Here is a 56,543-nt window from a genome sequence, read left to right as displayed (position 1 = left end):
CAAGGCGGCGGGGTCGTTGGCCCGGCGGGCGGCCAGCGCGGCTGCCAGGGCCTCCATGCCGCCCGATGCGACGATGGCCTGGCCCAGCGCCACGAGGGCCGGGTCGATGTCCAGGGGCCCGTGGAACGTGCTGATCAGCACCAGGGCGTTGACCCGCCCTGGGTGGTCGATGGCGATGCGCTGGGCCAGGGCCCCGCCCATGGAGTGCCCGACCAGGACGAACTCGTCCCAGCCCAGGGCCCCGGCGACCCCGAGCACGTCCTCCACGAAGGCGTCGGGGTGGTAGTGGTCGGGCCCGGCGAGATGCTCGCCGTCCCCGTGGCCCCGCAGGTCGGGGGCGGCCACGTGCCAGCCTCGGTCGGCCAGAGGAGCGGCCAGCTCGGCGAAGTCCTCCTTCGCGCCCGTGAACCCGTGCACGCCCAGCAGGGGCCGGCCCCCCTCTCCGGTCTCGGCCACCGCCAGCCGCGCCTCGCCCACCTGCACGGTCCGTAGGCCCACGGGGCGACGGTAGCCACTGGCGGACGCGTAAGCTGCATCGAGGGTGCGGAAGCGCAAGAAGATCTTCCTGGTGCTGCGAGTCGTGGCCAGCGCAGTGATGCTGGCGTTCCTCCTGTCGCGCATCCACCTGTCCTCCCTGCTGCCCGCCAACCAGGGATCGGCCGTCATCTGGCTGGTGGTCGGGCTGTTCGTGTGGGTCGGGGCCACGGTCCTGGCCGCGCTGCGCTGGCAGCGGGTCCTATCTGCCCTGGAGCTGCCGTCCCAGCTCCCGCCCCTGCTCTCGCACTCGTTTGCCGGCCTTTTCGTGGCCAACTTCCTGCCCTCGACCATCGGGGGCGACGTGCTGCGCGTCTCCCGCCTGTCGGCCACCAACGGTCAGGCCCCGGCCTCGTTCGCCTCGGTAGTGCTCGAGAGGCTCACAGGGTTCCTGGTCCTGCCGCTCATCACCCTGGTAGCCCTGCTCACCCACCCGGACCTGCTCCAGCTCGGCAACGCCAGCCGCATGGCCGTCATGTTCTCGATCGGCACGCTGGTCGTGCTCAGCGTGATCCTCGTGCTGGCGGCGAACCCCCGCCTCGGCAAGCGGCTGGCCGACAACCAGAGCTGGCTGCGCTTCGCAGGGGCCGTCCACCTGGGCATCGACCGGATCCGGCGCCACCCGGGGGCGGTGGTCGGCGTCCTGCTCACGGCGGCCGCCTACCAGCTGACCCTCGTCCTGGCCGCGTGGATGGCCACCCAGGCCCTGGGGATCGACGTTGGTTGGGCCGCAGTGATGGCCTTCCTGCCGGTGGTGGCCATGGCCCAGGTGCTCCCGGTCTCGGTAAACGGCCTGGGCCTGCGCGAGGGGGCGCTGGTGCTGCTCCTGCAGCCCCTGGGCGTGCCCACGGGCAAGGCGGTGGCCCTGGGACTGCTCCTCTACGGCATGAGCCTGGCCGTGAGCCTGCTCGGCGCCCCTGCCTTCGCGGTGGGGGCCCGCGCCCCCGCTCGCGCCGCGGCGTGAGCGACACACTCCGCGACGACACCATGCCCCCCGGGGGCGACGGTGAGGGCGGGCAGGAGGCCCCCGCCCCGGGCCCCAGCCAGAAGGAGGAGGCGGGAGCAGGCGGCCGGGGCCTGCGCTGGTGGCGCGAGGTGCTCTACATCCTGGCCTTCTACGGCGTGTACACCGCCATCCGCAACACCCAGGGCTCGGCCTCGGTGTCGGCCGCCAAGGCCATGGGCAACGCCCTGGACATCATCCGGCTGGAGGAGATGCTGGGGATCTACCACGAGAGGGCCATCCAGCAGGCGTTCCTGGGCAACCGGCTGTTCATCGAGCTGTGGAACCTGTTCTACGGGAGCTTCCACTTCGTGGTGACGGCCTTCGCCCTGGTGTTGCTGTTCCGCCGGTTCCCGGGCCGCTACCGGCAGTGGCGCAACACCTTGGCGTTCACCACTGCCCTGGCCCTGATCGGCTTTGCCACCTACCCCCTCATGCCGCCCCGGCTGCTGCCCCCGTCCTACGGGTACGTCGACACGCTGGCCACCTACGGCTCGCTGTGGTCGTTCGACTCGGGCACGGTGTCGAAGATCTCCAACCAGTACGCGGCCATGCCCAGCCTTCACTTCGCGTGGGCCATGTGGTCGTCGCTCGTGCTCGTGTCGGCAGTACGTTCGACATGGGCCCGGGCGCTGGCCTGGGCCTACCCGGTCATGACCCTGTTCGCCATCGTGGTGACGGCCAACCACTTCATCCTCGACGCCGTCGGAGGCCTGGTCGTACTGGCGGGGGGAGCGGCCATCGGTTTCCCGCTGGCCGCTCGTGTCGAGCGCCGGCTCGAAGACCGGGCGGGCGCCCGGGCCGCGCCCGCACCGGCGGCGGGCTGACGGCTGCCCCACCGGGCGCCGGCGGCTCGGCGGACCGGAAGTGCCCGTCGGAGGTGGGCCGCCCTACGATGGCCGGCCAGTGAGCGACGTGAGCGACCAACAAGATGTCGGGTGGCGGTTCAGCCGGGTAGGGGCGCTGTCGGGAGTCGCCTACGCCATCTTGGCCTTCGTGGGGTCGTCTTTGCTCCCCATCGGCGAGGTCGACCCGACCCAGACGGCCGAGGTGATCGCCGAGCAGGTGGCCGAGGCCCGGGGCCGGGTGAGCGGAGGGATCCTGCTCACGCTGATGAGCCTGTTCTTCCTGCTGGTGTTCGTGGCCTGGCTCTACAGCTGGTTGCGCCACGTGGAGGGACGGGCCGGGTGGTTGCCGACCCTGGCCCTCATGGGCGGTGCACTCATGGTGGCCATGAGCTCGGTGGTGGTCCTGCTGAGCATCGCCGGGACGGTCCTGGAGGACTACGGCGCCGACCCCCAGATAGCCAGGACTCTGCTGGTGTTGCAGTGGCAGTCCCTGGCCGTCATGTTCATACCCACGGCCGCCTTCGTGGGGGCCACGGGTGCGGTCATCTACCGGTCCGAGGTGCTGCCCCGGTGGCTGGCCTACGGAGGGATGATCATCGCCTTCGGCCTGCTCATCCCGCCCATCGCCTTCCTCCCTTACCTGCTGTCGACCCTGTGGATCGGGATGCTGGCCGTCGTGCTCCTCCAGCGCTCGCGCTACGGGTAAGAGGCTGGTGCCCTACGCCTGGTGGCGGCCCGCCGGCCGCCCGTCCTGCCCACCGGTGCGGTCATCCGGGCCGTCCGTCCACTCCGAAACCCGCTGTGACCGGCCACTAACCTGGAGCCGGGCCGAGGAGGCGGAAGGAGGACTGTGCGCGTCGCCGTGACCACCGCGAAAGCCCCGCACAGCCTGGTTGCCATCGCGTCGCGTGTCGACGAGCGGGCCCGGCAGTTGCTCGACTCCGAGCGCCAGCGCTGGGCCGATGTCGACCCGGCCTTGGCCGAGCCCTTCGACGCCCTGGCCAAGTTGGTGCTCAGCGGGGGCAAACGGCTGCGCCCCGCCTTCTGCCACTGGGCCTTCGTGGGGGCCGGGGGCGACCCCGGTGACCCGCAGGTGGTCGACGCCGGGGCCGCGCTGGAGATGCTCCACACCTTCGCCCTCATCCACGACGACATCATGGACGGGTCCACGACGCGCCGCTCGATGGACACCATCCACGTGAACTTCGAGCAGCGCCACGCCCTGGCCGGCCTGCGGGGCGAGGGCCGCCGCTTCGGCGAGGGGGTGGGCGTGCTGGTGGGCGACCTGGCCTTCGTCTACGCCGACAAGCTGCTGGCCGGGGCGCCCCGCCCCGCGCTGGACGTGTTCACCGAGCTGCGCATCGAGGTCAACGTGGGCCAGTACCTCGACCTGGCGGGTACGGCCCGGGGCATGGTGGGGGAGGCCGCGGCCCGGCGCATCTCGCTGTTCAAGTCGGGCAAGTACACCGTGGAGCGGCCCCTGCACCTGGGGGCGGCCCTCGCCGGCCGCCTCGACGAACTGGCCGGCCCCCTATCGGCCTACGGGCTGCCCCTGGGCGAGGCCTTCCAGCTGCGCGACGACCTGCTGGGCGCCTTCGGGGACGAGACCGTCACGGGCAAGCCGGTGGGGGAGGACCTGCGGGAGGGCAAGCCCACGCTTCTCTACGCGGCCGCCCGGTCCCGCACGGGCGACCCCCTGCTGGGCCGCTACGGGGCCGCCGACCTGACCGACGCCGAGGTCGCCGGCCTCCAGGACCTGCTCGCGGGCTGCGGGGCGGTGGCCGCCGTGGAGTCCGCCATCGAGGCCCGGACGGCCGAGGCGGTGGCCGCCCTCGACCGCGTCGAGCTGGTGCCGGCCGCCCGTTCGGCCCTGGCCGAGCTGGCCCGTTTCGTGGCCGGTCGCGACCGGTGACGGCGGCGCGCCCCCGCGGGCCGAGGTAGCAGGGGCGTGCGAGTAGTCGTCGTGGGGGCCGGCCTGGGAGGGCTGGCGGCCGCCTGCCACCTCAGCGGCGGGGGCCACGACGTCGTGGTGCTCGAGCGCGAGCCCGTGCCCGGGGGCCGGGCCGGCCTGTTCGAGGCCGGGGGTTTCCGCATCGACACCGGGCCCAGCGTCCTGACGATGACCGACATCCTGGCGGCCACGTTCGCCGGGGCGGGGGCCGACATGGCCGACTACCTCCACCTGGAGCCGGTCGACCCCATCTACCGGGCGTGCTTCGCCGACGGCAGCGAGCTGCGGGTCCGCCAGGGGCGCGAGGCCATGACCGAGGAGGTCCGCCAGGTGTGCGGGCCGGCCGAGGCCGCCTCCTTCGGCCGCTTCTGCGACTACCTCACCGACCTCTACGAGCTCGAGCTGCCCCACTTCATCGACCGCAACTTCGACTCGGTCTTCGACCTGCTCAAGCCCTCGCCCGCCCCCCTGGCCCGCCTCGTGCGCCTCGGCGGCCTGCGCCGGCTGGCCAACGTGGTGGCCGACTACTTCGCCGACCCGAGGCTGCAGAGGATCTTCTCGTTCCAGTCGATGTACGCCGGCCTCTCGCCGTACGAGGCCCTGGCCCTGTACTGCGTGATCACCTACATGGACACTGTCAAGGGCGTGTACTTCCCCGCCGGGGGTATGCACGCCGTGCCCAAGGCCCTGGCCGCGGCGGCCACCAAGGCGGGGGCGGAGATGCGCTACGGCGTCACCGTGGAGCGGGTCGAGCAACGGGCCGACGGGCGGGCGACCGGGGTGCGCCTGGCCGGGGGCGAGGTCGTGGAGGCCGACGCCGTGGTCCTCAACCCCGACCTGCCGGTCGCCTACCGCCAGCTCCTGCCGGGCACCACCGCCCCCCGGGTGGCCCGCCGGGGCAACTACTCGCCGTCGTGCGCCGTGTGGCTGGCCGGGGTCAAGGGGGAGCTGCCGGCCGGGGCCGAGCACCACAACATCCACTTCGGGGCGGCATGGGAGGGGGCGTTCGACGCCCTCATGAAACAAGGGGTGCTCATGCCCGACCCGTCGATACTCGTGAGCAGCCCGACCAAGGGCGACCCCTCGCTCGCCCCCGACGGCCACATCTCGCTCTACGTCCTCGAGCCCACACCCAACCTCGACGGCCGGGTGGACTGGGCGCGGGAGCGGGCCGGGGTGCGCCAGCGCCTGATCGAACGAGTGGCGGCCGCCGGCTACCCGACGGGCGAGGTCGTGGTCGAGCGCTTCACCGACCCGACCGGCTGGCGCGACCAGGGGATGGAGCGGGGGACTCCTTTCGCGGTGGCCCACAACTTCTTCCAGACCGGGCCCTTCCGGCCCAACAACGTCGACCGCCGGGCCCCCGGGGTGGTGTTCGTGGGTTCCAGCACGGTGCCCGGCGTGGGCGTGCCCATGGTCCTGCTGTCGGGCCGGCTGGCGGCCGAGCGGGTGGACCGGGCCGCGGCCGGGCGATGAGCGGCCACCGGTCCGGCGCGGGGGCCGGGCCCGGGGCCGGCGAGGGCGCAGTGACCCTGGAGCAGTCCTACGCCGAGTGCCGCCGCCTCAACCGCCTCTACGGCACGACCTACTACTGGTCCACCCAGTTGCTGCCGGTGGTCAAGCGCCACCACGTGCACGCCCTCTACGGGTTCACCCGCTACGCCGACGACATCGTCGACGACCTGGGCTCCACGGCCACGACCGAGGAGCGCCGACGGGCCCTGGAGGAGTACGGCCGCCGGTTCTTCGCCGACCTGGAGGCCGGGCGCTCCGACCACCTGGTGCTCAAGGCGGTGGTGCACACCGTCCGAGCCTTCGACATCGACCCGGACTGCTTCCGCCGGTTCCTGCGCTCCATGGCCATGGACCTCGACACCGAGACCTACGAGACCTTCGACGACCTGCTCGTATACACCGAGGGGTCGGCGGCCGTGATCGGCGAGATGATGCTCCCCATCCTCGAACCCCTCTCGCCCGAGGCCGTGGGCCACGCCCGCGACCTCGGCACCGGCTTCCAGCTGGCCAACTTCTGGCGGGACGTGGCCGAGGACCTCGACCGGGGCCGGGTCTACATCCCCCAGGAGGACCTGCGGAAGTTCGGGGCCGACCCCTGGGAACGGCGGGTGACGCCCCAGTGGTGCGACCTGATGGCCTTCGAGATCGCCCGTGCCCGGCGCTACTGCGAGTCGGGCGACGTCGGCATCGCCATGCTGCCCGAGCAGTCGGCGCGCTGCATCCGGGGGGCACGTGCGCTGTACTGCGGCATCTTGGGCCAGATCGAGGAGGCGGGCTACGACGTCTTCTCCCGCCGGGTGCGGGTGCCCACTTGGAAGAAGCTGGCCGTGGGGGCCCGGGTCCTGCGCCCCGGGGGGTGCGGCTCGCGCCCGTCGGGCCCGGCCGGGTGGGGTGTGGGGGCCAAGGTCGCCCGCCGGGCCGCCAGCGGCATCCGGGGTGGCCGGGGCGGTCGCCGCCCGGAGGGCTGAGGCAATGAGGGCGGCGCCCGACAACGGCGCCCGGCCCGCGGCCGACGTGCCGTCGTGGGCCGCCCCGCCCCGCCAACGGCGACTGTCCCGGGGGGCGCGCCAGCGCCTGTGGGCGTTGGTGGCCCTGGTGGTGGTGGGTGCGCCCGCCTTTCTGGTCGCGGGCCGGTACTGGGTCAGTGACGTCGACCTCGACGGCGCCCTGGCCCGCTTCCGGGCGGCCGGCCCGGAAGCGGCCCAGCCCGTGCCCGGCCTGCCCGAGCCAGGCGTATACCGGTACCGCACGACGGGCGGCGAGCACATCTCGTTCCTCGACTACCGCCGGGACTACTCGGCCACCACCATGCGCATAGTCACCCGTCACAGCTGCGGGGTGCGGGAGGACCACTGGTTCCTCGTCCAGCACCTGGAGTACTACGTGCGCTGCGGCGACGAGCTGCCGTCCTACGGGACCGACATCGCCTACTGGTGGACACACGGCACCCAGGACTTCGTGTGCCAGCCCGGCGGTTCCTTCGACATGGCCGGCTACCGGCCCGGTGACCGGGTGGAGTGGACGTGTGCCGACGAGGACACCCGGGCCGACCAGGTCACCGAGTACCTGGGGGACGTCGACATGGTCGTGGACGGTGAGACGGTGCGCGCCCGCCACACCCGCTGGGTGACGACGTTCTCGGGGGCGACGGTCGGGGTGGCCACCGTCGAGGACTGGTTCCACCCCGGCAACGGCCTCCTGCTGCGCGAGACCCGCACCATCGGCCTCGATGTGGGGTCCGGGTTCGTTGGCCGGATGGCCTACATCGACCAGTCCGAGATCACCCTGCTGTCGTTGGAACCGGCCCGCTGACCCCCACCCCAACGCGAAACCTGCGCGGGAATCGTGGGCGTTTCGCCCACGATTCCCGCGCAGGTTTCGCGTTGGGGGCCTAGTCGGCGTCCATGATGAGGGTGCGCCAGACGGCCTGCCAGCGGCCGTCGCGGGCGCGGGCCAGCACGAACAGGTCGGTGCCGCTGTCCTGGAAGGCCTGGCCGCCCATCTCGTAGTCGATCTCGAAGGCGTAGCTGATGACGGCCGTGTCCTCGACGACGTCGACCTGGGGGTCGAACTCCTCCAGCCGGCGGATGTCGGCTTGTTCGGCGAAGTCGACGTAGCTCAAGATGCAGTCCTCGCGGCCTTCGGTGCGGCCTTCGAACCCGGGGTGGATGATGACCGCGTCGGGGTGGAACAGCTCGACGATCTCGCTGGCGTCACCGGTCCGCCACGCCCGGTTGATCTGGCGCACCGTGTCCCAGGGGTCGCCGCCCTCGGCTCGTCGCTTCAACATGTCGTCCTTTCCACGCCACCGGACGTCCGGTACCCGCCCGCCACCGGCTCTCCAGGTAGATAGTCGCCAGCGCCAGCCGGGCGGCGGGCGCCAGGACACCGTAGAGCGGGTTCTGGCCGGCGGCGAGGCGCCCGCCGGCACTCACGGTCATGGCCGCCCACGGGCGCCGCGTCGCCACCGGGGCCAGCAAGGCCGCCAGGTGGACGGCCGGCCGGTCGTGGAGCGCGGCCTGGTTCTTCACCAGCCCGGCCCACAGCTCGCGCCCGCTGCCGTACATGCGGGTGCGCAGCAGGTCGGGCGCCAGCCTGGCCTGGTGGCCACCCAGGGCCTGGGCCAGGGCCCGGTCGTCGACCACCGACCCCCGCACGGCGGGGTGCCCGTGCCCCCCGACGGCCTCGTAATGGCGGCGGCGGACCAAGAAGCACTGGCCACTGGCGAACCCCGGGGGCAGCCCCTCCTGGACCAGGGCCAGGCCCAGCTCAGGCAGCAGCAGCCGCTCGGCGAACGACCGGCACTCCAGCCCGCCGACGATCGACGTGGACGTGCCGGTTGCGCCGTCGTGGCCCAGGGAGGCGGCCATGGTGGCCAGGGCGTGAGGGTGCAGGACCACGTCGGCGTCCACGAAAGCCAGCCACTCGGTGGTCGCTCCCTCGGCCCCGGCCCGGCAGGCCCAGGCCTTGCCTGTCCACCCCGGCGGCGGTCCGCCATCGAGACGGACGAGACGGGCCCCCGCCGCCCGGGCCAGGGCGCCGGTGGAGTCGGACGAGGCGTCGTCGACCACCACGACCTCGGAGGCCTGGGCCAGGCACGACCCCACGCAGTCAGCCACCGTGGCCGCTTCGTCCCGGGCCGGGACGACCACCCGCACGTCGACGGGCGGGGCCAGGGGGTCGGGCCGCAGAAAGCGGGCCGCGGCCACGCCCATCCGCGCCAGCCCCACCAGGGCGGCGACCGTGGCCGGGCTCGGAGGCTGGTGTCTTTCGTGTTCGGCGCTGCGCGCCGAGGCGGCCGACCTGCCTCTGAACAGCACCTTTGCCATCTAGTCGAGCCGCGAACGGGGCGGTCGGCTGCCTGAGGAGGGCCTAGACACCCGCCACCCAGGCCCTCTCAGCGGTCGAACAGGGCCGACAGCTCGACGGCCAGGCCGGGGACCAGGGAGGTGGTGAGCACGTCGCCCCGGCCCAGCTCGGCCGACTGCTCGCCCGCGAACACGAGCACGACGTCGGCCTCGGTGTCGACCAGCCAGATCTCCGATGTGCCCCGCCGCCGGTAGCCGTCGCGCTTGGCGCCGATGTCGAAGCGCCACGTCGAGGGGGAGCGGACCTCGACCACCAGGTCGGGGGCACCGTCGACGAACAGGACGTCGCCCGGCCGGCGCTCGTCCTTGATGAACCACACGTCGGGCGCGAACACGTTGGCGTCGTCGATGCGCCAGTTGCAGCCCAGCCCGGCCTCGCCCGTGCCGGGGTGCTCGGCCAGCCAGCCGGCCAGCAACCGGAACACCTCCCCTACGAGCCGCTGGTGGCGCACTCCGGGCTCGGTCACCACCACCTCCCCGTCGATCAACTGCGTGCGGGCCTGATCGGGGGGAAGGGAGAGGAACTGGTCGGCGGTCAGACGCCGGGTGGCCACGGCCATGGAGGTAAGGCTACTGCCGGGGGTGTGACACTGGGGGGGTGGGCCGCAGCGGGGACGAGCACGTACGGGAGTGGGCCGACCTCCACCTGACCGAGCCGCCGGGCGGCTTCGTGGGCGGGTGGCTGCGGGCCGCAGGGGCGGTGGCCCGCCCCCTGGCCCGGGCCGGGGTCTCGCCCAACGCGGTGACGGTCGCCGCCCTGGTGGCGGCGGTGGCGGCCGTGCCCGCGGCCGCCCTGGTGGACGGCTGGCTGGGCCCGGCGCTGGCGTGCGCGGCGGTGACCGTCTCGGGCCTGCTCGACGCCCTCGACGGGGCGGTGGCCGTCCAGGGCGGGCGCACGACCAAGGTCGGGTTCCTGCTCGACTCCGCCCTCGACCGGGTGGCCGACGCCGCCTACCCGGCGGCCCTGGCTTATGTGGCCGGCCCCGGGCGCCCGGGCGTGGTGGCCCTGGCCGTGGGGGCGACGGCGGCCTGCTGGTACCTGGAGTACGTGCGGGCCCGGGCCTCCTTGGCCGCCCCCGAGCAGCGGGGCCGCCAGGTGGTCACCCCGGGCGAGCGCCCCACCCGCATCGTCCTCACGGCCGTGGGCCTGGGCCTGCCCGCCCTGGCCGTGGCCGCCCTGTGGGCCCATGTCGTGGTCGTGGCGGGCTCGGCCGTGTTCCTCCTGGGCCACTCGCTGGCCCGGCTCAGGCGGGCCGACCGGCTTTCTGGCGGTCCCACAGGATGAGCACCAGCACGATCAGCGAGAAGCCGAACAGGTAGTCCTCCACCGGGATGTCCCACGGGAAGCGCCAACCGGTGAACTGATCAGCGTCGTAGACGACGATGGGGGCCGACAGCTTGGTCAGCCACCCGTCCACCAATACCTCGAAGAACAGGATGATCCCATAGGCCACCCAGAACTGGGCCCGGCGGAAGATCCCGCTGCGGAACCAGAAGAGCTCGGCAGCCACCACCGCCGCCACCGACAGGACGGCCAGCACCGTGTACTCGGGCACCGGTCAGCCCTTCCCGCGGGTCAGCCGGCGGGGCACGAGGCGGGCCTCGCCCCGCAGCACCCGGCCTACGGCCTCGTAGGTAAGCAGGCAGGCGATGGGGATGGCGATGAAGAACGTCAGCTCCTCGACGGGCAGGTTGCCGGGCAGGCGCCATCCCGTCACGTAGGCGGGGTTGAAGTCCCAGTGGCCCCGGGCGATGGCGAACAGGTCCCAGACCACGAAGATGGCCACCGGCACGGCCATGGCCTTGAGCAGGCGCCGGGGCTGGCGCCACACCCGCGCGCCCAAGACGAGCTCCAGCGGCAGGGTGATCAGAAGGCACAGTCCCATGAGGATCAGGTACTGGTAGCGGTCGAGGTCCATGGTGGCCGACACGGTAGCGGCGGGGCCCGCCCCAGGGGCCGCAGGCAGGCGGGGGCGGGTGCGTACCTGAACAGTCGCTCAACCCTGTAGCGTCAGGTTCCCGATGCTCCTCGATTCCATCGACAGCCCCGGCGACCTACGTAGCCTCGACCACGAGCAGCTGGAACAGCTCGCGGCCGAGATCCGGGACTTCATCGTCCAGTCGGTGTCGGTCACCGGCGGCCACCTCGGGTCGAACCTGGGCGTGGTCGAGCTCACCCTGGCCATCCACCGGGTCTTCGACTCCCCGCGCGACATCGTGCTGTGGGACACGGGCCACCAGGCTTACGTGCACAAGATCGTCACCGGCCGGCGCGACCGGTTCCGGTCCCTGCGCCAGGCCGGGGGTCTGTCGGGCTACCCCTCGCAGTCCGAGTCCGAGCACGACTGGGTCGAGAACAGCCACGCGTCCACGATCCTCAGCTACGCCGACGGCCTGGCCACCGCCCTCGCCGTCAAGGGGGAGCACGACCGGCGGGTGGTGGCGGTCATCGGCGACGGGTCGATGACCGGGGGGATGGCCTACGAGGCCCTCAACAACCTGGGCCACAACGGCCGGCGGGTCCTGATCGTGCTCAACGACAACGGCCGGTCCTATGCCCCCACGGTGGGCCGGCTGGCCACCGGCCTCAACCGCCTGCGCCTCAACCCGGCCTATGTGAAGAGCCGCGAGAAGGTCCAGCGGGTGCTGAGGGGCGTGCCCCGCATCGGCGAGCACCTCGAACGGGGCATGGAAGGCATGCGGGCCGCCTTCCGGGAGGTGGTCCTCGAACCAGACGGCTTCTTCGAGGCCCTGGGCATCCGCTACATCGGCCCGGTGGACGGCCACGACATCCACACGCTGGAGGTGCTGCTGGCCCAGGCCGCCGATCACGACGGGCCCATCGTGGTCCACGCCTTCACGCACAAGGGGCGGGGTTACAAGCCAGCCGAGGACGACGACGAGAAGTGCCTGCACGACGCCCCCGTGTTCGACCCGGCCACGGGCCCGCCCCGGTGGGCACCCGCCGGTTACACCCAGGCCTTCGCCGATGCCATGGTCGAGGTGGGCGAGCGCGACCAGCGGGTGGTGGCCATCACGGCCGCCATGGGCGGCCCGACGGGGCTGATCCCGTTCCAGGACCGCTGGCCCGACCGCTTTCTCGACGCCGGCATCGCCGAGCAGCACGCCGTCACCTCGGCCGCCGGGCTGGCCATGGGCGGCCTGCGCCCAGTGGTGGCCATCTACTCGACGTTCCTCATGAGGGCCATCGACCAGGTGAACCTCGACGTCGGCCTCCACCGGCTGCCAGTCGTGTTCGCCATCGACCGGGCCGGGGTGACGGGCGACGACGGGCCGTCCCACCACGGCCTCTACGACCTGGCGGCGTTGACCCGCGTTCCAGGCATGACGGTCTTCGCACCCTCTTCGGCCCAGGAACTGGCCGTCATGCTCGACCAAGCCCTCCTCATGGACGGCGGCCCGGTCGCCATCCGCTACCCCCGGGGGGCCGCCCCCCAGGCTGGCCCCGGCCAGGTCGGGTCGGGCCTGCGGGGCCGGCGGGTGCAGCGGGGGGGCGACGTGTGCATCCTGGCCGTGGGCAAGATGCTGGAGGCCGCCGAGGAGGCGGCCCGCCTGCTGGCCGGCCAAGGCGTGGGGGCCACCGTGTGGGACGTGCGGGTCGTGAAGCCCCTCGACCCGGCCATGCTGGCCGACGCGGCCGCCCACCCCCTGGTCGTGACCGTCGAGGACGGGGTGCGCCATGGCGGTGCGGGCACGGCCGTCGCCGACTCCCTCGGGGGCTGGGGCCCGCCCCTGGCCCCTGGCCCTGCCCTGAACGGACGAGGCCACGCCCCCACCAACGGGAGCCGGGCCGGCGGGGGGCCGCCGGTGGTCGTGCTGGGGGTACCCGACGTGTACATCCCCCAGGGCAGCCCGGCCTCGATCCTGGCCAAGCTCGGCCTCGACGGCCCGGGCATCGCCGCCTCGGTGCTGTCGGCCCTGGGCGTGGCCGAGGTAGTCGGGAGCTGACGGCTCCAGGCCGGCGCCAGGCCGGGCTCGTCCGGGCGGCCGCCACTGTCACCGCCCTGGTGCTCCTGGGCGCCTGCGGTCCCGGCGACGGCCGAGGCCAGGCTTCCCTCAGCGGCCCGGCCCCGGTCTCCCCCGCTCCGGTCCCCTCCCTCCCGGCCGAAGCCCCGGCCGAGCCCGGGCCGACCACCACCGGCCCGGGTGCGGTTATGACCACCCGCCCGGTCCCGACCACCCGCCCGGCCCCGGCCGCGACCACGACCACCACCACCGCGGTCACGGCCCGGCCGGTCGCGCCTGCGGCGGCCGGGACCTACCTCTACGACACGGCCGGCCAGGCCACTGTGGGCGCCCTGGTCACTCCCTTCCCGTCCGTCACGTCACTGGTGGTCGACCAGCCCGCGGGCGCCCGCCAGCGATCCACGCGCGACCTGCGAGACCCGGCGGGGGCCGGGCCGGTATTCGAGACAGTTCTCGAGTACCGGCCCGACGGGGCCCACCTGGTCAGCCTGCGGCTGACGGCCACCGTCCTGCTGCTCACCCAGACCGTGGAGCTGCGCCCGTCTTCGCCCGAGCTGCTCGTGCCCACAGGGGCCGCGCCCGGCGACCGCCGGGAGATCGACGTGAGCGTGGCCGGAGGCGGTACGGCCCGCCTGGTGGTCGAGGTGGTGGGGGAGGAGGTGGTGACGGTGGGCGGGCAGGCGGTGGCGGCCACCGTGGTGCGCCTGTCGGGCTCCGTGCCGGGCCAGCTCGACGCCCGGCTCGACCTGACCGTGTGGCTCGACCCCACTCGCGGGCTGTGGGTGAAGGAGCGGGCCGTGGCCGAGGCCAGCAGCGGAGACGGTGGGCTGCGCTACACCAGCCAGTACGAGGCCACCCTGCAGCGGCTGACGCCCGGCTGAGGGACCGGGCCGGCGTGGAGGTGGGGCACCCGGCCGGTCCCGGTCCGCACCGGCCGCCCCCTAGAGCTGGGCCGGGCTCGCCCCGATGCCGGACAGCAGGGTTGTGAGGTCGCGGTACAGGGCGTCGGCCCCGGCCAGGTCATGGGCGACGCACGTGGCGCCCATCTTGCCGTGGGCCGGCAGGGCGCCCAGCAGGTGCAGGAGCACGCCCGTCCCCGTCCTGGCGTCGAAGGCCAGACCGGAGCGGTCGACGGCCGCGATGACCTCGGCCGGCTGGCAACCCATGAGCGAATCCAGCTTGATGTTGTCGGTGGCCACGTAACGCCGGGGCGCGCCGTCGGGGGCCACCAGCTCGCCCGTGGACCGGTCGTAGGTCCCCCCGGTGGCCAGCCGGGCCATCCAGAAGGGGTGGGTCGTCCCGCCCATACGCAGGTTGATCTCGCTCAGGTACACGTGGTTGCCCCCGGCGCCGTGGGCGACCAGGAAGTCGATCCCGAATGACCCCAGCACCCCCTTGGAGGCCAGGACGGCCCCCACCCGGGCGGCCCGTTCCTGGATGGCCAGGCGGTACTCGGGGTCGGCCGGGAACCGGCAGCCGAGGTACACGTGGCCCTCGGGCCCGCCCAGCACCTGGTCGTGAGTGGACACCACCTCGACCTCCCCGCTGGGGGCGATGCGCAGCTGGACGCTGGGCGAGACCATGGGCTCGTGGCGCACCAGCTCCTCGACGATGGCCCCCTCGGCCCCGATCTTGGCCGCGTAGTCGCTCCAGTTCTCGCCGGCCGCGCAGAAGGTCGTGCCCGATCGCGTCAGGGGCGTCGTCGGCCCGGACAGCTCGACGATGGCGTTCCCTTGCCCGGAGAAGCCGTTGTTGAGCTTGATGACCACGGCGTCGGCGTGGGGCGAGCGGGCCCGGATGGACTCGATGGCGTGCTCGATATCCTCGAGGTCCCACAGGTCCTCCTGGCCCTCCAGCACCGAGACCCCGGCCTGGCGGGCCGTACGGCGCGACCCCGTCTTGGACCCCAGCCAGAACAGATGGGGGGGCGAGCCGTACAGGGGGAGGCGGAGGGCCTCCGACAGCGCCCGCTCGGCGGGGGTGACGTTGAAGGGCAGCAGGTAGGCGTCCGACGGGCCCCCGGCCCGGGCCCGCAGTTCCTCGAGGGCCCCGGGGTGGTGGAGCAGCTTCTCGGACAGGGGGCCGATGGCGGGGTCGTCGAGGGCCAGCATGTGCAGGCGGCGGCGGGCCCCGGCCGGGTCGGGGACGAAGCGCAGGTAGTAGTCGACGATGGCCGGGTCCACGGCCAGTGAGGTCACGTAGACGATCCGCACGTCCGGGCGCCCCAGGCGCAGGGCCAGGAACAGCATCCGCTCCTCGTAGTGCAGTACGCCGGTGATCTTGCGCAGCTCGCTCTGGGCGAACGAGAGCGACGGCACCACCACGACGGTGCCCACCTCGAGGTCGTCGGGGCGCCTCTGCCTCAGCCGCTCGACGAACTCGGCCTGGCGGTCCTCCCAGGTGGCGGCCGTGATCGACGTGCCTTCCGCCGGGACGGGCTAAGGCCCGACCACGTCGGGGCCCAAAGCCTCGTCGATGGCAGCCATGGTGGCGGCGTCGATCTTCACTCCCGAGGCCCGGGCGTTGTCCTCGAGCTGGGCCGGGCGGCTGGCGCCCACGATGGCCGACGACACGTTGGGCTGTTGCAGCACCCAGGCCAGGGCGAGCTGGGCCAGCGACAGCCCCAGCCCGTCGGCGATGGGCCGCAGCCGCTGGACCGCCTCCAGCACGGCGTCGTCGCGGAACCGGCCCATCATCCGGCTGTCGGCCCCCGCGGCCCGGCTCCCCTCGGGCGGGGCCTGACCGGGCAGGTACTTGCCGCTGAGTGCGCCTTGGGCCAGGGGCGACCACACGATCTGGCCGATGCCGTTGGCCTCGCACAGCTCGATGACCTGCTCGGCCTTGCGCCACAGCATGGAGTACTCGGGCTGGCTGGAGACGAACGGCTCCAGCCCCTCGGTCCGGGCCAGCTCGATGGCGGCCGAGATCTGGGCGGGCGTCCACTCGCTGAACCCGAGGTAACGGGCCTTGCCTGAGCGCACCAGTTCGGTGAACGCCCCCATCGTCTCCTCCAGGGGCGTGTCCTCGTCGTAGCGGTGGGCCTGGTAGAGGTCGACGTAGTCCACCCCCAGCCGCCGTAGCGAGGCGTCGGACTGCTTGCGGACCTGCTCGGCCGACAGTCCCCGGTCGGTGTCGGACATGGGCCAGAAGGCCTTGGTGGCCAGCAGGTAGCTGTCGCGGGGCCGGCCCGCCAGCACCTCGCCCAGGAAGCGCTCGGCCTCGCCCCGGCCGTAGGCGTTGGCCGTGTCGATGAAGTTGATGCCCAGGTCGAACGCCTTGTCGACCACCGCCACTGCCTGTTCCCGGTCGATGCGCCCCCCATAGGTGAGCCACGTGCCCAGGCTGATCTCGGGGACGACCAGGTCGCTGCTGCCTAACCGGCGGTACTCCATGCGGCTCGTTCCTAGCACGCGGCCCGCCGCCGCCGGGCATCAGACCGAGGCAGCCGTCATCGGAGGCTCGGCCGCCCGGGTGCCCGGTGGGGCTTCGGGCCGATGGGGGCCTTCGACGGTGATCTTGGGCAGCCACTCCAGCCACGGGGGCAGGTACCAGTTGCGGTCGCCCAGGAGCTTCATGCTGGCGGGCACCAGCACCGAGCGCACCAGGGTGGCGTCGAGGAACACGGCCACCGCCAGGCCGAAGCCCATCTGCTGGAACATGACCAGCTCCCCCGAGGCGAAACCACCGAACACGGCCACCATGATCAGCGCCGCCCCGGTGATGATGCCGGCCGTCGTGCGCAACCCGTAGGCCACCGAGCTGGTGTTGTCACCCGTCAGGTCGTATTGCTCGCGGATCCTCGACAGCAGGAACACGTGGTAGTCCATCGACAACCCGAACAGCACCGAGAACAGGAACAGGGGCAGCCAGGCTTCGATGACGTCCACCTGCTGGAAGCCCAGCACGCCCGCGCCCACACCCTTCTGGCTGACCAGGACGATGAGCCCGTAGGCCGCCCCAACCGACAGCAGGTTCATCAGTAGGGCCTTGATGGGCACGATCACCGAGCGGAAGGCGACCGTCAGCAGCACGAACGACAGGCCGAGCACGAACACGAACACGACCGGCATGTAGCGGGCCGTGAGGTCGAAGAAGTCCTTGTTGAACGCCGTCTCGCCCCCCACCAGTGCCCGGGCCGGCCCACCCGCAGGGAAGGCCTCGGCCGCCACCTGGCGCAGGGTCGTGATGGAACCGACGGCTGCCCTGGAGGCGGGGTCGCCCTTGATGGGGGCGGAGATCACGGCCAGGTCGCGAGCGTCGTTGACCTCCACGCCACTGGGGCCGAACAACTCGGTGCCGGCCATGGCGGCCTCGACGGAGGCCATGCCGGCCCGCACGGCCGGGTCGTCGACGGGCCCGTCGATGACGACCTCGACGGGGCTGCTCAGGCCACCCGAGAAGTCGCGGGCCAGGGCTTCGAAGGCCTGCTTGGACTCGAAGCTGGCGGGCAGGGTGCTCACCCCCGCGAACCCGGTGCGCATGTCGGTCCACGACCAGGCGGCGGCCAGCATGACCGACACGCCCAGGACGAGGCTGACCACCGGACGGGCCATGACGGCGTGGCTGACCTTGTCCCAGAACCCTCCGGGACGGCCCACCCCACCGGCCGACGACGAACGCCGGACGGCCAGCTTGTTCACCTTGTCGCCCAGCAGCCCGAGCATGGCCGGGAGCAGGGTCATGGAGGCGGCCACGGCCGCGATGACGACGAAGATGGCTCCCGCGGCCAGGCTCCGGAAGATCGTCGTGGGGATGATCAGCATGCCCACCAGGGCCAGCACCACGGTCATCCCGCTGAAGAACACGGCCCGGGTGGCCGTGGCCCCGGCCGCCTCGATGGCATCGAGCTTGTCGAGCCCCCGGGCGCGCTCCTCCCGGTAGCGGGAGACCACGAACAGCGAATAGTCGATCCCGACGGCCAGGCCCATCATCGTGATCATGTTGGTCACGAAGAACGAGAACGGGCTGAGCTGGCCGACGACGGCCACCACCCCCACGGCGATGGTGATAGCCGCGATCCCCACCAGGATGGGCAGCACGGCGGCCACTACCGCCCCGAACACGACGACGAGGATGACGAGAGCAGCCATGACGCCGACCGCCTCGCCCTTGCGCAGGTCCTCTTCGGCCACCTTGGCGAAGTCCTCGCTGAGCGAGGCCGGGCCGAACACCCGGGTGGTGAAGGCTCCGGTCGTCGACTGCCCCGCTACCTCTCGCAGGGCGTGGGCCTTGTCGCTGGCATCGGCCGGTTCACCGGCCAGGACGGCGGGCACGATCGTCGTGCGCCGGTCGGCCGACACCATGGACTGGTCAGCGCTCTGGTAGAAGGTCCGCACGGTCAGCACCTCTCCGGGCCCGAGGGCCTGGAGGCGGAGCTGGAGAGCCTCCACGTGGTTCTTGAAGGCGGGGTCGTCGACGGTGACGGTCGACGAGGTGACGATGAAGATCTCGGTGGCATGGCGGGGGCCCCGCAGCCGGTCCTCGATGAGAGCGGCCGCCTGCTCGGCCTCGGGGTCGTTGGTGAACGTCGCTTCCTGGGTGAGCGCGTCGCCCATCAGCGACCCGATGAGCGTGGCCGACAGGACGATGGCCAGCACCCAGGCCAGGACTGTACGCCCGGGATGGCGGCTGGCCGACCGGGCCAGCGACTGCGTGGACACCCTCATTCGATCCTCCTGCCCCGGGCCCGCCTGCCCTTCTTCGGAACCGTTGCCGGGCATCGTACGTACAACGTACGATGAAGGACAAGGGGGCTAGCACTACCTTTTCGGGGTGCGCCTGGCCCACCGGGCGCCGGATCGCCGGAGGACACATGGCACGACCAACTACCAGCGGCGGCCCGGCGGGCACGGACACGGCCGGCAAGGGCCAGGTGCTCGACCGCGAGGCCATCTTGGGCTCGGCCCTCGAGCTGGTCGACGAGGTGGGCCTGGCCGGCCTCAACATGCGGGCCCTGGCCCAGCGTCTGGGCGTAGGGACGATGTCGCTCTACCACCACGTACCCAACAAAGACGCCCTGCTCGACGGCATCGTCGAAGCCCTCCTGGGCGGTATCGAGATCCCGGCGGCCGACGCCGGTTCGTGGGATGAACGGGCGCTGCTCATGGCCCGTTCGTTGCGGGCCGTGGCCCTGTGCCACCCCCACTGCGTCCCCCTGATGGTCACCCGCCCGTTCGCCACCGGCGACGCCCTGCGCCCGTGCGAGGCCGCCTTCGACGTGCTGGCCGAGGCCGGGCTCTCCACCGAGCAGGCCCTCATCGCCTTCCGCACGATCGTGGCCTACGTGCTCGGCTTCGTGATGATGGAGTCGGCCGGCTTCTTCGGCGGCGTGGGCCCCGGTCGCGACCCCGACGAGCTGCTCGAGCTGGGCCTGCCCCGCCTAGCCGCCATGGTGCCCCACCTGGAGGGCCGGGACATCAACGCGGACTTCGACGCCGGCTTGCGCATCGTCGAGGTCGGGTCCCTCGCCGCCCTGGCCCAGATGGCCCAGGCCCCGCGTCAGCGGTAGCGGCGGGCGGGCTATCCGGCCCGGCCCAGGACCATGGCCGCCCCCACGGTGGCGTTGGTGGCCTCGTCGACCAGGATGAGGCTGCCCGTGGTGCGGTTGCGGCGGTAGTCGTCGAACATGAGCGGGGTGGTCGTCCGCAGGGTCATGCGGCCGATCTCGTTGAGGCCGAGACGGTCCGACGACTCGTCGCGGTGCAGGGTGTTGACGTCGAGCCGGTACCGCAGCTCTTTGACCATGGCACGCGACCAGCGGGTGGTGTGCTTGACGGCGTACATGGTGCCGGCCGTGAGGGGCTTTTCGGCCATCCAGCACACCATGACGTCGAGGTCCTGGCCCACGTGGGGGTGGTTGTGGGGCCGGCAGATCATGTCGCCCCGGGAGATGTCGAGGTCGTCGGTGAGCCGGATGGTGACCGACATGGGCGGGTAAGCCTCGTCGACCGGGCCGCTGTAGCTGTCGATGGCGGCCACCGTGGTGGTGAGGCCCGAGGGCAGCACGACCACCTCGTCGCCGGGCCGGAACACGCCCCCCGAGACCTGGCCGGCGTAACCCCGGTAGTCGTGGTGGGCGTCGTTGTTGGGCCTGACCACGTACTGGACGGGGAAGCGGCTGTCGATGAGGTTGCGGTCCGAGGCCACGTGGACCTCCTCCAGGTGGGTCAGCAGCGGCGCCCCCCGGAACCATCCCATGTTGGCCGACTCCTCGACCACGTTGTCGCCATGGAGGGCGCTGATCGGGAAGAACGTGAGGTCGGCGATCTCCAGCTTGGTGGCGAAGGCCCGGAACTCCTCCTTGATGGCCTCGTAGACGCCCTGGTCCCAGCCCACCAGGTCCATCTTGTTGACGCACAGGGCCAGGTGAGGCACCCGCAGCAGGGTGGCGATGAAGGCGTGCCGGCGGGACTGCTCGACCAGGCCCTTGCGGGCGTCGACCAGGATGATGGCCAGGTCGGCCGTCGACGAGCCCGTGACCATGTTGCGGGTGTACTGCACGTGGCCGGGCGTGTCGGCGATGATGAACTTGCGCCTGGCCGTGGCGAAGTAGCGGTAGGCCACGTCGATGGTGATGCCCTGCTCGCGCTCGGCCCGCAGGCCGTCGGTGAGCAGGGCCAGGTTGACGTAGTCGAGGCCCCGGGTGGTGCTGGCCCGCTCCACGGCCTCGAGCTGGTCCTCGAGGACCTGCTTGGAGTCGTAGAGCAGGCGCCCGATGAGCGTGCTCTTGCCGTCGTCGACCGAGCCGGCGGTGGAGAAGCGGAGCAGGTCCATCTAGAAGTAGCCCTCGCGCTTGCGGTCTTCCATGGCCGCCTCGCTGAACTTGTCGTCGGCCCGGGTGGCGCCCCGCTCGGTCACCCGGGTGGTGGCCACCTCGGCGATCACGTCTTCGATGGTGGCCGCCGAGGACATGACGGCCCCCGTGCACGACATGTCCCCCACAGTGCGGAAGCGGACCATGGCCTCGAACGGCTCCTCGTGGGCCTGCACGGTGTTGTAGGGGCCGACGGCCAGCAGCATGCCGTCGCGCTCGAAAACCTGGCGGCGGTGGGCGAAGTAGATGGAGGGGACCTCCATCTGCTCCTTGGCGATGTACATCCACACGTCGAGCTCGGTCCAGTTGGAGATGGGGAAGGCCCGGATCTGCTCGCCCTTGCGGACCCGGCCGTTGTAGAGCGACCACAGCTCGGGCCGCTGGTTCTTGGGGTCCCACTGGCCGAACTCGTCGCGGAAGGAGAAGAACCTCTCCTTGGCCCGGGCCTTGTCCTCGTCGCGCCGCCCCCCGCCGAAGCAGGCGTCGAAGCCGTGCTCGCGGATGGCGTCGAGCAAGGTGGTGGTCTGGAGGCGGTTGCGAGATGCCCGGGGACCGGTCTCTTCGACCACCCGGCCCCTGTCGATCGACTCCTGCACGCTGGCCACGACCAGGCGCTCGCCCAGCTCGGCCATGCGCCGGTCGCGGAACTCGAGGGCCTCGGGGAAGTTGTGGCCGGTGTCGACATGCATCACCGGGAACGGGAAGCGGGCCGGCCGGAAGGCCTTCTCGGCCAGGCGCAGCAGCACCAGCGAGTCCTTGCCACCGCTGAAGAGCAGCACCGGCCTTTCGCACTCGGCTGCCACCTCGCGCATGACGAAGACGGCCTCGGCTTCGAGGGCGTCGAGGTGGGTCAGTTCGTAGTCGGTGATGCCGGCGGTCATCGGTGCAAAGCTTGCCAGACCATCTCGACGGACTCTTCCACCGTCTGGGAGTGGGTGGGCAGGGTCACCTCGGGGGCAACCGGCGGTTCGTAGGGGTCGTCGGCCCCGGTGAGGCCCGACATCTGGCCCGTGCGCTGGCGGGAGTAGAGGCCCTTGACGTCCCGCTGGGCGCACACGTCGGCCGGGGCGGCCACGTACACCTCGACGAACCGGCCGCCGTGGCGGGCCCGCACCTCGTCGCGCACGGCCCGGTAGGGCGACACCAGCGAGCACATGACGTACACGCCGTTGCGGCTGAGCAGGTCGGCCACGAACCCCACCCGGCGCACGTTCTCGTCGCGGTCCTCCCGGGTGAACCCCAGGTCCTTGGAGAGGTGGGTGCGGACCACGTCACCGTCGAGCACCTCGACCGGAAGCCCCTCGGACCCCAGCCGGGCGGCCAAGGCCTGGGCGATCGTCGTCTTGCCGGCCGAGGGCAGGCCGGTGAACCAGACCGTGCGCCCACTGAGTGTCTTCATTCTGCGCGTTCCGCCGAGCTCGTCCAAGGTTGGGCACCTAGCGTACACACCCGGCTAGCGCCGCCCCAGCCGGTACGGTTCTCCCGTGGAGAACCCAGATCAGCCGGCGGTTGGGGCAAGGGCGGGGGGAGCGTCCCACGTTGCCGCTCGGGACGATCATCACCTGGCGGCCCACCTCGCCGCCGAGTCGGGCTGGCGGCTCCTCGAAGTGCGGGAGCGGCTTCACGGCCAGCCCGAGCGGGAGATCGGCGACGAAGGGGACCGGGTGTCCCAGGCCTTCCTCGCCACTGCCCTGGCTGAGGCCCGCCCGGCCGACGCCGTCCTTTCCGAGGAGGCGGCCGACAACGGGGCCCGGTTGGCCTGCGACCGGGTCTGGGTCATCGACCCCCTCGACGGCACCCGGGAGTACGGCGAAGGCCGCACCGACTGGGCCGTGCACGTGGCCCTGTGGTCCGGCGGGCGCCTGGCCGCCGGGGCCGTCGCCTTGCCGGGGGCCGGGCAGGTGTTCTCCACTGCCCGCCCGCTGTACCCGGCGGCGGCCGGCGGCGGCGGGCGCCTCCGCCTGGTCGTGAGCCGGAGCCGGCCGCCCGAACTGGTCGTCCGCCTGGCGCCGGTCGTCGGCGCCGACCTCGTCCCCCTGGGCTCGGCCGGGGCCAAGGCCATGGCCGTCGTCACCGGCGACGCCGACGCCTACGTCCACGGCGGGGGGATGTGGGAGTGGGACAGCGCGGCCCCCGTGGCCGTCGCCCTGGCCGCCGGCCTGCACGCCTCCCGCCTCGACGGTTCACCCCTGGTCTACAACCAGCCCAGCCCCTGGCTCCCCGACCTCGTCATCTGCCGGCCCGAGCTCGCACCCGCCCTGCTGGGTGCCATCGCCGCCCTCCCCGCCGGTAACCTGGCCCCCCCGCCCCCGTAGCTCAGAGGATAGAGCGTCGGTTTCCTAAACCGTGCGTCGGAGGTTCGAATCCTCCCGGGGGCGCTGCAAATTAGCAGGTAGGAGGCCATTTCTGCAGTTGGCCGGCTGGCTCGGAGGGCGACTTGCCCATCCAGTTCAACTACTCTTGCCCATCCGATCGCGGTACGGTGGCGTTCGTGGCCGGGTCGATCCGCCAGCGGGGGAAGCAGTCGTGGGAGATCCGCGCCTTCGCCGGCAAGGACGCCGAGACGGGGAAGAAGCGCTACGTCACCCGAACCGTCCGCGGCGAGCGCCGTGATGCCGAGGTCGCGCTCGGCCGGCTGCTCGGTGAGATCGAGGACGGCCAGCACGCCGTGCGCGCGGGCACCGTCGGCGAGCTGTGCGAGCGCTGGTACTCCCACGCCGCGCCCGACCTCTCGCCGGCGGTCGCCGCGGAGTACCGGCGCTTGCTCGACCGGCGCATCCTCCCCCGCTGGTCCGACATGCCGCTGCGTCGGCTGCGCACAGCCGACCTCGACCAGTGGTACTCGGAGCTACGCCGCTCCGGTGCCGCCGGCGGGAAGCCGCTGGCGCCGAACACCGTGATGCGATCCCACGCTGTCCTCCGGCGGACGCTGGCCCAGGGCGTGAAGTGGGGGTGGCTCACCGTCAACCCGGCGGCCAACGCGTCGCCGCCGCGGTCGAAGAAGCAGCATTCCGAGCTACCCGATCCCGCCGACGTCGCCCGGCTGATCGACGCGGCGGCGAAGGTGAACCCCTACCTGCCGGCCTACTTCCGGTTGGCAGCGGCCACCGGCGCGCGCCGGGGCGAGTTGTGCGCGCTGCGGTGGAAGCACATCGATCTCGAGAAGCGCCGGGTGACGATCGCCCGCAGCATGGCCGAGGTCGGCGGTGAGCTCATCGAGAAGGACACGAAGACCCACCAGGTCCGGAAGGTCACGATCGACGAGGAAACGACGGCGCTGCTCGTCGCTCACCGCGAAGCCTGCGCTGAGCTGGCGACGAAGTGCGGAACCTCGATCTCGTCGAACTCGTTTCTGTTCTCGCACGAGGTCGACTTCACGAAGCCCTGGCGCCCGAACTACGCGACGCTCGCCTTCGGCCGCCTGCGCGACGAGCTCGGCCTCGACGGCGTGAAGCTCCACCACCTCCGCCACTTCAGCGCCACGCAGCTCCTGTCGGCCGGCATCGACATCCGCACCGTCAGCGGCCGGCTCGGTCACGCCAACGCATCGACGACCCTCGACTTCTACGCCCAATTCCTTCAGGCAGCAGACGAGCGCGCGGCAGACGCTCTCGGGGCGTTGCTGGCTAGTAACGGATCGACGCCCAGCCCGCGGTGATGCCAGGCACTACCGGCGAAGCCGGTGAAGCTCGTCTTCGATGACACCAACGAATCGACGCTCGGCATCCGAATTGGGAACGAGTTCGTCCGTCCATCGTCGGTGGTGGTGACGAAAGAGCGCCGGCAGTTCACCGTGGGAGACGTTTGACGCAAGCCACGACTGTGTGTTCTGTGAACGAAGGTCGGTCGTCAACCCGAGGAACTCACGAAGCAGACCAAGCGTGAGATCGGTGTCGTAGTACTTGCACTCGAAGGCCATCACGATCGCACGCGCTCTCGGATGGAAGGACTGACGACGAGCTTCGTCGCACTCATCGGTGCGAATAGCGGAGACATCGCATTCATGGGTCACTCCGGACTGCCCTTCACCGCGAATCCCGATGTGGACCTCGAGAAGGGCCTGACCTGAATGCGCCAGGAGGGCATGTGCGAAATCGGGAGACCAGATGACACCGGGTCCGCGACGCAGCACGAGTCGACGGCGGCCAGCGACGATGGGTAACGGCCCTGTCGTCCCGGTCCGGAACGAGACGACGTAGTGGTCCTGCTGAGCGGCGACGATCAACCGCGAGAAGATGTACGCCTCGTACAGGTCGAACAATGCGTCCTTGGTGGTGAGACTTGGCGTTACGGCTCCTGGCAGAGCTTGCTTGATCTTCTGGAGCAACTCGTTCGCCTTCGTCACTCGAGCTCCCGGCGAAACTCGGTGATCAGCTCACGAAGCGCCGTTACTCGTTCAGAGGCCTCGACGAGCATCTCGCGGCTAACAACCATGCCTGCCCGGTCGCCGATGGATCCCACGAGTTCCACGGAGTCGGGCCGGAACTCCAATTCAACCTCGAACCCGGCGGCCTCCTCCAACGCACTCAAGGTCGTTCGAACGAGGTCAATCGGCTGCACCACCGCACGCTCAACCGCGTCGACGAGGAGCCGTAGCATCTCGCTCGGCAGGTAAGCACGCGAGGCCTTCACGGCCTCACGCTTTCGTCGACGTCCCGGCTCCTGCGCCTCGAGCAAGACCTGCCGACGCTCCTCGACACCCTGCTGGACGAGGGCATCGACGTCATCGGTGATCCACCGCAGTTGGTCAATGGCTGCGACCGACGCTCGCAGATCCGCGTATAGCGCCCGGGCCTCTTCCTCCTCGATGGCCATGATTAATCCAGCACCTTCAGTAGCTCGTTCTTCATCAAAGCGTTGAAGTGGTTGGCGATGCGTCTTGGCACGTCGCCACCGCGGACGACGAGGCCAAGCTCCATGTTGTCCGTCATCGCGGCGCCGGTGAGGTTCGCTGAGGTGACGAAGGCGACGCGGCCGTCGGCGACGGCGCACTTGGCGTGCATCGCGGCGTGACCGCCACTCGCGGAGGCACGAAGCTCGGCTGGCCACACGTAGAACGAGACGGTGTCGCCGAGGGCGTCGAACGCCTCCTTCGCGTCGTGGGTCAGGTTGCCCTTCGACTCGACGACTGACTCGAGGATGAGCCGGACATCCACGCCTCGGTCGGCGGCGGCCTTGAGCGCCTCGACGATCGTCACCACCTTGTACGCCGCGAAGCTGACGACGATGAGGCTCTTCCTGGCTTCCTCGATCACCTCGGCGAGCACGGCGCTCGTCGCTCGCACCGGCACCTCGTAGCTTGCTGGACCGGTCCACACCACAGACACCTGCTCCTCGCCCCCGAACCGGTCGGCCATCTCGCTCTGCCACTTCAGGCTGAGGGAGGCAGGGCACACCACGAGGACCGTGCGGGCTCGGTGGCGCAGCAGCAGCTCCTGGACGACGAGCCCGGCCTCGATGGTCTTGCCGAGCCCGACGTCGTCGGCGATGAGGAGGTTGACCCTCGGCATCTGCAGCGCCCGCACGACCGGATCGAGCTGGTAGTCCTCGATCGTGATGCCGGACCGAAACGGTGCCTGCAGGGCGCGGCTGTCGGCGGAGGTGATCGCACCCCACCGGACGGCGTCGAGGAAGGCATCGAGCCGTTCCGGGTCGTCGAAGCGGTCGGCCTGCGGCTGAGGGAGTGTGGCCGTCTCGAGCACGGCCGTCCCAGGCTCGATCTCCCAGATGACGCTCAGCTCGTCGCCGAGACCGTCGTCCTCCACCGAGGTGAGCTCGAGCAGGTGTTGGGCGCCGCCGTCGTCGAGCGCGGACGCGGCGACGTCGCTCACGACCCAGTGCCGATCGCGGACGCGGACGAGCTGCCCCACCTCAGGGGCGGCCAGCGTCGCTCGGGGTTCGGTCGTCGTCACGTTGCGTGTTGGCAGCTGGTCTCGCCGTGCATCTCATCCACGGTACGAGACGAGCGTGACGCCTTCATGGCGTCACGCGATGGAGAGCCCGCGGCCGGTCTCTCGTTCCGGTGGGTCGATCGCCTGGTGAAGGGTCTTCAGGATGCGGTCGTACTCGAACTGCTCCAAGGCCCCTTCGGGCCTGGGGCCGAGGAGGTCTGTCAGGGAGGCCGCGTTGTCGGGCCACCTTCGTCCTCGCTCGTCCAGGTATGCGACGAGGTTCTCGACGGCGCCATCCCAGCGGAGGCGGTCTCTCTGGGACATGGGGCGCGGCCCGAGCAGGTCGACGATGGCAGGTGTCGGATCGGCGACCGCTGCGATACGGACGGCGAGGCGGCGGGCGGAGATGGCCAAGGCGGTCAAGCGCCGCTCGTCGAACTCCGCCCGGTGCTCAGCCGCGAACTCTTCGTGGGCGGCCTGCCGCGCGTGCAGCTCTGCCACCTGGTCGGTCGCACGCCCGATGACCTCCTCCAGCGAGGTGAAGGCCTTCGTCTGCTGCCGGCGGGTGCGCGGGTTCCAGGACTGGCGTCGCTGCTCCATCGCTTCGCGGCGTTGGTGGAGCAACTCCAGCCGGCGCCGGGACCGGGTGAGCTCTTCGGTGACGGGCGGTGGCTGCTCGCAGAGGATCCGGTCGAGCTGCCGGAGGCGGGCGTTCAACTGCTGCAGGGTGCCGGAGCGGGCGAGGCGGGACGCTTCGGTGGCGAGCGGGTCCATCTCGGCGGCCAGCTGTTCGTCGCTGCGACGGCTCAGCGCGTCGACGACGGTGTCGAAGCCGGCCGCGTCCGGCTCGATCGCTCGGGGGTCGTCTTCGTCATCGAGGTCGAGCTCGCCGTGGACGACGTAGAGGTGCGTCTCGTCGGTGGCGCGGGTGATGGCGACGTAGCCCTCCTCGAACCGGGATGCGTCCGAGGGGTGGTAGCGGGCTCGGTCGAGCGTCGCTCCCTGGACCGCGTAGGTGGTGCGGGCGTAGGCGTGCTCGAGATGCCCGGCGGCGAGGTACTCGTGCGGGACGTGAACAGTGCCCTCTCGATCGAAGGCGACTGCCACCTCACCACGGTCGTGGTCGATGGCGACGATGCGGCCAACGCTCCCGTTCTTCACGAACTCGGCCCGGCCGGGCGCGTGCAGCGACCGGTCGTTGCGGCGGGCGACGACCTCGTCGCCGACCAGGAGCTCACGCCCATGAACGACCAGCGGCTCGCCGGTGAGGACGCCCTCGTCCTTGAGGAGCGCGCGGGCCCGGTCGTTGAGGGCACGCCGGGCGGCGTTGGTCCCGGCGAGCATCGGCGAGGCTGATCCGGCGCAGCGGTCGGCCCACCAGTCACGGACGAGCGCGTCGTAGGTATCGGCTGCGCTGTCGCCGCGGTGGACCTTGCCGTCTCGGTCGTACCGGTCGAGCGCACCGGCGACGTCGCCTCGTCGGTACTCGTCGATGGAGAGACGCTCGGCGGGTTCGCACTGGCGCCGGTTCTCGACGAGCCGGACGACGGTCGGGTCGTCTCGGCTGGCGAGGGCCTTGAAGACGCCACCGGTGTCGACCGAGGTGTGCTGATCGGGATCTCCGATGAGCTTGATCGCGCCGCCCGCTCGGTCGACGTGGGCGGCGAGCCGGGCCAGCTCGCGGGTCCCGACCATCGACGCCTCGTCGATCAGGACGATCGTGCCGGGTGCGAAGTGGTCGCCGCGCTGTTCGAGGTCGATGAGCAGGCTGGCGATGGTCTGCGCCGGCCGGCGCGTGTACCGCTCGAACCCGACCGCGGCCTCCAGCTCGGCAGCGGCGGTTGCGCTCACGGCGCAGCCGACGACCGGCGCGCCGGCCGCGGCAAACGCCTCGACGCAGGCGGCGGTTGCGTAGGTCTTGCCGGAGCCGGGGCGCCCGACCACGACCTGAATGGCTCGGGACGTCGAGCAGACGGAGCGGACCATCTCGGCCTGCTCGCCGGAGAGCTCGGGGTGGCGGGCGAGCGTGCCCTCGATCGCGGAGCCGGCGACCGCTCCTTGTCGTGTGGTCGCCCACGTGAGGAGCCCGGTCTCGATCTCGATCAGCTCGGGTGTGCTGAACACGGCGGTGCCGCCGGTGCGGATGCGGCGGTTGTCGAGACCGATGAGGACCTGGGAGTTGCGTCCGGAGGTCGGGCCGGCGAGGAGCACGACGCGCTCGGAGGCGAGGAACCGGTCGGCCAGGCGCTCGACCTCGGGCGCCGGCGCCGATGCGCCGACGGCGGCGGCGATCTGCTGGACGATGTCTCGGCGGGTGAAGGTGGAGGAGCGCTCGGTCAGGCCGTGCGGTCCGGTGAGGTGGTCGTAGAGGCGCTCGACGGCGCCGGCGGTGAGCTGGGGGGAAGCCCAGTGCGCCGGTGGGGTGGCCGGCTCAGCCATTGCTGGCGCGGCGGGGCAGGTCGATCACCGGCGAGGGCCGGGCGACGAGCTCGTCGAGGGCCCACTTCGGCACCACGATGCGGCGCACGTGGAGCCGCAGGGCGTAGAGCTGGCCCTGGTCGATCATGTTGCGGACCGTCCCGGGCAAGACCTTCAGCCGTTCGGCGACCTCGGCGACCGTGTAAACGAGCGACGTCTCGGCCGGCGGCCGCCGGGCGGGATCACGAGCCGGCATCACCGGCTCGCAGCGGCGTCGTCCCATCGGACCTCCTCTCGATGGCAGGGATGGAGGAGATGGTCCGGATCGGTTTCCCGTTTCCGTTCCCGTTCGCGTTCCTGTTCGCGTCCCGTCCGGATCCCGGGATCCCGGTGGGCGTCCGGGATCCGTCCGGGACGGCGTGGGGGCTGTCCCGGACGGCGGCCCGCGAGCCCGGGATTCATCCGGGAACTCCCTGGTCAGGCCATGAAACGGGAAACCTCTCGGCCATCCCGGGCACCGTGCGGGACGCAGCTCATGAACGGGCTCATGGATCAGGAATTTCTTCGTCGATGAGACTCATGGCCGCGAGCGGGGGCGCTCACGGACGTGCCGGTTGGCGGTCCACCGGGGGCTCGGCGGCGCCGTGACGCACGCTGATCCATGAGCCGCTTGACCTGGGGTTTCCCGCCCTCCGTGAGCCGTACTGGGGCTTCGGGGCCGGCGTCCATGAGTCGCCTCGTGAGGGTGCCGCCGCGCGGAAGACTGGTCCGCATGGCCGACGACGAGGATCCGCTGATCACCGACGCCATCGCCAAGCTCGATGCGGAGGACGCCGGCGCCGCCCGCGACGCCGAGGCCGCGCTCCAGTCGCTCACGTGGGGTGAGGGCCTGGGTGTGATCACCCAGGAGCGGCTGCAGCACTTCCTCTGGTACGGGCTGCCGATCAAGTGGCTGACCGACACCGACCACCACCGCCGGATCGTCGACGCGCTCGGCCGTGCCTTCGACCTGCTCGGCCTCCCCCGGTACGCGGCGCTGTGCCGGTCGTCAACGACGGCCGAGGTGCTCGACGCCTACGAGCGCAGCGACACCGAGGGCAAGAAGGCGTTCCGCAAGGCCGACCTCGCCTCGGGCATCCAGCCCCCCGACATCGACGAGCTCGAGTGGGGCGCGGTCATGGGGATGGTCGAGTCAGACGCGCTGTCGTCGACGGCCGAGCTGCTCGAGCTGGCCATCGCTGGCGGCGAGCTCGTCCCCGGCGCTCGGGGGTGGAAGCAACGCCAGGCCGACCTGGTGCGGGCGCACCTCACGACCCCGCGCATCGAGCTGGGCGGCCGGACCTGGCTCGACGGCATCGCCGAGGAGCGGCTCGACACGTGGCTCGACCCGCACCGCCGCAGCGCCACCCGCCGCCGCATCCTCGAACCACTCGCCGCCACCGTGCGGGCACCGGCCGCGATGCCCGCCGGGATCGAGGATCCGCTGCCGCGGCTGCGGTGGTTCCTGGGTGAGCTCGCCGACGGTCAGCCGCTGACCCAGACCAGCAACCTCAGCCGGGCCTTCGTGCAAGAGGCAGCGCCACGGTTCGGGTGGGACTTCAAGAACCCGCCCCGTACCGAGGACGAGCTGTTCGACCTCCACCAGCTCCGCCACCTCGCCCAGCGCCTTGGGCTCGCCCGCCGGTCCGGACGGAAGCTGGCGCTCACGCCGAAGGGCCGGGCGGCGCTTGGCGACGCCGAGCTGCTCTTGCGAACGGCTGCCCGAGGGCTGCTGCCGGACCACCAGTTCGCCGCCGCGCTCGGCGAGCTCACTCTCGCGCTGCTCGTCGAGCGCGAGGTGCACACCAGCGAGCTCGACGAGACCCTCCGTGACATCGTCGCCGAGGTCGGGTGGCGGGCAACGGATACCGGCCAGCCGCCGACCGAGCACGACATCAGCTGGGCGTGGCACCAGACGACGAACCTGCTGCGCGCCCTCGACGTCCTGTCGACCGGTGGCGGTTGGGACGACCGCAGCTACGCGCTCACGCCGGCGGGCCAGGCGCTCGCGCTCGAGTGCCTCCACCAGCGCGCCACCGGGCCGCGGTCGAGCATCTCGGGTTGATCGTGGGTACGCGGAGGCCGCCGACCTTCGGGCCCGAGCCGTGGGCTGAGCACGCCCGCGAGAGCTGGTCGCACTGGGACCTGTGGTTCTGCCTGCTGTGCGTCACCGAGGCCGACGGCGATTGGGACGCGCTGGAGGAGGCGATCATCGCCCGGGACCGCCAGCGGTCGGTAACGAGTCGGGTGTGGGAGCGCAAGCGCAGCCATCTGCTCGACCTTCTCGGCCGGCTGGAGGCGGCCGGCCTAACCGCGGCCGATCTCGCCGCCGACCACCTCGACGACAAGGCCTTGCGGACGAAGGCGCGGCGCAAGGTGCTCGACCAGGAGCTCGCCGGCCGCGACCTCACCCCCGCGATGGAGGACACGCCGCGCCGACGGCTGCGCGAGCGCGCCCTGCGCGGCCACTGGCCATTGTTCCCGGTATCGCCCGAGGAGGACTACGCCCACTTCGCCGACCTGGTAGACGGCGAGCGCCGGAGCTTCCGGCTGGCCACCGCGCTGGAGGCCATCACCGCCGAGGAGCACGAGGACGGTGCCGGCGACCCCGCCCCGGCAGCTGGCCCTCTGGCGGGCAGTCCTGACCGCCGGGCTCGAAGCATTCCTTGGTGGGCTGCGCGACTCCGACGGCGCCGTCGGCACCTTCCTCGGAGACGCTCTCGAGACCTACGCCTCGCTGCCCTGGCGGGACACGGGCATCGAGCCGGCCGTCTACTGGGCCGACCTCTGCGAGTGGTGCATCTGGGAGGACTACGGCATCCGCCACCGCCGCGACGCCGCACCATTCCTCGGAGCCCGCGAGGCGGACGTCGAGAGAGTCGAGCGTCTCCTCCTCGAACTCGCAGCCGAGCACCGGTCGCACCGCCTCGACTACGAGGCCGACGAGGCGCTCCAGCTCATCGCATGGCTGGCGGTGGCCACCCGTTCGTTCGACCGGTTCGCGGTAGCGGCCGAGAGGTTGCGAGCGGAGTGGTGGATGCCAGTCGACGCGTTAGGCGAGGCAGCCGTCGGCGCTGGCAAGCCCGACCTCGCCGCCGAGGTATACGGTGCGGCCATCGTCGGCGGCGGCTGGCACGTCGACCACCTCACCCGGCTGTGTCGCCAGCGAACCGGGCACGACCCCGCACCGCGTCGACACCTGCGGGCCGTCGAAACGGACCAGTAGCTGCGAAGATTCACGACCCAGAGAGCGCGTCGAGGAACTCGCGCACTGCGCCTACCGAGCGTCGCTCGAGCTGGGCTTCGTCCTCAGGCGCGGCAGCGACGAACCGGGCGTACGAGCGTGATCCGATGCGATCGGGGCCGGCGAAGGCATCTCCGATCGCCTGCAGCGCGGTGCGAACCTCGGGTCGATCGAACGCCGGACATCGAGCGAAGTCGGCGGCCGCAGCGCGCGCTCCTCCGGGCCAGCTCTCGATCAGCCAGACGATGTCGTAGGCGTCCTTCGGCTTGTCCCGCGCAGTCGCGCCGACCAGTGCCTGTGACTTGGCGACGAGGAACGCCACGGGCCCGGTCACGCGGAGCTCGGCGACGAGGGTTCCCTTATTGCCGGGGAGGTTCACCTCGCGCCGAACGACCTCAACGTCAGTGGTCAGGAGGTCGCCTGCGCCCAGCGCGAGCGCGGAGAGCCGACCGCCGAGGTTGTGCTTGCCAGTCGGGTTGTCGCTCGCGGACGGCCGGAACGCGCGCCCGGCCGGTCGGGTGTCGTCGGCGGGACAGAAGAACTCGATCGTCAGCGGAAGCCCATCGCTACGCCGCCACCGGAACGACGCGTCCGTCTCCGCGAACCCGAGCCGCTTCAGCACCGTCTCGATCCGCTCGTAGGTGTCCGTCGCCCCTTCGACGAGAGCAACACTCAGGCAGAGGTCGATGTCCGCGGTTCCTACGTGCGGCTCGATCCCCGGGTCGAGCACCGGCACGAGCAATCCCGGGACGATTCCTCCGATGAGGACCACATGAGCGGAGGCGAACCCGAGCGATCGCACGAGGTCGGCGGCCTCCGCCACGAGCTGCTCCGCGACGTGCGCGTCGTAGCCGCTGATGTGCTGACCGTCAGGCTCGCTCAAGGATCGCCTCCCTGAACAGCTGCGCGGCATCCTCGCCGCGGCCGCCCTCGCGCGCGATGTCGAGCCAGACGCGGACCGGCGGCGCAACCTTCACGCCGTCCCGCTCCTGCGCGCCGAAGGTGCCGAGCTCGCCGACATCGGTCCACAGCTCCAGGTTCATGCCGCTGGCAGGACCCTGGGCGTCGAGGTGCTCCAGCCCGAGACGATGCAGTGCATCGGGCGCGTCGAGCACACCCACGCGCACGTGCGCGACGGGTACGCGCGTGAGGACGGGGATGCCCATGAGGTTGCTCGCGGCGGCGCCCGTCACGGCATATGGCAGGCCGGCCTTGTCGGCGAGCGCGGCGAAGTTGCGCATCTCGTCATCCGGCGTCCTTCCATAGACATACGTGGCGGCAGCCGCGGGCCGACGCCGAGCGCGATCAACGGTTCGCAGCCAGTCGAGGGCCGCTCGGCGATCAGGGACGGTGCTCCGCTGACTCGGGCCCTTTCCCTCACGGCGCAGCAGGTTGTTCCGTTCGAGCACTCGGAACACCGTGTGTGCTTGACCCACGGAGACTGCCGCAGCTTGGGCGAGCTGGCTCACCGTCCAGGCCTCCTGGTCGCTGCCGAGGAGGACCTGCACCGCCCTGATGCTCGCCGGCCCGATGCCCTGGGTTCCCTTGGGCTTGGGTTGCTCCGGTCGACGGCTGCCCCGGTCGATGTGCACGTAGGTCCCGGGCCACGCCAGATGCATCGCGCCTCGGCCGTCGCACCACGACAACCCAGCGCGCTCGAGGGCCTCGCGCTCCGCGGCGGGAATCGTGCCTGCCACCACGAGCCCAACCGCATCGGGAGGGACACGACGCACGAGGTCGGCGACGTCGACCTCCAAATCGCCCGCCGGGCCACGACGGGGACGGGGCAAGATCACGATCGGTCGCTCGGTGCCATCCACCGTGATCCGGTGTTCGACGCCGTCGACGACCTTGATGTCTCGGATGCTCTCGAGGGCGCGTCGAACGGGCACGGCGACGTCCTCATCCAGTTCGACGGCTAGTTTCACTTTGCGGCACCATTCAGTGAGTTGTGAAAACTGCTGTAGACCGAATAGTAGCGGTAGTCGACTGGCCTGTCACCCGCGGGGGCGGTTAGCTCTGATGCGGATAAACGACGGTTCTGGTACGATTTCCGCAGTGAACTCAACCGCCAGCTCTGCGCGGGTCGATCGGCGGATCCCTGGCTGGGCAAGCGCGCTCGTCGGGCAGCTGGCTCGCGACCGGCCGGCAGTGGTGACGAACGAGGACATCGCGCAGCGGTCCGCCGACCTCCGCCTCGACCGAGACGCGGCGGCAACCATCGCCGAGCTCCGCCGGCTGGGCTGGCTGGTCGCCTTGCCCGTGAAGGGCACCTGGACGTTCGTGCCTCCGGGCCAGGCGTCGGTGGCGGACCCGTACCTGCCGCTGCGGGCGTGGCAGGCGCGCGACGAACAGGCCGAGTTCCTGCTTGCCGGGGAGGCGGCAGCATGGCACCTCGGCTACCTCGGCCGAAGGAGCGAGGGGCGGATCTCGGTGTGGAAGCAGGCGAACGTCCGCCTTCCCGACGGCCTACGGCCTCACGTGTCGGTGGTGTCGATCAAGTGGGGCCTGGCGCCGCTGGCGGACGTGCGTCCGAGCACGGCGTTCCTCGCTCGTCGCCGACTCGACCTCGTCAACTGGTCGGGTGGACTGCCGGCCTTCGGTCCCGAGGCGCTCGTCATTCAGCTCAGCGCGCGACCGGCGTCGTTCATGCCGTGGGCCGACCTGGTCGCCCACTTGGAGCAGGTGGTCGACGATTGCGACGACGACAAGCTCGCGCGACTGCTCGTCGCGCAGACGGCGTCGGCGTGGCAGCGCGCCGCCTACCTCTTGCACGCCGGCGGACAGCCCGAGCGCGCGATGGCATTGCTGGCGCGCCGGCCAGCGGGACCGATGCCGAAGGTGACGTTCGAACACCCGAGCGCCATGCGGGGAGATCGCCGTAAGCAGTGGGTGTCGCAGTACGCCGTCGTTGATCGATTGGTCGCACCGCTGCAAGAGCTCGTGGGCAAGGCATAGCCGATGGCAACGACGCTTCTCGTGGTCGGCGACGTCGCCGGACACCTGACTGCGCTCGACGAGGTGCTCGCGCCGTTCGATGTCTGCGTGTCGGAGAGCGAAGTGCCGGCGGGCACCGTCGTCGTACAGGTCGGCGACCTCATCGGGCGAAGCGACGAGTCGGCGCGGCTGATCGCATGCGTTGACCGACTGCACAATCGCGCACCCGACCGGTGGGTGCAGCTCGTCGGCAACCACGAGTCTCGCGGACCACTGCGACATCGACCGGGTGCGGCGGCACGTCGTCGCTCGCATCGGCGCTCGCCCGATCACGGGCATCGACCCCGGCCTGGGCAGGGATGGGCATGCGCGCTGGGCGCCGCTGGTCCTCGCCGCCACGTGACAAGAGTGGATGGGCAGCCGTGGACCGCAACGGTGCAGGTCACAGACCTCGCGCGCGCAGGGCAGATGGGCAAGACCCTCGATTGCGGCGTGACGCACGGTTTCGGGACCGGCGCTCTGGGGCGCAACGACCCTGCATGGCGGCGACGCGAGGGCGCGAGCTGCCCGTCCGCGCGCGGGTCTCGGGCGTCGAACCCGGGCTTGGACCCGCACGTCGATGGCCCAAGAGTTGCCCATCCAGTTGCCCGTCTCGAGCACGAAATCGAATGCGCAGGACGGGACTCCCTGCGCGAGCGCAACGCTCTGACCAGCCTTTTCGCGTCTCCTTGCGCGCAACGCGACACGTCCAGCGAGTTTCCTAGACCGTGCGTCGGAGGTTCGAATCCTCCCGGGGGCGCCAAGAGAGTCATTTTCGAACCCTGGCCAACAGAACGACGGCCGGGGTTTCGTGCGTTTTCCCTCAGACTGGCGACAAGCTGGTCGCTCCGCAGTGTTGCCCACGGTTCGCGGTAGACGGCGTCGGCGACCTCGCGCTCCCGAATCAGCAGCTTCTCGAACAAGAACTGGTTGGACAGGCGGCGGATCTTGGGGCCGCCTTGCCGGTAGATCTCATCAACGCGGCCGAGCAGGGCGACAGCCCGATCCAGATTGGCCTCGATGTGGGACGACACGGCTTCGGCCGCTGCGAGGATGCGTTGGGCATCGGCAAGCTCACGGTCGATCCGATCGTGCTCCTCCCGGGCGAGGTCACCCGGAATGTTCCCCTTGACGGTCTCGCGGCCAAGCCTCCGCCGCTCGGCTGCCAGGTTCTCGACCTGCCGCCTGGCCCATGCGATCTCCGGGCCACTGTGCTGGCGCTGTCGCTCCAGCTCCCCCAGGACGCCGTTTCGGATGACGGTCTGCAATTCGTCGGACAGACGCTCGTGGCGGTAGAAGCGTTCCACAGATGCCTCGACGTCGGCGGCCAGCAGGTAAGGCTGCTGGCAGTCGGTCCGGCGCTGGTGGCGGCCGAGGCAGAAGAAGTAGAGGTATTGGCCCTTGGCATTGGTCAGGCACAGCCGGCTGCCACAGCGGCCGCAGAACACGGTGCCCTTGAGGTAGTGGTGATGCACCCGTTGCTTCTCGCCGGCCGTCCGGCGGGAGCGCAGGATCTCTTGCACCTGGTCAAACAACACGCTCGAGACCAGCGGCTGATGCCTGCCGTCGTACTCAACGCCTCGAAAGGAGACGTAGCCCAGGTAGTAGCGGTTACTGAGGAGCTTGGCGACGCCGCTCGGCGGGATCGGTCCGGGAACGCCCTTCCCCTGCGGGAGGGTACGCAGGCCCTTGGCCGTAAGAGCTTCGTGCAGCGACCGAACTGTGTACTGGCCCGTGGCATAGGCCTCGAACGCCCACTGCACCAGCGAAGCGCGTTCAGGATCAACGGCGACCACGCGGACCTCGCGCCCGTCGATGCGACGGGGAACGTTGAGATAGCCGACGGGTGCGCGGCCTGGTGTACCGCCACCCTTGGCCTTCTGGGTCATGGCCGTCAGAGTGCGGGCGGCGTTAGTGCGGCTCTCCCACTCGGCCATCGTGGCCAAGATGCCGTGCAGCAGGACGCCGGCCGGCGTCTCGTCGATGTTCTCCTTGACGGAGACCAGCTCGGCGCCGGCCTGGCGCAACTCGAACAACAGATTGGCGTCGTCGCGCCGGTTGCGGGCAAAGCGGTCGATCTTGTCGAGGATGACGTAGTCGATGTCGCGCTCGGTCGTCACCCGACTGATCAGGCGTCGGAACTGCGGGCGGTCAGCGGTCTTGGCGCTGGAGCCGCGATCGATGAACTCCTCGACGATCTCAGCCCCGAGAGCCTCGGCCTTACGCCGGCAGGCGTCGCGCTGCGCAGGGATGGAGTAGCCGTCCGGGTCGACGTCATCGGTGCCAACCTGCTTGGCGGTGGAGACGCGCAAGTAGATGACCGCCCGTTTGGTGAAGGCCTCCGGCAAGGCCGCGATCGGCTGGGGCGACGGTGACTGGCTCATGGCCGCATCCTCACGCTGCCGCCTTGGTCATGGAGGCACTTCGCTCTAGCCAAGCCGCTTCGAAGACCGCGCCAGCATCGACACGGTGGCGGGTGGCACAACGAGGGCCGGGATCGACGAGACCGATCTGCAGCAGCCGGACCTGCATGGCCATCTGGGAGACGTCGAAACGCAGTGCCAGCCGGCGCAGGTCCTGAACGCCCTCGTCGCAGTACAGCCGCTTGACCCAGGCCCGGGGCATTAGCAGGCAGCCGGCGAAGTAGTCGCAGACCGCTTCGGCCCGTTCGGCCGCCGTCTGCCCGGGGACCGAGGGGTAGAGCTTGGCGATGAAGGGGTTGTCCAAGACGTGCTTGAACTCGTGCGCTACCGAGAAGCGCTGGCGAACCTTGGGTTCAGCGCCGTTGACGACGATCAGCCAGCGCCCGTGCGACCACTGGGTGGCTCCAGACATCGGGGCGGCGGCCATGCGCTCGACCTGAACCCGAGGTAGGCCCGAGATCATGCTTTCCGGTACCGGAGGCTTGGTGATGGCGGCCAGCTCCAGGAAGCGGGACGCTTGCAGCTCGGCGACCCTCACGGCCTCAATAACCGACAGGGGGCGGATCGGCACACGATCGCGTAAGTTACGAATGATGTCGGTCATGGTTCTCCCCCTTTTGAGTTACTGGTATTGACGTACTTGGCATTAATGAAGTCGAAGTAGGCGGACAGTTGCTCGACGGCTTCCGGCGGTAGCTCGTACTTGGCTCGCAAGTAGGGAGCGAAGCCCGGCAGCTCGTGGCCCTCGGTGTAGCCCGCCATCAGGTAGAGGTCAGTCGGATCCACCTGGAGACCTCGGCTGAGCTTGTGCAGGTAGGACAAGCTGGGATCACCCATCCGACCGCGCTCCAAGCGGGACAGGCCGCTGGCATCGAGGCCAGCCGTGGCAGCCAGTCCGCGGATAGACAGACCGAGTGCTTGGCGCTGCTGCTGCACATATTGACCTAGTCGGACACGCTGGGATTCATTCATATGGGTTTACTCTGTCCAGACTTTACCAAATCCCGTGGACGGCATTCCACGGCAAGGTCCCAATATTTCCCGGTCCTAACCGGCCGAATATTTGGCCAATTTGCCAATGGCAGGGCAGGGACCGGGAGTTCGCCAATGAACCCCCGGTCCCACTGGTAACGACCACCGCCTCCTAGTCGGACGGGCTGCGCTTGCCTCCCCTCCGGCTGGGCGATGGTGCTGGAGCCTCCTCCGGCGCCGCCTGCGGCGAGCCGAACAGCGTCTCGATGGCGGCCTTGCGGGCCAGGGCCTCCCGGTCGATGTCGGCCAGGACGGCCTGTGCCCGACCGGCGAGACCCGTCTCGGACCGCTTGTCCGCGATCAGGCGCTCGATGGCCTGACGGATGAGATCGGCCACGCTGGTGCCTTCGAGCTGGGCCAGGACGGTGAGCTGGGCGCTGGTGTCGTCCTCCAGGCGGATCGCCATGGTCTTCATGGCTTGATCCCGTGCGGATGGTGCATGGTGCCTCCTCGGCGCTGTTGCGGTCGGCAATCCGGGATGGATTGACAGGTCGGCCGCAAGACGCCGGTGAGGCCGGGCAATTGAGGCTCAAGCCACGCACGGTCACGGCCGACATCTCCACGAGAGGCGTGTGGCTCGCGCCTTGGGAAGGAGTAGGTCGGCATGCGGACCAGAACGGCGGTGGTGGTCGCTGTGGCCGCAACGCTGGTGCTCGTTGTCGGTATTGGGGCGGCGATGGTGATGACGGGCGGTGACTCGACCGACTCCGCGACGCCGATGCCCGTCAGAGATTTCGTCCTCCCGACCACCACGATCCCAGACTGCAGCAGCATCCAGCGGCTGGTCACGGCCCTGCAGGACGTGGAGTCGAAGCTGACCGTCGGCATCACGTACGACGAGTACCGGGTGGCGAACCAGAGCATCCAGGTGGCCTACGACGCCATCGACTTCAAAGGTCTGCCGCGGGGGTGCCTGGACGCTGGGGTGGCAGCCGAGGAGGCCCACAACTTGCACCGACAAGCATTGACGTCGTGGAAGGCTTGCCTGGACGACGCCCTGCGTTGCCCGGTCAACAGCTCGAAGGCTGAACGGCAACGGCTGTGGAGCGAGGCCAGTGACAAGTTGGCCGAAGCCAAGCGGGAGTTGCCTCGCCCCGTCTGAGTGCCTCATCACGCCGCCGCCTCATCGCGTTCCCGAGCGCAACGGCTGAGCCGGGCCCAGGCCAGCTCGGCGTACTCAGGGTTCAGCTCGATGCCGATCCAGTCGCGCCCGAGCCGCTCGGCCACCACACCGACCGTGCCGCTGCCGAAGAACGGATCCAGCACGACGCCGGGCAGGGCGGGCCGACCACAGGAGCAGGCGACCAACCGGCCGAGGGCACGCACTGTTTGCCAGCGGCTGGGGTAGCGGCGGACGTACGGATCGCGACCGGAGGCTGCCGGTGCCCCGAGCCGGACGACTTCGCCGGCGGCCCGTTGCCAACCCTCTCCACAGCCGGTACAGACCCGCTCGGGGCAGGTTGCCAAAAGCGGCCGTTCAACCAGGATCTCCGGAAAGGTGGCGAAGTGGGCGCCCCGGTAGCTGGAGGCGGGCAGCCGCCAGACATCGCCCGGGTTCTTCCCCAACCGGTGGCCGGGCAGACCATCGGCTCGCGAGCGGGCCAGACCGCCCTGGGTCCCGGCCAGCGGCCCGGCCCAGGCCGGCGGTGACGACGAGGGCGTCCGTGCCGAGCGGTTGCCCTTGGAGCGGTGCGGCTCCCGGATGGCATCGAGGTCGAAGAAGTAGTGGCGGGAGCGCACCAGGAAGTAGACGACGTCGTAGGTGGTGTTGAGCCGGTCGGTGACCGAGCTGGGCATGGGGTTCGACTTCGCCCAGATGGCCTTGTTGCGCACGATCCAGCCATCCGCCGCCAACGCCAGCAGCAACCGTTCCGGGGCCAGAAGCAAGCTCTTGGGCGCGGCACCGAAGCAGTGGCCGCGGGAGTAGCTGTCGCCCAGGTTGAGCCAGAGGCTGCCGGTGTCTTTCAGCACCCTGGCCACTTCCCTGAAGACGGCCCGGAGCTCGTACACCCACTGCCCGACGGTCGGCTCAAGGCCGATCTGTCCGGCGACTCCGTAGTTGCGCAGCTGGAAGTAGGGCGGAGAGGTGATGACGCAGTCGATGGACGCTGGTGGCAGTCGGCGCAGCTGCCCAGCGGCGTCACCCACCATGATGAGGTTGCGATCCAAGGCCGTCATGACGAGTCCCCCGTCACCAGGTCGACCAGCCCCTCGGCGATCACCACGCGGAAGATCGACCAGGTCTCGGCGGGCTGACGGGCGGCGACCTCGGTGATGGCCTGATGTCGCCGAGCGTCCGGTACGGCGATGACGACGATCGGGAAGAGGCCGATCCTCCCCTGCTCCGTTCCAGTAGCCCAGTAGTGGCGGTAGGCGGTGAGCTGGCGACCGACGGCGGCCGGTGATTCGGTCGCCCGGTCGACCTCGATGAAGTAGTGGTGCTCGTAGTCGCCCAGACCCAGGACGACGTAGGCGTCCGGTTTGAGCACGGCCACGCCCCCACCCGGCCCGAGGAACCGCCGCCAGGCCGCAGGCTCAGCCTGGAACTGGATGAGGTCAACGCCCGGGCCACGGTCGAGCTCGCGGAGACAGGTGTAGATCTCCGACACCGCCAAGACGTGATCGATGAAGCGGACCGACGGCGTCCACGGCCGTCGGGGACGAGGCCCACCGGCCGGTCCCCTGGCACCAGCCAGCCGCTGGCCAGCCGTGTCGAGGGCGTAGACGAAACCTTCTGATCCGGCCCGAACCCCGCCGATGCGCCGGTCGAGCCGAGCCAGTACTTGGCGTTCTTCGACCAGGCGGGCCAGGGTGCGGCGGCACAGCCGGGCGGCCGAGTCCGGCGGATGGCCGGCGAAGTGCAGTCGCTCGAGTTGGCGGAAGGTCGCCACCCGAACACGCGCCAAGGTGGCGATGATGTCCAGGTCCCGCTGGCTCAGGTCCTGGGCCAATCCCTGGAGGCGGCCGAGGGTCATGCGCCGGCGAGTCATAGGGAACCTCGCAGGCGCAGGACAGTCGTTGGACTTGTGGGCGAGTCCGCTACTCCTGAGCTGCCAAAACGACACCGGCGACTCGACGCGACCGGAATAGCGACCGGAATGGTCGCGGCCCTCATGACCGCCTCCGTTTGCCCAGTGGGCCAGGGCCGGGACCCGTCTGCCGAGCACGCAGATCAACTTCAACTTCATCCTGATGACGGCCGTAGCGGGTGGCTGACCGATCACGGATGGCAGAGCCGTGACCGGTAGCCGCCGGCAGGGACAAGGTGAACCCGGTGGTGGGCGGCGCCAAGGTGGAGCCAGCGACCAGCCGCAGCATGACCTCGTAGCGTCGGAGTCGCTCCAAGTCCCGGGCTCGGACGGGCTCGCCGTACGACCGCGCCATGACGGCGGCATCAGCCGGCGGCAGGGCGAATGACACCTTGCTGCGGGCGTTGGCCAGGACGGCCTCACGCAAGCCGGGAGGCAGCTGGCTGAGGTGCTGGTTGATCAGGGTGTAGCCGACCCGGTAGCCGCGGCTCTGGGCCAGGACCTCCTCGAGCGGGGTGGGCAGATGGATGATGGTCTGCCACTCGTCGATGAAGACGCTGACCGGCGGCCGCGCAGTTGCCGGCAACACAGCGCGGGCTTGGGTGGTGATCCAGAGGTCGGCCACCAGCAGCGCTCCGAGCAAGCTGGCCGCTTCCTGGCCAAGCCGACCGGCGGCCAGCGGGACGAGCAACACCTGACCGCCGGCCATGACGTCGGTGACGGTCAGGCGGGGCCGGGACTGCCCGATGACAGCCCGGAGAGTGGGGCGGAGCAGGAACTGGCGCAGGCGCGTCATGAGGGGTGCGACCACCTGTGCCCACTCGGTCTCGGACATGCCCTGGTAGCCCGCCCAGAACGGACCGAGGGCCAAGTCGCCCATCAGGGGGCCGACCAGGCGGCGGCGGTAGCCGGAGTCCAGCAGCAAGGGAGCGAGATCCGGCAGGACCGAACCAGGGGTGTGGGCCAGCGTCAGGAGAGCGGCGTGCAACAGGTCCAAGGTCCGGGGTGCAGCCTTCAGCTCCCAGAGACGCTTGAGGATGCCGAACGTCTGGTCAGCCACCAGCTCGGGATGACTGGTGGCATGGGCCAGCGGATCAAGGCCGAGGGGCCGGTCACTGGTGGGATCGAGGACGGCGACGTCCTCGGCCCGGTCCGCCGGTACGCGGTCGAGCACCAGGTCGACCAAGTCGGTCTTGGCGTCGATGACGATGACGGCCCGGCGATCGGGGGCGGTGATGTCACGCAGGATCATGCCGGCCGCGGCGTAGGACTTGCCGGTACCGGTGGGGCCGAGCACCAGGGTGTGGCGGAGGACGGCTTCCAGATCTTGGGCCAACGGCCGCTCTTTGCCGGGGTAGTTCCCCTGGGCGATGACGCGGCCCTCGGCCGGGATGAGGCTCGAGGGCGGCAGCGGCGGCCGGTCAATGAGCTCCAGGCCGGCCACGTTGGGGCTCCCGAGTGGGAAGCCGACAACGATGGCAGCCTCCCGGGCGGTCAATAGGCAGGGCCAGGAGGCCAGTGGTACGGCCCCGGCGACCATGCGGCGAGCGAACTCAGCCGATGGAAGACGGCGGCGGCGGAAGTGAACGCCCGGGGCGCTGGTTGAATGGAACGAGCCGGTGAGCTGACGTAGGAGCGAGTGAGCCCGCGCTGGCGAGGCCACCGCACCAATGCGTCCGACGGCCCAGAACCGGGATCCGGCTGCCTTCTCCCGAGCCTCTCGGGCGGTGACCGGGGGACGTACCGGGCTGACCGCCTTCAAGAACAAGTTGGACGGCTTGGTCGAGGTGGTCGACGACGATGGTCCGGTCGGCGGGGCCGGCGTCAAGATCCACTGCATCACCACCGACTCGCCGGCCTGCAGCGGAACCAGGCTGGCCAGGATGGCGGCACTGGCGGCCGACGGCTGATCGGTCTTGAGAGGTTGCAAGAGCGACGACAGCACCAGTTCGCCGGCCAGGTCAGGGCGAGCCGGGCGATGTTCGGCGTCGAGCCAGGCCACCGCACCCGGCACGGCAGCGCGCAACTGCCCCAGCACTTGGTCGGCCAGGGAGCGGGGGACGATGAGGTGGTGGGTGATGGCCGCCGACTTGGCCGTGACCTCGAAGGTGACGACCGGCCGGACGAACAGCCGAACGCGCCAAGGGCGCAAGAGGCCGCCCAGTCCGGAAAGGAAAGCGATGACGGCTGCGACATCAAGACCCTCCGGGTACTGCACCCGGTACGCGACCATGTCCGCCCGCAGGCGCTTCTGCTCCATCCAGCGAACCAGGAGCAGGCTGGCGCCCAGGAAGACGGCTGACGACAGGAGAGCGACGAGCTCGGCCATCACGCCCGGCCTCCGTGCTCGCTGTCACCGCCTTCCCGGACCTCGTCAGCCGGACCGGTGGAGGAGTCGTCGGAATCCGAATACGGCTCGTCCTCAGCCTCAAGCTGGCGGGCAAGTTCGAGGAGGGCCAGAATGTATAGGCGGACCCGGCTCGACAAATCGTCGTGATAGACGGCTTTAACTTCGATCTCTTTAGCCATGTGTATTCACCCCTCCTTTCGTTCGTTGATTTCGCTCCACGCTGGCAGCCGTACGAAGTCGACTCGGCCAGCAACAGGCACCCCTAAGGTCGTTGTACCGTGGACTGGAATCCACGACATGAGTCAAAGTGCCGAATCCGCGTGTACCGCCGAACGACGATTTCTTGGAACTTCCTACAGGCGCCGGCTGGCCCGAAGCAGCAAATAGGTGCCGGTACCGGTGAAACCGATGATGAGATACGGCACGGCCGGGGCGATCAGCCAGACCGACAGGCGGACGGTGACGGCCAGTAACAGCAATGTGGCCATGAAGAGGTAGAGGCGGGCGACCACGGCGGCCCCTACGCGAACGTGACAGGGATGACGACCACGCTCGGGTCGGGCTCCTTCGTGTCGTCGACGGTGGGGACGAGCCCCTCGCGCAGGCGATCGAACAACGCCTGGCGCTGTTGCAGCTCGTCACGCAGGCGCTGACGCTCGGCGCGGGTCCCCTCGATGTCGATCTGATGAGCGAAGGTGCCGGGGTGAACGAGCGGGCGGAGTCCTCCCCTCACAGCCACCACTCCGCCCGGCCGGTCGCCCTGAGCATGGCTTCGCGGGCCGACTGGGTGGCGGCATGAATACGGCGAACGGAACCCAGGAACCGCAGGTCACCCAAGACGACGCGCCAGTGGGGAACCGGGTCGGTGCCGTAGATGAACTGCAGGATGAAGCCGACGCCGCCGAAGAAGCCCACGCCGAGAAGGCCGAAGACGACGATGAGTCCCGCCATGACCTACACCCGGAAGCCGTAGCGGCCGATCTCGCCGGCGATGACGGAGGCGGTGACGGCGACGATGTACTCCAGGTGCCGCTCGGCCCAGGGAGTTTGGCGGATCAGCTCGCCTTCCAACTGGGCCAGGCTGGCGACTTCGAACACGCCGAGCTTGGCCAGGTTGGCTTCGTTCCGGATACGGCCCGCCACGGCAAGGGCCTGATGGTCCTGCTGGGCGAGTGCTTGCTGGACGGGCTTGGGCAGGCGGGTTGGGCCACTGCTGCCGTAGGGAGTCAGGTCGTAGCGCATGGTTAGTAGTCCTCCCGTCCGCAGGCCGGACAGCGGACTGTGTCCCACACCTCGACGAACTGGTGTCGGCAGGCCACACACCGCACGCGCTCTCTCCACTGCTGGCAGTGTCTGCGTCGAGGGCCGAACTGATGACGATTCCTTGCTGTCATTTTTGATATTGCTCCCTTCGTCGGGGACGATGTCGGTGCCATGACAGCACACGACCGGCCGGATTAAGGCGATCTGTCAACAAGAAGGTTGATCCGAGAACGGTCTTTACAAACAGCGCGGTTTCGGGGATAGTTGTGGTAATGGCAGGACTCCGACTACTCCCTGCTCCGTACCTCTTTCCAAAGGTTGGCGAGAGGTTGGGGGCAGGAGGCGTCGCATTGCGAGTCGAGTTTGAGTACACCCCGTCATACGTAGTGGGCGACCCAGCAGTCGCCCACTACGATTCTCCGATCCAATTCAGTATCTGGTTCCATTGGGATCCGCCCATTTCCGATGATGCCGTCTATTTGCACGTCTTTGTAGGGCAAGACGTCGAAGCTCTAGTGTCGGCCGAATCGCCGCCGCGGCTACACGGCGTGAATGGACTCGTGACGAGTCTGGAAGCCTGGCGTCTGGTGCCCGAGATTGTGGGATCAGAGGTATGGCAGGAAGCCCTGCGAGTTGTAGAGGGCGAGCTGATAGACCAGAGTCTGGAGATCGACCCAGCCACCCTGGAGCCGCTACGGGGAACATGGCAGTCGCTACTGGAAGCAGCCAACTCCAAGCGCGTGACGGGCATGCGGCAGCCCAAGGGAGAGTGGGAGAAGATACTCGCTGCTCTGCAGAGCGATCCGAAGCTGTGGGAGGCCCATTTGCAGGGCATGGAGGACGTCTTCAACAAGCTGGAGCGGGAGAAGGGCGAAGAAAATGGCCCCGGGAATTGACCCCGGGGCCTTTCATGTCTGCGGGCTTGCGGCAGACTCGCTTTACCTCTTGAGCGGTGAGCTTAGAAGCTCACATGCGGATCGTTGGGGAGTGAAGCATCAACGATCAGTCCGTTGTCCGTTGGCGGAACTAGTCCAGTTCGTCCAGAATTTCTCGCAGTATCTCCTCCATGTCTTTGCGACTATCTGAGCTGGGCAATCGTGCATCTGGGAACATTACCGGCAATACGTTTGTACGGTAGTGGGTCCACCATGCGCTCTTATGCCGATCAATGAGGATGCTGAACGCGGAGTAAAACCGATGCTCCCTACTTCCACGTTCATAATGCTCATCGACGTATTGTTGTCCGAATAGCGCGGCGGCTACCGTTGGGAACCGAACAGCGACGGCGACGAGGTCGTCGTGCACTGCGTCAGTTCAAGATGGTGGTGAAGGATACGCTTCATAAGATTCCTTTTCACCGGTGGACGGTACGAGCCTGCTACTTACCCTCCTTTCCTTGCCCAGCTGATCGTCCCACAAGGAGTGTAGAACTCGATCTGGGCCTACGCTCCGGTTTGTCAAGTGCGGACTTTGCTGGTGTGAGGGAACTGATCGAAGTTGCCCGGCACCCCGTCACGTGACCGGTGTCGGCCCCTCCACCCACCGCGGTGCGTTCTGTTTCAGCCACTCGCTGGCAGGCTCGGCCTCACCCACCACCCGGGTCATGACCAAGATGGTGGGGATCACGACCGTCGCTAACCGTCCGGGCGGCATGGCTGACGAGCTGACAGTGCGTCGGAGGGACAGGCCCTCGAACACCGCCATGATGGTGCCGGTCAGGTCGGTGATGCCGAACGGCGGGCGCATCTCCCGGCCGAGCAGGGTGAGGATGGCATCGAAGTAGGTGGCCATCTCCTCCTCAACCAGCCGGTACATCCGATCAAGGCGCTTGGCCAATGCAGTGTCTCGATGGCTCTTGGCGGTCACGACCAGCTGGAGGGCAAAGGTGGGGTTGGTCTCTTGCCACTCCATCAGGTGAGTGCAACTGGCTGTGAGCGCCGAGAGGAAGGAGGCCCCGGCGGTCAGCTGTTCCTCGAAGGCCCGGACCGCCTCGGCAAAGGGCGGGTTCTGGTCCTTGGCCAGGGTGTACTCGAGCAGGGCGGTGACGAAGCCATCCTGACCGTCGAAGTGATGGTAGAAGCTGCCGGTGGTGACGCCGGCCCGGGCGCAGATGGCCTGAGCCTGAAGGCGCTCGAACAGCCGGTCGGTAGGTTCGTCGTGAAGGATGGCCAGCCCGGCCTCCAGCATGGACTCCCTGGTCTTCTCCGCCCGTTGGGCCCGCCTGTCCGCCACCCCTCCCCCTCTCCCGCTTGACAAGTTACATAGTCGGCCCTAGGACACCGGAGCAACGTCGGCGGGGGCCGGTGGGGAGGACGGGAGGCGGGAGTGAACCGAAGTCGCCGAGGCATATCGGCGTGGGCGGCGTTGGCCGTCGTGGTTGCCGGCGTACAACTCATCACCGGCGAGGCCGCAAGTGCCGCAGTGTTCCCGGGAGTGACCCAGCTGGCTTCGACGGCAGCCGATGGTTCCAAGATCACGCCTGCGGTCGGTCCGGACATCTCCCAGGACGGCCGGTATGTGGCATTCGGGCAGTCGAGCGCCGTCAGTCCGGTCTGGCGGAAGGACCGACTGACAGGTGATCTCGTGTTGGTCAGCCAGTCCTCGGGAGGGGTGGCGGCCAACGGGCAGAGCTATTCCGTCAGCCTGTCGCCGGACGGGCGCTACGCGGCGTTCGCGTCGACTGCGACCAACCTCGTGAGCGGTGACAGCAACGGAGTGCCCGACGTGTTCCTGCGCGACATCGCAACGGGTGTCACAGCCAGGGTGTCCATCCGCGCCGACGGGACTCAGCCGAACGGAACCAGCTTCCAGCCGGCCGTATCGGCCGATGGCCGCTACGTGGCCTTCCACTCCGATGCAACCAATCTCGTTTCCGGCCTGACGACGTCAGGGCTGCAGGTCTACGTCAAGGACATGGTGACCGGGAGCCTGACGCTGGCATCGAAGTCCCCGACGACCGGCGAACCTGGGAGTGGTGACAGCTCCGACGTCAGCATCTCGGGGGACGGCACCCTCTTGGCATTCACCTCAAGCGCCACGAACCTGGCAACGGACCCGACTGACCCCTCTCCTGGAGCCGGTGACGTGTTCCTGCTCAATCGCCTGTCGGGTGCAGTGACGCTGTTGTCGGACTTCCAGGTCGATCCCGAAACACGAGTGACCAGCGGCAGCCTGGCGGAGTTGTCGATTGACGGGACGGCCATCACGTTTGTGGCCGCTGCCAGCGCAGCCCTGTTGGCCTACGGCTCCCCGACCGGCTCGCTGTCGGTGTTGCGAAACAACGGCAGTCTGGTGATCGATCCGTTCGACCCAGCGATCTCTGCCAATGGCAACCAGATCGCATTCTCGTCTTTCACGCCCCTGACCCCCGAGGCTGGGTCGTTCGCCAGCCGGCAGCTCTACAGCTTCGACCGGACAGCATCGAGCATTCAGCTGGTGACGATCGGCACCGACGGCCAACCGGGCAACCGCGAAACCGGACACCTGCAGGGATCGTTTGCGATGTCAGGTGATGGGCGGTCGGTCACCTTCCAGACGGCTGCATCCAACTTGGTCGCTGGTGACGACCCCTCGTCGGTGGACGTCTTGGTCAGAGGGCCGAATGTGGTAGTCGATCCAGGGACAACGACGACGACCGCCGCATCGACATCAACGTCGTCTAGCACGAGTTCGACTAGCACGAGCAGTACGACGACGAGCACGAGCACTACATCCTCGACCACGCCGACGACTTCTGCTCGCGTCTCCTATGTGGCGCTTGGGGATTCATACTCGGCCGGGGAGGGCAACCCCCCTTTCATCAGAGGATCAGATACAGATTCCAATATGTGCCACCGCTCATTCGCCGCCTATCCCTATGAGATTGCCGTCACTCGATCACTCAGGCTTGTGCACGCCGCCTGCTCCGGAGCCATCCTTCAGGATCTGTCCAAACCCAACTTCGCAGCGAACTCAGGAGAAGGACCACAGCTAAGCCACCTCGATTCGAGCACGGCACTTGTCACTTTGTCGATGGGTGGCAACGATCTTGGATTTGGCTATGCGTTGGCTAAGTGCGCGGAGAGTGGTAACTGTTCCATCGATCCCGAACTGAACGGGCTGGTAGCAAAGCACCTCATCTGGCTCATCACAGGTCACGCGCAAGACTGTACCGATGGGATGTTCCTCGCTTTGGGTGTCTGCGCCCCGGCGACTCCTAGCCTACTTGACTCCTATAAGGAAATAGCTCGGCGGGCACCGAACGCACGAATCGTGGTGCTCAACTATCCATCCCTGTTTCCGCGCAATCCTCAGTCAACGTGCAGGGTTGTATCCCTGCTGCCATTAGGCCCTGGCTGGACCATTGAAGAGCAGCAGTGGATGAATGCGTGGGGTCAGAGGTTGAATCGTGTGATCCAGTCACAAGTGGACCTGGCTCGCGCCGCCGGAATAGACATAGTCCTAGCCGACGTGTGGACAGCTTTCGGCGATCGAGGGGTCTGCACAGATGATCCGTGGATTATTGGGCTTCAGTTCGACCTATCACGGCTCTACTATTCTCGTCTTAGCTTCCACCCAAGTCGTCCCGGACAAGAGGCAATGACTCGAGCCGTTCTAAGGTCGATCTGATGTCGCAACAGTTCGCTTTCGTTTCACACTCTTCTGGTAGTCCACGAAGAGCGCAAGACTGCCGACGGTAGCGAGCACGAGGATGGCAAAAGCGCTAACCAGGAACTGTACTATTACTCCCCAGAACGGCTCCATCCCGGCATTTAGGAACCCGAGGGTAGCAAGCGCCAAGCACACGCCAAGCACACGCCAGTATCGGACCGTCGCGCCTTGTCTAAGGCTGATGACCACCGCGGCAATAAGCTGCGCAGCTAATCCGATCAGCAAAGCCAATGCAATAAGAGTATCAATCAAAAGATGTTACACAATTATACTTGTGCTTAGTATGGCAGAGAAGATGTGAGAAGTAAACTGAGCATGAGAACTCGGGTTGCTTAGGCTGCCGTTTCGATAGCTTGCTAATCCCGACCATGGAGCAATTGCAATCCCCGCACCAATTCCCCTGCATCAACCTCCAGCGCTTTCGCCAGTTTGCAGAGGTTATCAAGCGAGATGTTGCGCTGACCGCTTTCAAGGCTGCCGATGTAGGTGCGGTTGATACCAGCACGATGAGCAAGAGCTTCTTGAGATAGGCCAAGGGCCTGGCGGTAACGGCGGACCCGTACCCCGAACTCTCGCTGAAGGGGCGTTGGTCCCTTGCCTGTCCCGGCCATTGGCCCATCTGAGGGGTTCTCCTACTCCGGGTCGACCGAATCGGGGTAACATGTGGCCCGGTGTGGGCCTGGCAAGGCAGGGGGTGGCGGTGAAGGATCGTGAACAAGGGACGTTTCCCCCGACCGGGGCGGGCTTGGTGGCCTTTATCGACTTCGCCATGCAGCGCGGGGTAGTCCGCCCCAACACCGGGGCCAACTACAAGGTCGTCTGCATGGAGGTCCTGCCTCTCGTGCTCGGCAACCGCTGGCGAGACGAGAACGTGTTCGACCAGGACGTCGACTGGATGCTGGACGAGCTGGTACGGACCAGGCGGGGCGAAGTGACCCCGACCGGCCGTGAGCACTTCCAGGAGCAACTGACCGGAATGCTGGAACTGTTCCGAACCTACGCCGAGACGAGCAACGCTCCGACCCCTGAGACGGCCGTGACGATCCCCGAGATTCCGACCGCAGGGAGAAACGGAACCACGGCCGATGCCCACGGCGTCACTCGGCTGCCTGTGCAGATCCTGGTCCCGGCCAAGCGGGATCCGATCACCGACGAAAGCGAGGTAGCGGTGGCAGTGAACGGCAGCCAGCCGACAGAGGCCGGCGTGTTGACCTACCCCTTCCCCTTGCGGCCAGGGGTGGTGGCGCAGCTCAGCCTTCCCGTCGACCTGACCACGGCGGATGCTGCCCGACTGGCACGCTTCGTGGATTCGCTGGCCTTTGACGACACGAGTTCCAGGCTCCGGGCGGCGGGGCAGCGGAAGAGCGTCGCCGCCGGCACCCCGATGGTACCCACCCACAACGGTGGCGCCTCCCGGGCGGCAGTCGGCAAGGGAGCCCGCCCTGAACCGACACCGACGGCTTCCCGAGAGAGTTCCATGTCGTCAGCACGCCGCAGGTTGCCGAAACCCAGCTAGCGCGGTTCCTGTCGTGGTGCGAACCACTTCGATGCTTCAACAGGTCGATCGGCCCATGGCGACGAGGCGAGCCGTCTGGTACTGCTATCAGGGTGATGGCGACGGCGGAGGAGATGCAGCGCCCGCCCTCGCGTCGCCGTACCTCCTTGCAAACTAGATTGCAAGGTGGTTTACTAGCCTTCCCCTCATCAGAGACAGGTCTAGTAAGGAAGGTTGCAATCGTGCCCCGCACGCTCCCGCCGGTGGACGACGACGTGTTCGAAGCGCTGCAGGCGCTCGCCGAGCCGCTCGTCGACGATGTCAACTCAGTACTTCGCCGAGTTCTTAACCTCAACGGTGCTGCAGTCCCGAGGCCAACCGCGCTCAGGGATCACGGTGCTCTTCAAGCGCCGAAGCCACCGACCGCCAAGGGTCCGTCTGGCGGTCATCGTTCACCGGGTCGGCGCGTCAAGCCAAGTGGCTCGAGCAGGACGGCTCCGAAGGCACCGCGTGCGGCTCGGGGGTCGCTACTGCCCGAGTCGGAGTATGAGTTCCCCATACTGAGCTATCTCGTTGAGTGCGGCGGTCGAGCACCGGCTAGCGAGGTTGTGGAAGAAATCGGCCGACGGTTGTCGGAGCGCTTTACCCCGACCGACTGGGAAGCGCTGAATTCCGGAGACATCCGGTGGAGGAGCCGCACGCAGTTCGTCCGGCTCAAGTTGATCAAGGAGGGTGTGATGGCGAAGGACGCACCGCGTGGGATGTGGGAGATCACAGATCTCGGCAGAACACGCCTGAACGGTGCCAGCGCGTGAGTCGCAAGGCGGCGACGGCGGCCGGCGGCGCGAAGGAGCTGTGCCTGGCACTAATGCGGGCAGACACCGAAGCCGAGGTCATCTCAATCCTCCAAGATCACGGCTACTGGGATAGCCCAGCAGTCTGGCGCTGCATTGGCGACGACGAATCCAACTGGGCCACTATCGGCAACCAGCAGAGCGCAGCCGTTGCCGCTCTAGCCGAAAAGTTCATCAATTCGATCGATGCGCTGCTCCTGAACGGCTGTTTGGAGGCTGGGGTCGATCCGAAGGGGTCGGATGCGCCCGCTACGATGCGTGAAGCAGTCGCCCGCTTCTTCGAACAAGCGCAGAACCCCAATGCGGACCACGTCGGCCGAATAGCTAACTGGCTTGACGATCAGATTAAGGCTCAGGCGAGGCGGCTCACACTCGCAGCCACCGGAACTGGCTCGGTGCCAAGCCTGAGCATCGCTGACGAGGGCGAAGGTCAGACCCCTGACATGGTCCCCGACACGTTCATGTCACTGCATAAGCGAAACAAGGTCGACATTCCGTTCGTGCAGGGCAAATTCAACATGGGCGGCACGGGCGCCCTCTACTTCTGCGGCACCCACAAGATCCAACTGGTCGTGACGCGTCGGAACCCTCGGCTCCTTGGTCCTGCCGCGACGAAGCGTGACGCTGAATGGAGCTTCACTCTGACTCGACGCGAGGCAACCGGCGCTCGTAACCCGGTCTGTACCTATCTCGCGCCACTAGGTGCCTCTGACCGCCCACGACACGGCAGTGTTCTTTCCTTCGCTGCGGACACAATGCCGCTTCTACCGGAGGCATCCAAACAGGTTCGTGACGCGTACTATAGGCACATCCCGCACGGGTCGCTGATCAAGTTGTATGAGTACGATTTCAGCCCGAGGTCGAATATTGTGTTTACTCGGCGCGGGTTGCGGCAGCGGATCGAGACCTACATTCCCGAGCTAGCACTGCCCATTGGAGTTTTTGAGTGTCGCCGAAAGTTCGGCGGCGCGGAGGGTGGCAGCTACTTCACCCCGGCGAGGGGCACGGCCACCAGGCTTGAGCAAGAGAAGAACGAGGACTATTTGGAGTTCAAGCCGATCGGTGGCGTCTTACAGCTTGGTGGGACCGATATTGTCATCAAGGTCTTCGCATTCAAGCGTCGCCCGGATCAAAAGAAGCGCGACGGCTTTCTTCATGAATACGCTCAGGGTGCGGGCGTGCTCTATACCGTCAACGGTCAGACGCACACGATGGTCAGTAACGACTTCTTCCATCGTCAAGCCGTCGACTTGGACTACCTCCGAGACGATCTACTTGTAACAGTCGACTGCTCAGGTCTCGACGAGATCGCCCGTGCCGATCTATTTATGAACTCTCGCGACCGCAACCGCGATACAGGTCTGTGGAAGCAGCTTGAGCGAACGGTGGAAGGGTTTCTAAAGCGCAATGAGCAGCTGCAGCAGCTGGCGATCCGACGGCGTGAGGAGGCTATTCGCGACCGCACCGAGGACAATCAAGCTCTGGCAGACCTCCTCGACCGCGTTCTCAAGGCGGCTCCGGATCTCGCCAAGGTTCTCCTCGGCGGTGCTCGCCTGCCCTCGCCTTTTCCGAAGCCAGGAACGGGACAGAAGCGCCAAGCGAAGCGGTTCAATGGCAAGCGGTTCCCGACCTTCTTCCACTTCGCCAAGCACCAAGCCGGTGAGGAGCTGAAGCGCCAGGTAGAGGTTGGCCGGGAGCTGCGGGTTAGCTTCGTGACGGATGCTCAGGACGACTACTTCTGGCGGGCTGGCGATCGTGGCAGCATGAGCGTGACGCTGACTCGGGGAGCTCAGTCGACGGCGGTATCGGCGGCCTCCCTGCATCTGTCGTCAGGTCTCGCTCGATGGGTCGGCGAACTCCCCGCCGGCGTGCGAACCGGAGACATCCTGACGTTTGACTTTGAGGTCATTGACCCCCTACGAGAGGAGCCCTTCTCCAACCGCCTTCGGGTTGAAGTCGTACCACGCACGGACAGGCCGTCCGGCCCGAGCGGGAAGACTCGGCGAGCCAACAGTGGTCAAGGTGATAAACCCGCCGAAGGCGGGCTGGCGCTCCCTGAGGTTCTGCCGGTCCCGCGGGCCAAGTGGGGTGACTTCGGCTTCGATGACCAATCGGCATTGCTCATCCGGCGGCGATCCGGCGCAGGTAAGGGCGGTGGCGGTTACGACTTCTTCTACAACGTTGACAACGACTCTCTGCTACGCGCCCAGAAGGCGCAGCCGGCTGACGCTGAGCTGACCCGTGAGCGTTTCAGGTGCGCCCTAGTCCTGGTCGGCCTTGCTCTGATACAGCAGGTCGAAGGCCAGCGCCGGCAGGCGCAAGCGGACAATCAGCCAGATCTTGAGAGCCTGGTGACTATGACGACCCGCGCCCTTGCGCCGGTTCTGCTGCCGCTGGTCGAGTTTGTGGGCACGCTCTCGGTCACGCCGCCATAGGACTGCTCATCCGCAAGACTTCAAACCATGTATGAGCACGACCTCCCGCGCCGTCTGATAGGTCGGAGAAGTGGTTGCCCACCAGCGCCGGTTGGGAACCTTGCGCCAAAGACGGCCGTCGGCGTCGGTCGACAGAGCGTCCAGCCGACGTTCGCAGAAGCCCGCCCGTTCCATGGCATCCAGAAAGCGGGGCAGATCGCCAACGGGATCGTGGAACCCCACCATCTGCACCACCACCGTGTCAGGACTGCATAGTGGGGCCAAATCCGCGAAGGAGGCTGCTAGCTGCTGAAAGTAGGTCCCCAACGAGCGGTCAGATCGGCTGGCCATTGTGTAGTAGGCCAACCCATTCCCGTCGCGTTGAGCCGCCAACCAATATGGTGCCGGCGTTTCGCGCCGTCCTCGAACCTTCCAGCGATGGTAGTTCACGTACACACCCGGGTAGGGCGGCGACGTGAGTATGAGGCGGGGTGAAGGAATCTTGTCTCGAAGGCGGCCGCCCAAGCCCGGAAGCCGCTGCGTAAGTACGCGCGTCCGCCTTTGGACCCCATCGAGGCGATAGGTCGCGTCAGCTCGTCGTACGTCTGAGGCGTAGCGGCCCGCCGCTTCGATCATCGCCTCCGTGACGGCGCATAACGACTCGAGAAGGGAATCCGGCGAAGGCACATCGCTTCTCATGTCCAGGGCCCACTGGCCGGTTCTCAGGATGGCGCAACGCGCTAGGTCGGATGCTCGTGGCCGTTCAATGAGATCCAGCGTTTCTAGGGCTTGGGCGAGGCGGAGGCGTACTGGCAGAAGCTCGTCGTCCTCAACGTTACGGAGGTACCCGTTTGAGGCCCACTCCTCGAGCCCTGGCGGTCTCGTGAATAGCGGACACAGGACGTTAAGGGACTGAGCCCATTGTTCAACCTCTGTCAGCTCTGTCCTCGTCATCGGTGTCGCCTTGACAGAGGAGACAAAGGCCGCAAGAGGATTGAGGTCCGAACCGACAGCCGGCCGCCCAAGTAGGCGAGCTTCCACCAATGTGGTCCCACCGCCAACAAAGGGATCGATAACAAGCTGCCCCCGCTCAGTGAATGCTTCGATCGCGGCGCGAGCAAACGGTGGGCTGAATCGCGCCGGATAGCGATAGAACTCATGGGGCGACGATGTTCGACGGCTACCTAGCGACACATAGGCGCTGTCGAGAACAGAGGCGCGGAAACGCTGAAGCGCCTGGCTGTCGATGAACGCCAACTCGCCCGCCGTGGAAACCGACCCGCTCACCCGGTGGACTCTAACCTGCACGTACGCTGACCCGTAAGTGTTCAGGTCAGCGGGCGGCCTGACACGGATCTCTGAAGAATTCACCGTTGTAAGCAGGAGTCGCGCGGGGTGGTCGCGAAAGTGTGCACATGTCACACGACGCGCCCTCGGCCTCCGGGC

General features: G+C 68.8%; 57 protein-coding genes, 1 tRNA gene and 2 pseudogenes (1 of these 60 running past the window's edge). 24 read left to right on the top strand and 36 right to left on the bottom strand.

The window, feature by feature from the left end:
* Positions 1-648, bottom strand: partial view of an alpha/beta hydrolase gene (locus AB1673_08235; GenBank protein ID MEW6153959.1) — the 5' portion only. Its footprint begins 393 nt before the window's first position; only the first 648 of its 1,041 coding nucleotides appear in the window; its start codon is at positions 646-648; its stop codon lies off the left edge, out of view.
* Between AB1673_08235 and AB1673_08230 the strand changes: the two genes are divergently transcribed.
* The 7 genes from AB1673_08230 (at position 542) to AB1673_08200 (ending at position 7,663) form a co-directional block, all read left to right on the top strand.
* Entirely contained in the window at positions 542-1,498 is a 957-nt protein-coding gene (locus tag AB1673_08230) for a lysylphosphatidylglycerol synthase transmembrane domain-containing protein (GenBank protein MEW6153958.1), read from the top strand. The genes AB1673_08235 and AB1673_08230 overlap by 107 nt on opposite strands.
* Positions 1,495-2,364: a phosphatase PAP2 family protein gene (locus tag AB1673_08225; GenBank protein MEW6153957.1), complete on the top strand. Its 870-nt coding sequence runs from the start codon at positions 1,495-1,497 to the stop codon at positions 2,362-2,364. Before AB1673_08230 ends, AB1673_08225 begins: the two co-directional genes overlap by 4 nt.
* A 79-nt stretch (positions 2,365-2,443) precedes the next feature.
* Positions 2,444-3,091: a DUF4386 family protein gene (locus AB1673_08220; GenBank protein ID MEW6153956.1), complete on the top strand. Its 648-nt coding sequence runs from the start codon at positions 2,444-2,446 to the stop codon at positions 3,089-3,091.
* Between the two features lie 144 nt (positions 3,092-3,235).
* Positions 3,236-4,297 (top strand): polyprenyl synthetase family protein, encoded by a 1,062-nt coding sequence (locus AB1673_08215; protein ID MEW6153955.1) that lies wholly within the window; start codon positions 3,236-3,238, stop codon positions 4,295-4,297.
* A 36-nt stretch (positions 4,298-4,333) separates the two neighbouring features.
* Positions 4,334-5,812 (top strand): phytoene desaturase family protein, encoded by a 1,479-nt coding sequence (gene crtI, locus AB1673_08210; GenBank protein ID MEW6153954.1) that lies wholly within the window; start codon positions 4,334-4,336, stop codon positions 5,810-5,812.
* Positions 5,809-6,819: a phytoene/squalene synthase family protein gene (locus AB1673_08205; protein ID MEW6153953.1), complete on the top strand. Its 1,011-nt coding sequence runs from the start codon at positions 5,809-5,811 to the stop codon at positions 6,817-6,819. Before crtI ends, AB1673_08205 begins: the two co-directional genes overlap by 4 nt.
* Before the next feature lie 4 nt (positions 6,820-6,823).
* Entirely contained in the window at positions 6,824-7,663 is an 840-nt protein-coding gene (locus AB1673_08200; protein MEW6153952.1) for a hypothetical protein, read from the top strand.
* A 79-nt stretch (positions 7,664-7,742) separates the two neighbouring features.
* On the opposite strand, the gene AB1673_08195 is transcribed toward AB1673_08200, so the two are convergent.
* The 3 genes from AB1673_08195 to AB1673_08185 form a co-directional block, all read right to left on the bottom strand.
* Positions 7,743-8,138 carry a nuclear transport factor 2 family protein gene (locus tag AB1673_08195; GenBank protein MEW6153951.1) on the bottom strand — a complete coding sequence of 132 codons (396 nt, stop codon included), beginning with the start codon at positions 8,136-8,138 and terminating at the stop codon, positions 7,743-7,745.
* Positions 8,065-9,180: a glycosyltransferase family A protein gene (locus AB1673_08190; GenBank protein MEW6153950.1), complete on the bottom strand. Its 1,116-nt coding sequence runs from the start codon at positions 9,178-9,180 to the stop codon at positions 8,065-8,067. Before AB1673_08190 ends, AB1673_08195 begins: the two co-directional genes overlap by 74 nt.
* Before the next feature lie 68 nt (positions 9,181-9,248).
* Positions 9,249-9,779, bottom strand: coding sequence for a Uma2 family endonuclease (locus AB1673_08185; protein MEW6153949.1), 531 nt, complete (start codon positions 9,777-9,779; stop codon positions 9,249-9,251).
* A 38-nt stretch (positions 9,780-9,817) separates the two neighbouring features.
* On the opposite strand from AB1673_08185, the gene AB1673_08180 reads away from it, so the two are divergent.
* The gene (locus tag AB1673_08180) at positions 9,818-10,504 is read left to right on the top strand and encodes a CDP-alcohol phosphatidyltransferase family protein (protein MEW6153948.1); all 687 of its coding nucleotides are present in this window, start codon (positions 9,818-9,820) and stop codon (positions 10,502-10,504) included.
* Here the strand turns inward: AB1673_08180 and AB1673_08175 are convergent.
* Together AB1673_08175 and AB1673_08170 are read right to left on the bottom strand one after the other, a co-directional pair.
* Complete coding sequence (locus AB1673_08175; GenBank protein MEW6153947.1) at positions 10,464-10,775, bottom strand: lycopene cyclase domain-containing protein; 312 nt, start codon at positions 10,773-10,775, stop codon at positions 10,464-10,466. The two genes, AB1673_08180 and AB1673_08175, sit on opposite strands and share 41 nt — an antisense overlap.
* A gap of 3 nt (positions 10,776-10,778) precedes the next feature.
* Complete coding sequence (locus tag AB1673_08170) at positions 10,779-11,138, bottom strand: lycopene cyclase domain-containing protein (protein MEW6153946.1); 360 nt, start codon at positions 11,136-11,138, stop codon at positions 10,779-10,781.
* A gap of 103 nt (positions 11,139-11,241) precedes the next feature.
* Here AB1673_08170 and dxs point away from each other — a divergent pair, with 103 nt between their 5' ends.
* Together dxs and AB1673_08160 are read left to right on the top strand one after the other, a co-directional pair.
* Positions 11,242-13,188, top strand: coding sequence for a 1-deoxy-D-xylulose-5-phosphate synthase (gene dxs / locus AB1673_08165; protein MEW6153945.1), 1,947 nt, complete (start codon positions 11,242-11,244; stop codon positions 13,186-13,188).
* Between the two features lie 206 nt (positions 13,189-13,394).
* On the top strand, positions 13,395-14,087 hold the full coding sequence (locus AB1673_08160) for a hypothetical protein (GenBank protein ID MEW6153944.1): 693 nt from the start codon (positions 13,395-13,397) through the stop codon (positions 14,085-14,087).
* Positions 14,088-14,147: 60 nt separating this feature from the next.
* On the opposite strand, the gene AB1673_08155 is transcribed toward AB1673_08160, so the two are convergent.
* From AB1673_08155 to AB1673_08145, 3 genes are all read right to left on the bottom strand, one after another.
* On the bottom strand, positions 14,148-15,542 hold the full coding sequence (locus AB1673_08155) for a peptide ligase PGM1-related protein (protein ID MEW6153943.1): 1,395 nt from the start codon (positions 15,540-15,542) through the stop codon (positions 14,148-14,150).
* 102 nt (positions 15,543-15,644) lie between these two features.
* Complete coding sequence (locus tag AB1673_08150; GenBank protein ID MEW6153942.1) at positions 15,645-16,598, bottom strand: aldo/keto reductase family protein; 954 nt, start codon at positions 16,596-16,598, stop codon at positions 15,645-15,647.
* Positions 16,599-16,637: 39 nt separating this feature from the next.
* A complete protein-coding gene (locus AB1673_08145) occupies positions 16,638-18,872 on the bottom strand; it encodes an MMPL family transporter (GenBank protein MEW6153941.1) in 2,235 nt (744 codons plus the stop codon).
* A 146-nt stretch (positions 18,873-19,018) separates the two neighbouring features.
* Between AB1673_08145 and AB1673_08140 the strand changes: the two genes are divergently transcribed.
* Positions 19,019-19,714 (top strand): TetR/AcrR family transcriptional regulator C-terminal domain-containing protein, encoded by a 696-nt coding sequence (locus AB1673_08140; GenBank protein ID MEW6153940.1) that lies wholly within the window; start codon positions 19,019-19,021, stop codon positions 19,712-19,714.
* Between the two features lie 11 nt (positions 19,715-19,725).
* On the opposite strand, the gene AB1673_08135 is transcribed toward AB1673_08140, so the two are convergent.
* From AB1673_08135 to cysC, 3 genes are read right to left on the bottom strand one after another with little or no spacing between them, the layout of a single operon-like run.
* Positions 19,726-20,979: a GTP-binding protein gene (locus tag AB1673_08135; protein MEW6153939.1), complete on the bottom strand. Its 1,254-nt coding sequence runs from the start codon at positions 20,977-20,979 to the stop codon at positions 19,726-19,728.
* On the bottom strand, positions 20,980-21,900 hold the full coding sequence (cysD, locus tag AB1673_08130; GenBank protein MEW6153938.1) for a sulfate adenylyltransferase subunit CysD: 921 nt from the start codon (positions 21,898-21,900) through the stop codon (positions 20,980-20,982).
* The gene (gene cysC / locus AB1673_08125) at positions 21,897-22,418 is read right to left on the bottom strand and encodes an adenylyl-sulfate kinase (GenBank protein MEW6153937.1); all 522 of its coding nucleotides are present in this window, start codon (positions 22,416-22,418) and stop codon (positions 21,897-21,899) included. Before cysC ends, cysD begins: the two co-directional genes overlap by 4 nt.
* A gap of 163 nt (positions 22,419-22,581) precedes the next feature.
* Between cysC and AB1673_08120 the strand changes: the two genes are divergently transcribed.
* The 3 genes from AB1673_08120 to AB1673_08110 all read left to right on the top strand — a co-directional run bounded on the left by AB1673_08120 (position 22,582) and on the right by AB1673_08110 (position 24,677).
* The gene (locus AB1673_08120; protein MEW6153936.1) at positions 22,582-23,334 is read left to right on the top strand and encodes a 3'(2'),5'-bisphosphate nucleotidase CysQ; all 753 of its coding nucleotides are present in this window, start codon (positions 22,582-22,584) and stop codon (positions 23,332-23,334) included.
* Positions 23,325-23,397 (top strand) — tRNA-Arg (locus tag AB1673_08115). The genes AB1673_08120 and AB1673_08115 overlap by 10 nt, the downstream gene beginning before the upstream one ends.
* Before the next feature lie 59 nt (positions 23,398-23,456).
* Positions 23,457-24,677, top strand: a complete 1,221-nt coding sequence (locus tag AB1673_08110; protein MEW6153935.1) for a site-specific integrase — start codon at positions 23,457-23,459, stop codon at positions 24,675-24,677.
* 9 nt (positions 24,678-24,686) lie between these two features.
* Here AB1673_08110 and AB1673_08105 read toward each other — a convergent pair whose 3' ends face one another.
* The 5 genes from AB1673_08105 to AB1673_08085 all read right to left on the bottom strand — a co-directional run bounded on the left by AB1673_08105 (position 24,687) and on the right by AB1673_08085 (position 29,611).
* Complete coding sequence (locus AB1673_08105; protein MEW6153934.1) at positions 24,687-25,346, bottom strand: hypothetical protein; 660 nt, start codon at positions 25,344-25,346, stop codon at positions 24,687-24,689.
* 14 nt (positions 25,347-25,360) lie between these two features.
* Positions 25,361-25,834, bottom strand: a complete 474-nt coding sequence (locus tag AB1673_08100; protein MEW6153933.1) for a hypothetical protein — start codon at positions 25,832-25,834, stop codon at positions 25,361-25,363.
* A 2-nt stretch (positions 25,835-25,836) separates the two neighbouring features.
* Positions 25,837-26,931 (bottom strand): DISARM system phospholipase D-like protein DrmC, encoded by a 1,095-nt coding sequence (gene drmC / locus AB1673_08095; GenBank protein ID MEW6153932.1) that lies wholly within the window; start codon positions 26,929-26,931, stop codon positions 25,837-25,839.
* A gap of 72 nt (positions 26,932-27,003) precedes the next feature.
* Positions 27,004-29,121, bottom strand: coding sequence for an AAA family ATPase (locus AB1673_08090; protein MEW6153931.1), 2,118 nt, complete (start codon positions 29,119-29,121; stop codon positions 27,004-27,006).
* Positions 29,122-29,341: 220 nt separating this feature from the next.
* The gene (locus tag AB1673_08085) at positions 29,342-29,611 is read right to left on the bottom strand and encodes a helix-turn-helix domain-containing protein (protein MEW6153930.1); all 270 of its coding nucleotides are present in this window, start codon (positions 29,609-29,611) and stop codon (positions 29,342-29,344) included.
* A gap of 489 nt (positions 29,612-30,100) precedes the next feature.
* Here AB1673_08085 and AB1673_08080 point away from each other — a divergent pair, with 489 nt between their 5' ends.
* Positions 30,101-31,432, top strand: coding sequence for a hypothetical protein (locus tag AB1673_08080; GenBank protein MEW6153929.1), 1,332 nt, complete (start codon positions 30,101-30,103; stop codon positions 31,430-31,432).
* A 242-nt stretch (positions 31,433-31,674) separates the two neighbouring features.
* On the opposite strand, the gene AB1673_08075 is transcribed toward AB1673_08080, so the two are convergent.
* On the bottom strand, positions 31,675-31,956 hold the full coding sequence (locus AB1673_08075) for a hypothetical protein (protein MEW6153928.1): 282 nt from the start codon (positions 31,954-31,956) through the stop codon (positions 31,675-31,677).
* A 7-nt stretch (positions 31,957-31,963) separates the two neighbouring features.
* Between AB1673_08075 and AB1673_08070 the strand changes: the two genes are divergently transcribed.
* On the top strand, positions 31,964-32,593 hold the full coding sequence (locus AB1673_08070) for a hypothetical protein (protein MEW6153927.1): 630 nt from the start codon (positions 31,964-31,966) through the stop codon (positions 32,591-32,593).
* Between the two features lie 10 nt (positions 32,594-32,603).
* On the opposite strand, the gene AB1673_08065 is transcribed toward AB1673_08070, so the two are convergent.
* Entirely contained in the window at positions 32,604-33,494 is an 891-nt protein-coding gene (locus tag AB1673_08065; GenBank protein MEW6153926.1) for a hypothetical protein, read from the bottom strand.
* Entirely contained in the window at positions 33,481-34,539 is a 1,059-nt protein-coding gene (locus AB1673_08060; protein ID MEW6153925.1) for a hypothetical protein, read from the bottom strand. Before AB1673_08060 ends, AB1673_08065 begins: the two co-directional genes overlap by 14 nt.
* 130 nt (positions 34,540-34,669) lie before the next feature.
* On the opposite strand from AB1673_08060, the gene AB1673_08055 reads away from it, so the two are divergent.
* Positions 34,670-35,569: a type IV toxin-antitoxin system AbiEi family antitoxin gene (locus AB1673_08055; protein MEW6153924.1), complete on the top strand. Its 900-nt coding sequence runs from the start codon at positions 34,670-34,672 to the stop codon at positions 35,567-35,569.
* A gap of 3 nt (positions 35,570-35,572) precedes the next feature.
* Positions 35,573-35,824: pseudogene (locus tag AB1673_08050) on the top strand (metallophosphoesterase).
* A gap of 53 nt (positions 35,825-35,877) precedes the next feature.
* Here the strand turns inward: AB1673_08050 and AB1673_08045 are convergent.
* From AB1673_08045 to AB1673_08030, 4 genes are all read right to left on the bottom strand, one after another.
* Entirely contained in the window at positions 35,878-37,971 is a 2,094-nt protein-coding gene (locus tag AB1673_08045; protein ID MEW6153923.1) for a recombinase family protein, read from the bottom strand.
* A 10-nt stretch (positions 37,972-37,981) separates the two neighbouring features.
* On the bottom strand, positions 37,982-38,614 hold the full coding sequence (locus AB1673_08040) for an ImmA/IrrE family metallo-endopeptidase (GenBank protein ID MEW6153922.1): 633 nt from the start codon (positions 38,612-38,614) through the stop codon (positions 37,982-37,984).
* Complete coding sequence (locus tag AB1673_08035; GenBank protein MEW6153921.1) at positions 38,611-38,982, bottom strand: helix-turn-helix transcriptional regulator; 372 nt, start codon at positions 38,980-38,982, stop codon at positions 38,611-38,613. The genes AB1673_08040 and AB1673_08035 overlap by 4 nt, the downstream gene beginning before the upstream one ends.
* 172 nt (positions 38,983-39,154) lie before the next feature.
* The gene (locus AB1673_08030; protein MEW6153920.1) at positions 39,155-39,457 is read right to left on the bottom strand and encodes a ribbon-helix-helix protein, CopG family; all 303 of its coding nucleotides are present in this window, start codon (positions 39,455-39,457) and stop codon (positions 39,155-39,157) included.
* 219 nt (positions 39,458-39,676) lie between these two features.
* Here AB1673_08030 and AB1673_08025 point away from each other — a divergent pair, with 219 nt between their 5' ends.
* The gene (locus AB1673_08025; protein ID MEW6153919.1) at positions 39,677-40,144 is read left to right on the top strand and encodes a hypothetical protein; all 468 of its coding nucleotides are present in this window, start codon (positions 39,677-39,679) and stop codon (positions 40,142-40,144) included.
* Between the two features lie 8 nt (positions 40,145-40,152).
* Here AB1673_08025 and AB1673_08020 read toward each other — a convergent pair whose 3' ends face one another.
* The 8 genes from AB1673_08020 to AB1673_07985 form a co-directional block, all read right to left on the bottom strand.
* A complete protein-coding gene (locus tag AB1673_08020) occupies positions 40,153-41,220 on the bottom strand; it encodes a site-specific DNA-methyltransferase (protein MEW6153918.1) in 1,068 nt (355 codons plus the stop codon).
* The gene (locus tag AB1673_08015; GenBank protein ID MEW6153917.1) at positions 41,217-42,017 is read right to left on the bottom strand and encodes a replication-relaxation family protein; all 801 of its coding nucleotides are present in this window, start codon (positions 42,015-42,017) and stop codon (positions 41,217-41,219) included. Before AB1673_08015 ends, AB1673_08020 begins: the two co-directional genes overlap by 4 nt.
* Positions 42,018-42,153: 136 nt before the next feature.
* A complete protein-coding gene (locus AB1673_08010) occupies positions 42,154-44,400 on the bottom strand; it encodes a DUF87 domain-containing protein (protein ID MEW6153916.1) in 2,247 nt (748 codons plus the stop codon).
* Entirely contained in the window at positions 44,400-44,600 is a 201-nt protein-coding gene (locus AB1673_08005; protein ID MEW6153915.1) for a hypothetical protein, read from the bottom strand. The genes AB1673_08010 and AB1673_08005 overlap by 1 nt, the downstream gene beginning before the upstream one ends.
* Before the next feature lie 174 nt (positions 44,601-44,774).
* On the bottom strand, positions 44,775-44,933 hold the full coding sequence (locus AB1673_08000; GenBank protein MEW6153914.1) for a hypothetical protein: 159 nt from the start codon (positions 44,931-44,933) through the stop codon (positions 44,775-44,777).
* Between the two features lie 8 nt (positions 44,934-44,941).
* Positions 44,942-45,154, bottom strand: coding sequence for a hypothetical protein (locus AB1673_07995; protein ID MEW6153913.1), 213 nt, complete (start codon positions 45,152-45,154; stop codon positions 44,942-44,944).
* Complete coding sequence (locus AB1673_07990) at positions 45,151-45,372, bottom strand: hypothetical protein (protein MEW6153912.1); 222 nt, start codon at positions 45,370-45,372, stop codon at positions 45,151-45,153. The genes AB1673_07995 and AB1673_07990 overlap by 4 nt, the downstream gene beginning before the upstream one ends.
* 3 nt (positions 45,373-45,375) lie before the next feature.
* Positions 45,376-45,663 (bottom strand): hypothetical protein, encoded by a 288-nt coding sequence (locus AB1673_07985; GenBank protein MEW6153911.1) that lies wholly within the window; start codon positions 45,661-45,663, stop codon positions 45,376-45,378.
* Between the two features lie 371 nt (positions 45,664-46,034).
* On the opposite strand from AB1673_07985, the gene AB1673_07980 reads away from it, so the two are divergent.
* Complete coding sequence (locus AB1673_07980; GenBank protein MEW6153910.1) at positions 46,035-46,580, top strand: hypothetical protein; 546 nt, start codon at positions 46,035-46,037, stop codon at positions 46,578-46,580.
* A gap of 616 nt (positions 46,581-47,196) precedes the next feature.
* Here AB1673_07980 and AB1673_07975 read toward each other — a convergent pair.
* The gene (locus tag AB1673_07975) at positions 47,197-47,916 is read right to left on the bottom strand and encodes a TetR/AcrR family transcriptional regulator (GenBank protein ID MEW6153909.1); all 720 of its coding nucleotides are present in this window, start codon (positions 47,914-47,916) and stop codon (positions 47,197-47,199) included.
* Between the two features lie 141 nt (positions 47,917-48,057).
* On the opposite strand from AB1673_07975, the gene AB1673_07970 reads away from it, so the two are divergent.
* Positions 48,058-50,292 (top strand): GDSL-type esterase/lipase family protein, encoded by a 2,235-nt coding sequence (locus tag AB1673_07970; protein ID MEW6153908.1) that lies wholly within the window; start codon positions 48,058-48,060, stop codon positions 50,290-50,292.
* Positions 50,293-50,690: 398 nt separating this feature from the next.
* On the opposite strand, the gene AB1673_07965 is transcribed toward AB1673_07970, so the two are convergent.
* A complete protein-coding gene (locus tag AB1673_07965) occupies positions 50,691-50,945 on the bottom strand; it encodes a helix-turn-helix transcriptional regulator (protein MEW6153907.1) in 255 nt (84 codons plus the stop codon).
* An 89-nt stretch (positions 50,946-51,034) separates the two neighbouring features.
* On the opposite strand from AB1673_07965, the gene AB1673_07960 reads away from it, so the two are divergent.
* From AB1673_07960 to AB1673_07950, 3 genes are all read left to right on the top strand, one after another.
* Positions 51,035-51,850: a hypothetical protein gene (locus AB1673_07960; GenBank protein ID MEW6153906.1), complete on the top strand. Its 816-nt coding sequence runs from the start codon at positions 51,035-51,037 to the stop codon at positions 51,848-51,850.
* A 242-nt stretch (positions 51,851-52,092) separates the two neighbouring features.
* Positions 52,093-52,644 carry a winged helix-turn-helix domain-containing protein gene (locus AB1673_07955; GenBank protein MEW6153905.1) on the top strand — a complete coding sequence of 184 codons (552 nt, stop codon included), beginning with the start codon at positions 52,093-52,095 and terminating at the stop codon, positions 52,642-52,644.
* The gene (locus AB1673_07950; protein MEW6153904.1) at positions 52,641-55,118 is read left to right on the top strand and encodes a hypothetical protein; all 2,478 of its coding nucleotides are present in this window, start codon (positions 52,641-52,643) and stop codon (positions 55,116-55,118) included. Before AB1673_07955 ends, AB1673_07950 begins: the two co-directional genes overlap by 4 nt.
* Before the next feature lie 6 nt (positions 55,119-55,124).
* Here the strand turns inward: AB1673_07950 and AB1673_07945 are convergent, their stop codons facing one another.
* Both AB1673_07945 and AB1673_07940 read right to left on the bottom strand, forming a co-directional pair.
* The gene (locus AB1673_07945; GenBank protein MEW6153903.1) at positions 55,125-55,355 is read right to left on the bottom strand and encodes a hypothetical protein; all 231 of its coding nucleotides are present in this window, start codon (positions 55,353-55,355) and stop codon (positions 55,125-55,127) included.
* A gap of 744 nt (positions 55,356-56,099) precedes the next feature.
* Positions 56,100-56,291: pseudogene (locus AB1673_07940) on the bottom strand (DNA methyltransferase).
* Between the last annotated feature and the right edge of the window lie 252 nt (positions 56,292-56,543).

This window comes from Actinomycetota bacterium (assembly GCA_040754375.1).
Taxonomy (GTDB): Bacteria; Actinomycetota; Acidimicrobiia; order Acidimicrobiales; family AC-14; genus JBFMCT01.
The sequence above is the reverse complement of the archived record's forward strand: the minus strand, read 5'-3'. Positions and strand labels throughout refer to the sequence as shown.

Coding starts and splice junctions, on each gene's coding strand:
- AB1673_08205 (MEW6153953.1), top strand. CDS start 5,809: ATGAGCGGCCACCGGTCCGGCGCGGGGGCCGGGCCCGGGGCCGGCGAG.
- AB1673_08200 (MEW6153952.1), top strand. CDS start 6,824: ATGAGGGCGGCGCCCGACAACGGCGCCCGGCCCGCGGCCGACGTGCCG.
- AB1673_08190 (MEW6153950.1), bottom strand. CDS start 9,180: ATGGCAAAGGTGCTGTTCAGAGGCAGGTCGGCCGCCTCGGCGCGCAGC.
- AB1673_08185 (MEW6153949.1), bottom strand. CDS start 9,779: ATGGCCGTGGCCACCCGGCGTCTGACCGCCGACCAGTTCCTCTCCCTT.
- AB1673_08170 (MEW6153946.1), bottom strand. CDS start 11,138: ATGGACCTCGACCGCTACCAGTACCTGATCCTCATGGGACTGTGCCTT.
- dxs (MEW6153945.1), top strand. CDS start 11,242: ATGCTCCTCGATTCCATCGACAGCCCCGGCGACCTACGTAGCCTCGAC.
- AB1673_08160 (MEW6153944.1), top strand. CDS start 13,395: ATGACCACCCGCCCGGTCCCGACCACCCGCCCGGCCCCGGCCGCGACC.
- AB1673_08150 (MEW6153942.1), bottom strand. CDS start 16,598: ATGGAGTACCGCCGGTTAGGCAGCAGCGACCTGGTCGTCCCCGAGATC.
- AB1673_08145 (MEW6153941.1), bottom strand. CDS start 18,872: ATGAGGGTGTCCACGCAGTCGCTGGCCCGGTCGGCCAGCCGCCATCCC.
- AB1673_08140 (MEW6153940.1), top strand. CDS start 19,019: ATGGCACGACCAACTACCAGCGGCGGCCCGGCGGGCACGGACACGGCC.
- AB1673_08135 (MEW6153939.1), bottom strand. CDS start 20,979: ATGGACCTGCTCCGCTTCTCCACCGCCGGCTCGGTCGACGACGGCAAG.
- cysD (MEW6153938.1), bottom strand. CDS start 21,900: ATGACCGCCGGCATCACCGACTACGAACTGACCCACCTCGACGCCCTC.
- cysC (MEW6153937.1), bottom strand. CDS start 22,418: ATGAAGACACTCAGTGGGCGCACGGTCTGGTTCACCGGCCTGCCCTCG.
- AB1673_08100 (MEW6153933.1), bottom strand. CDS start 25,834: ATGGCCATCGAGGAGGAAGAGGCCCGGGCGCTATACGCGGATCTGCGA.
- AB1673_08085 (MEW6153930.1), bottom strand. CDS start 29,611: ATGGGACGACGCCGCTGCGAGCCGGTGATGCCGGCTCGTGATCCCGCC.
- AB1673_08080 (MEW6153929.1), top strand. CDS start 30,101: ATGGCCGACGACGAGGATCCGCTGATCACCGACGCCATCGCCAAGCTC.
- AB1673_08045 (MEW6153923.1), bottom strand. CDS start 37,971: ATGAGCCAGTCACCGTCGCCCCAGCCGATCGCGGCCTTGCCGGAGGCC.
- AB1673_08040 (MEW6153922.1), bottom strand. CDS start 38,614: ATGACCGACATCATTCGTAACTTACGCGATCGTGTGCCGATCCGCCCC.
- AB1673_08035 (MEW6153921.1), bottom strand. CDS start 38,982: ATGAATGAATCCCAGCGTGTCCGACTAGGTCAATATGTGCAGCAGCAG.
- AB1673_08030 (MEW6153920.1), bottom strand. CDS start 39,457: ATGAAGACCATGGCGATCCGCCTGGAGGACGACACCAGCGCCCAGCTC.
- AB1673_08020 (MEW6153918.1), bottom strand. CDS start 41,220: ATGACGGCCTTGGATCGCAACCTCATCATGGTGGGTGACGCCGCTGGG.
- AB1673_08015 (MEW6153917.1), bottom strand. CDS start 42,017: ATGACCCTCGGCCGCCTCCAGGGATTGGCCCAGGACCTGAGCCAGCGG.
- AB1673_08010 (MEW6153916.1), bottom strand. CDS start 44,400: ATGGCCGAGCTCGTCGCTCTCCTGTCGTCAGCCGTCTTCCTGGGCGCC.
- AB1673_08005 (MEW6153915.1), bottom strand. CDS start 44,600: ATGGCTAAAGAGATCGAAGTTAAAGCCGTCTATCACGACGATTTGTCG.
- AB1673_07990 (MEW6153912.1), bottom strand. CDS start 45,372: ATGGCGGGACTCATCGTCGTCTTCGGCCTTCTCGGCGTGGGCTTCTTC.
- AB1673_07985 (MEW6153911.1), bottom strand. CDS start 45,663: ATGCGCTACGACCTGACTCCCTACGGCAGCAGTGGCCCAACCCGCCTG.
- AB1673_07965 (MEW6153907.1), bottom strand. CDS start 50,945: ATGGCCGGGACAGGCAAGGGACCAACGCCCCTTCAGCGAGAGTTCGGG.